Raw genomic sequence first — 57528 nt, 5'->3', positions numbered from 1 at the left:
GACTGGCCGGAACAGTTCCACTCGGGATCGTCGAGGTCGCGGTCGGGATAGTTGATGTAGCACCCGTCGGTCACCGGGTCCGGCTGCCCGCCGTCCGGGGCGCCGGTCGGCGCCAGGATCGGCACCCCGCCGGTGTCCTGGTAGACATCGCGGTAGAACTCGCGGATCCAGCGCAGATGCGGCGCCGCGATCGAGGGGTCGGCCTCGGCGTCGTGATGGTCGGCGACACCGTCGTCGTTGGAGTCCTGCTGATAGCTCCAGTACGTCTGGTACTGCAGCTTGAGTACGGAACTGCGTTGGTAGACCGCGGTGTCGCTGCTGTCGGGGAGGTTGATCGCGCCGCCGTACGAGTCGACCTGGAGCAGTGCCTGGGGGTTGTCGTATCCCTCGCACGACAAGTGGTGGTAGATGGCGTCGAGTTGCGCTTCGGTGAAGCCACGCCTCATGTACGCCGACTTGTACTTGCCGCACTGGTTGTCGCCGGAGCCGTTGAGCGTCTGGGTGGCGGTGAGCCAGGGCAGCCGGGTCGGCACCTCAAGGCCGCCCATGGGCGCGTGCTCGCCCATCCGCCGGTCCAGCGGGGTGGGCTCGATGCCCAGGTCCTGGGTGATCCACTCGAGGAAGGCATTCAGCCTCTCCACGCTGTCCGGCCTGGTGGCGTCGAGCTGGGTGATCAGACCGATCTTGCCGTTGGCCCGCTGGTTCAGCTTCAGCAGGGTGAACATGTCGCTGTAGTCGCAGCGGAGGGACGCCGGGAGCTCCGTGGTGTTCTCGTACTCGAAGAACAGCCCGTAATTGCGCACCAGCGACTTCAGGCGTTCCGGGTCCTCGAGCATGTCCTCCCATGGCCAGGCCACGGCGTGCAGCAGGACCTGGGAGGGGGGCTCGGGCAGTCCCTTGAACCAATACCGGGTGACCACGCCGAAGTTCCCGCCGCCCCCGCCGGTGTGGGCCCACCACAGCTCCCGCAGCTCCGGCTCGGGTGAGTCGCGGCGGGCGATCACGACCTCCGCATGCTGTCCGTCGCGGACGACGACGACCTCCACCGCATAGAGGTAGTCGACGGTCAGCCCGTGCTGCCGGGACAGCAGCCCGTAACCCCCGCCGGCCACATGGCCGCCCGCGGCCACGGAGTAACAGGAGCCGCCGGGAAGGGCCACCCCGAACGGTGCGTAGAGGTGGGTGGCGACATGCCAGTTGTTCGCGCCCGACTCCACGCAGTACGCGCCCATCTCCTGGTCCAGATAGGCCCGGTCCAGCTGCCCGAGGTCGATGATCACGCCCACGTCGTCGCCGCAGACGAAGTTCTCGTAGCAGTGGCCGCCCGACCGGACCGTGAGCCGCCGGTGGAGATCCTCGTCGGAACGGTGGCTCGCCAGATACTTGTTGACCGCGGCGACGACCTCGCTCGTCGAGCTGACCACCGACACATAGTCGGGTGTCGCGATGAAGCGCTGGTTGAACCCTCTCCGCAGGGCCTCGTAGCGGGCGTCGCCGGGACCCACTTCGATCCCGCACTCGGCTCCGACCTGGATTTGATTGACCGTCATATGGCTCCTTGCCCTCATGCGCGCATCGACAGCATTGCGTTACCGATGACTACTATCCGTGACGACGCCGGGTGGTGCGAGTACTCGAAAGGGGTGAGCCCGTGGATCGGAGTTGACCCCGTATGACGTGCTCATTTCCTGGCGGCCGTCACACGGAGGGTCAGCCGGGCGTCAGCACGGCGGCGCCGTGCACCCGGTCGGCGGCCAGGTCCGCGAGTGCCTCCGGGGCGCGGCTCAACGGGTAGGGGCTGACGGTGACCTGGATGCCGATCCGCGCCGCGGTCGCCAGGAACTCACGCCCGTCCTCCCGGGTGTTGGAGGTCACGCTGCGCAGATTCCGCTCGTAGAAGAGATGCTGCTGATAGGTGAGCGGCGGGATGTCGGAGAGGTGGATTCCGGCAACGGCGAGGGTGCCGGAGCGGTCCAGCGCCTGCAGCGCCACCGGTACCAGATCGCCCACCGGAGCGAAGAGAATCGCCGAGTCCAGCGGTTCGGGCGGCCGGTCGTAGGCGCCGCCGGCCGAGGACGCGCCCAGTGCCAGGGCGAGTTCACGGGCCTGCGCGGACCGGGTCAGCACATGCACGGTGGCCCCTTCGGCCAGGGCGACCTGTGCGGCCAGATGCGCCGAGGCGCCGAAACCGTAGATCCCGAGCCGGCCGCCGGCGGGCAGCGCACTGCGGCGCAGCGCGCGGTAGCCGATGATCCCGGCGCACAACAGAGGCGCCAGCAGCGTGGCGTCCTGGGTTTCCGGGAGCGGGTAGGCGAAATCCGCGGGGACGAGGGCGGCTTCGGCGAAGCCGCCGTCGGCGTCCCAGCCGGTGTAGACGGAGGCCGGACAGAGGTTCTCGTGGCCCGCGCGGCAGTAGCGGCAGACTCCGCAGGTACCGCGCAGCCATGCCCCGCCGGCCCGGTCCCCGGCCCGGAACCGCGTCACCGCCTCGCCGGTGGCGGTCACCCGGCCGACGATCTCATGGCCCGGTACGGTCGACGGGCGGTGCGGGGGCAGGTCCCCCTCCGCCAGGTGCAGATCCGTACGGCAGACACCGCAGGCTTCCACCCTGAGCAGCAGGTCATCGGGGCCCGGCTCGGGTGCGGGGCGACGGACCGACACCAGCGGCCCGGAGGTGATCGGGCCGGGATGCCGGACGGCCCAGCCGGACAGTGCGTCCGGGCCGGAAACGGGGGCCATGGCTCCAGGATGGCGCCCGCAGGGGAGCCGGACAAACGGTGCGCCGCGGGACCTGCCACCGCTCGGCCGGGTTCGCCGCGCGGCGCCGCCCGGACAGCGGACCGCCCGGGCCCGGGCCTGTGCCCGCCTCAGCCGAAGAGCGTGGTCAGCTTCTGCATCAGCCTGGCGAGGGGATTCCTCCTGGAGGCAGGAACGGGAGCGGGAGCGGCAGTGGGAGCAGGAACGGGAGCGGGAGCGGGGGCGGGGGCGCCGACGGTGTCCGGCGGTTCGACCGACGGGGGCGACAGGCTGCTCGGGCGCTGCGCCGGAGTCTGGTCCGTGGGGTTCTTCGTGGGGTGCGTCGCGGGCTTCGTCCGGTTGCGTGCGGCCTCGGCGCGGACGAGCGCGCCAAGAGCGGCAAAGACGTCGAGGGGCATGCCGAATCTCCTGCGGTGTGGTCCCGAAAGCTGATGACGGCAGGCCGCATTCGCCCCGGGGCCCCGATGCGGGGGAGGGGTGGGCGTATACGGCCGGGCGCGCTCAGCAGCGCAGGATGGCCACGCGCTTCGGCGAGGCGGGGGCGACGGCCGTGACGACAGTCGTGGCCGAGGCGCTCCCCGACGCGGTGATGGTCTCCTCCGGGAGGGAGTCCCCGAGCGTCTTACCGCCGGCCCCTGTGGGGACCTGATGGCGGAGATGGCACCCCGAGGCGTCGCACTTACGCCGGACGCCGCTGCCCGGATGCTTTCCGCCGCCCTCGGTGGACGCCAGCACCGGCCCCGCCGGGATGCAGGGCCGTTCGGCCGGGACGGACACGGCGGGAGCGGCGGTACGGGGAGGGCAGCCGCCGGCACCGGGCATCAGGACTTCGGAGGAGCCGGTGCTCAGCGCGGCGTGCAACAGGGTCAGTAACACCAGCAACACCAGCACGCGCCAGCCGCCAGATGCCGCCGAGCGGCCGGTGCTGACGGTGTTGCGCATGCGAATCTCCCAACCCTCTTCCAGGAGGGGATCCCCTGGAAGGGGTCGGGGCACGCCAGATACGCCGCAAGAGGCGACAAAACCACCCGATCCGGCTACCTGCTCGCACACGCGCGCTGTCGTTCGCACGCATGCCCGCTACGGGCGCGGTGGGTTGCGGTGCGGAGCTGCCGTTCAGCGCCGCCGGCCCGTGGCACGACCCGCGGAGCCGCCGTCGGGGTCACCGGCCGCATAGCGACCGTGGAAGTGCGAGTACCGCTCCAGGGCGTCGCCGTCCATGCTCCACGGCCAGGGCGTCGCCACCCCTCCGGTGGCGCGCAGTGCGGCCCCGGCCTCGGCCGTCCGGCCGGCCTTGATCAGGGCGTAGGCCAGCAGGTTGAGGTCGGCCAGGGCCGCCGCGTGGGTGAGGAACCCCGGGCCCGGCCAGTAGTGCGCCGCATGGTCAAGGGCCCTGGCGGCATCGGGGCGCCGCCAGATCTCGCCGGCGCCGAGCGCCATCAGCCCGCCGCCGGCAACCGCTCGCTGGTGGCTGCCGATGAGCGCGGTGAGCTCCAGACCGGCGGCGGGGGCCTGGGGCGGCATGCCGGCGCGGACACCGTCGAGCAGATCGAGGACCAGGGCGCTGGAGCCGCACTCGTCCGGTGACAGATAGCCCAGAGCCTGCAGATGCGCCTCGCGGTTCCACGGATCGCGGGCCTTGATCTCCCGCCAGATCGCCGACAGCTCCGTGGAGGGGCGCCGCTCCAGGCGGAGCGTGGCCAGGTGCAGGATCCACGGTGTGGGGTCGGCGGTGAGCAGATCGGCCGCGAGCCGGCAGGTCTCACGGGTGTCGTTCAGATCGACGGCGGAGTCCTGCTGCCGGGCCTGGAGCAGATCCGACCAGGCGTGGAGCAGCAGGGCGTTCTGGTTCTGCGGGTTGTGCTGGCGCCAGATGCCGGGCAGCGACCGTCCCGCGGCACGGGCGAGCACCGCCAGCCGGTGGGCCTTGCGGTCCCAGTCCTGGCCGGTCTCGTCGATCACATCGCCCATCGAGGCCATCACGGCGGTGTCGAGCGAACCGCGGGACCAGCACGTCTCGACGCGCCGCCGGACCTGTCCCAGCGTGCGGTCGTCGAGCTCGGGGACCAGGCGGGGAAGGCTGCCTTTGCGGCGTCTGAAGACGGGCATTCTTCGGTGGGCCTTCCGGTGGTGAGTCGTCCGCGGGGACGAGCGTGGTGATGAGGGCTTCGGGTGAGCGTACGGGCAGGGGTGTGCCGAGGCACACCCCTGCCCGAATGGCAGACAGTCCGGCTAGCGCGAGGTGACGGCTTCCTTCTCGGCGGTGCCGCGGCCGAGCCGGTCGCGGACCAGGGAGACGCCGACCACCAGAACGGCCAGCAGCACCGACAGCAGGACCTGGATCCGGCCGCCGCCCTCGCTGTCGTCGGTGAGCATGTAGACCAGCACGAACGAGATCGACGCGATCGTCGCCCAGGTCAGATACGGGAAGAGCCACATCCGGACGATCAGCTTGTCGGGGTTCTCGCGGAGGATGATCCCGCGCATCCGCAGCTGGGAGAAGCAGATGACCAGCCAGACGAAGAGCGCGACCGCGCCCGAGGAGTTCAGCAGGAACTGGAAGACCGTGTCCGGCCACAGGTAGTTGAAGCCGACCGCGATGAAGCCGAAGAGGACGGAGGCCAGGATCGCGGCCTGCGGGACGCCACGTGTGTTCGTCCGGGCGAAGGCCTTCGGGGCGTCGCCGCGCTGGCCCAGGGAGAAGGCCATCCGGGAGGCGGTGTAGAGGCCGGAGTTGAGGCAGGAGAGCACCGCGGTCAGCACGATGACGTTCATGATCTGGCCGGCGTGCGGGATGCCTATGGAGTCAAGGGCCGCGACGTACGAGCCCTTCTTGGCGATCGAGGGGTCGTTCCACGGCAGCAGGGAGACGACCACGAGGATCGAGCCGAGGTAGAAGATGCCGACCCGCCAGATGACGCTCTTGGTGGCCTTGGTGACCGCGCGCTGCGGGTCCTCGGACTCACCGGCGGCGAGGGTGACGATCTCGCTGCCCATGAAGGAGAAGACGACCATCAGCACACCGGTGAGGATCGCGGTGGGTCCGTTCGGCAGGAATCCGCCGTGGGAGGTGAGGTTGGCGAAGCCGGTTGCCGCGTTGTCGGAGCCGGGCAGCACACCGAAGATCGCCAGGCCGCCGAGGACGATGAACGCCGCGATGGCGACGACCTTGATGCCCGCGAACCAGAACTCGAACTCACCGAAGGAGGCGACCGAGGCCAGGTTGGTGGCGGTGAGGACGACCATCACGATCAGCGCCCAGGCCCACTGCGGGACGGCCGGGACCCAGCTCGTGAGGATGGCGGCACCGGCGGTCGCCTCCACGGCGAGCACCACGACCCAGAAGAACCAGTACAGCCAGCCGATCGAGAAACCGGCCCAGCGCCCGAGCGCCCGGTCCGCGTAGGCGGAGAACGAGCCGGAGGTCGGGTTGGCGGCCGCCATCTCGCCGAGCATCCGCATCACGAACACGACCATCGCGCCGACCAGGGCGTACGACAGCAGGATGCCGGGCCCGGCCGCGGTGATGCCGGAGGCGGATCCCACGAAGAGACCGGCGCCGATGACCCCACCCACGGCGATCATGGACAGATGGCGGTTCTTGAGGCCCGACTGCAGACCTGACTGCTGCGAAGCCTGCCCGTTCCCCGGCGGAGAGGGCGGAGCGGCCACGGGGCTGGGGGGAGATGTAGTCATCTTCGACATCCATTGAGGGTTGGAGGGGTCATGCACGTGGTGACTGCTGGGATCGCCTCGGTAGCTGGACGCACGAAAGGGCCGGGTCCAGGTGCTGGCGATCGTGGCCCTGACGACGTTCGTAGGCCTGGCGAGTGAGCCGTGGCCTTCGGATGCCTGCGCGGGTGGGGGAGCGCTGATTGCGCCTCCGCGCTACTGCTCGCCCTCCTCGTGAGAGGTGAGCCGCATCACGTCCGGATTGGGATTTGCGTAAGCGTATGTGGCGGTGCTCGGCGGCGTATTTGTGCGAGTGGACAAATTCGCCCCGGATAGCTGTCCGCTCGGCTAATGCGGATGGCGGGGACGGGAGGTCCGGCCCCGGGCGCGCGAGGCGGACCGGGTGCGCCGGCGTCTCCCCGCGCCCGCCCTCAGAAGGCGTCGGGACGGGTGCTCGTGCGGGCGGACAACCCCGTCGGCGAAGCCTTGGCCGACGGAACAGATGCCCCGGAGCGCCCGCGCTCTAGCGTGAGTTCGGCCCTGGGGCCTGCCGACAGGCCCTGCCGCCGGCCGACGAGCAAGGGGACTCCATGGCCACCCTTCCCACCGCCCGACAGACCCGAACCGCTCCGACGACCGCTCCCTCACCCACACCACCAGGGGTGGACGACAGCAGCGGGTCGCGGGACGGAATGGCAGGTGAATGGCGCGGTGAATCTCCGGAGGCGCACCCGGCGGAGCCGATGGACGAGGCCGATGAGAACGGGGTGAATCCGGCAGCCCCGGCGGGCCGGGATACCGGGATGGTGGTGATCGGCGCGACGACGCTGGCGCGCCGGGTCTGTGCCTCCCTGGGGGAGAGCGGACACCCGGTCGACCATCTTGCGGCGCCGGACGACCAGGACCTCCGCCGGGCGCTCGCCGCCCGGCCGGCCGGTATCGCCGTTCTGGTGGGCGACGATCTGTCCGCGCTGCGCTACGCCCTCGCCGTACGTCATGTCTGCGACAGCGTCCGGATCGTCGTCACCGTCTTCGACCGCACCGTGGCGGAGCAGCTGCGGTTGTTGCTGCGCGACTGTGTGCCGGTCTCGCCCGCCGATCTCCTGGCGCCGACGCTCGCCGGTCTGTGTGTCGACCCCGATGCGCTGGCCGTGTGGGACGACGGGCATGGTGCGGTGGCCGTCCGCCCGCAGGAGGACCGGCTGGTGGAGACGGCGTGGCGGGCGAGCGCGGCCGCCCGGCGGCGGGCGCTGCTCGGACGGCTGCGGGGTCAGCTGCAGCCCCATGACGCGGACGCCCGTCTGCTGCTCATCGGGCTGCTGGGCATCGTGTCCGTCCTGGTCCTGGACTGGGTGTGGCTGGTCGGTGTGTTCCACAAGCCGGTCAGCACCGCCTTCCTGGAAGCCGCCCGGGTCGTGGCGGGGGTGGGACCGGCCGCACCGCACGCCGGCCATCCCGTCTACGAGGTGGTGTCCGGGGCGGCGATGCTGGTGACGGTGGGGTTCACCGCGCTGCTGACCGCGGGCATCGTCGACCGGCTGTTCGGGCCGCGGCTGGTCGGCGTCCTGGGGCCGCGGGTGCTTCCCCGCTCCGGTCACGTCATCGTGGTGGGGCTGGGGCAGGTCGGCCTGCGGCTGTGCCAGACGCTGCGGCAGCTGGGGGTCCCGGTCGTCGGGGTCGAGCGCGAGCCCACCGCCCCGAACCTGCGCCTCGCGCGGTCGATGGGGATACCCGTGGTGCTGGCGCACGGCGAGGACCGGGAGGTGCTCGCGCGGCTCGGGCTGGGGCGGGCCCGCGCGCTCGCCGCCGTCGGCTCCCATGAGCTGGACAACATCGCCGTCGCGGTCGCGGCGCACGGTGTGGCACCGGACATCCGGGTGGTGCTGCGGGCCGGCGAGGACGAGGCGATCGCCGAGACCCGCTCGCTGCTTCCCCTCGGACTGACCCGCGACATCAACAGGACGAGCGCGGCCTTCGTGACCGCGCAGCTGACCGCCGAGCGGGCCGGCACGGCACCGCGCCGGGTGGTCGCCGGTGCCGACTGCGACCATGTCGATCTGCCCGGACGCGGTCTCGTCGGATGGCCCGTTCCGGCCGGGGACGACTGTGGCCATGTGTCCGGCGGGGGCGAGCGCGACACCGTCCGGAGCGCTCTCGGGGCGGGGTGAGCGCGGCGTCGTCGGGGCGTGCTGCCCTCGGTGGCGCCAGGCAGGGGGAGCTCCGGGAAGCCTGCGGGCATCCGCCCGGCGCCCCTCCGGCGGCCCCGGCTCAGTCCGCCTCGTCGTCGGCGCCCGCCTCGGACGGCATGCTCTGCTCGGTCCAGATGATCTTGCCGGTCGGGGTGTAACGGGTGCCCCACCGCCGGGTCAGCTGCGCGACGATGAACAGTCCGCGTCCGCCCTCGTCGGTGGTCCGGGCATGGCGCAGCCGCGGCGAGGTGCTGCTGGCGTCGGAGACCTCGCAGATCAGGGCGTCCTGCCGGATCAGCCGCAGGGTGATCGGCGCGCTGGCGTGGCGGATGGCGTTGGTGACCAGTTCGCTGACGATCAGCTCCGTGGTGAACAGCAGATCGTCCATGCCCCACTCCGCCAGCTGCCGGCCGGCGAGGCCACGGGCGGTGGCGACTTCGGCCGGGTCACACGTCAGCTCCCAGGAGGCGACCTGCCGGTCGTCCAGGGCATGGGTCCGGGCGAGGAGCAGCGCGGCGTCGTCGGACGGCGGGCCGGTCAGCAGGGCCTTGACCACATGCGCGCCGATGTCCTTCAGCGTCTCCCCGGGCACCGCGAGGGCCTCGCTCAGCCGGGACAGCCCGACCTCGATGTCCCGGTCGCGGGTCTCGATCAGCCCATTGGTGTAGAGCGCGATCAGACTGCCCTCGGCCGGCTCCAGCTCCACGGCCTCGAAGGGCAGCGCCCCGAGGCCGAGTGGCGGTCCCGCGGGCAGCTCCGGGCAGTCCACGGCGCCGTCGGGGCCGACGATCAGCGGCGGCAGATGGCCGGCCCGCGCGACGCTGCACCGCCTGCTGACCGGGTCGTAGACGGCGTACAGACAGGTGGCCCCCATGAAGGTCGAGGCCACGCTCGGGTCCGCGGCGTCCGCCGCCGGATCGGTGCGGTGCGTCTTGACCAGGCCGATGACCAGGTCGTCCAGGCGGGCCAGCAGTTCATCGGGCGGCAGATCCAGGTTCGCCAGCGTGCGGACGGCGGTGCGCAGCCGCCCCATGGTCGCCGCGGCGTTGATGCCGTGTCCGACCACATCCCCGACGACCAGGGCGACCCGTGCCCCGGACAGCGGAATCACATCGAACCAGTCGCCGCCCACCCCGCTCGGCGCGTCCGCCGGGAAGTACCACGACGCCACCTCCAGCGCGGACCCGCCGGTCAGCTCGTGCGGCAGCAGGTTCTGCTGCATCACCCGGGCCGCGGTGCGCTCGCGGGTGAAGCGGCGCGCGTTGTCGACACACACCGCGGCCCGCGCGACCAGCTCCTCGGCCAGCCGTACGTCGTCCGCCACGAAGGGCCCCAGACGGCGGGAGCGGAAGAAGGTCGCGGCGCCCAGGGTGATGCCACGGGCCTGTACCGGTGCCACCATCACCGAACGGAACCCGAATTCCCGGATGACGGCGGCACGCACCGGGTCCTCGGTGACCCAGGCGCTGGTGGCGAAGTCCAGGACCGGTTCCACCAGGGACTCGCCCTTGAGCAGACAGCGGGCGATCGGTGACGAGGGGGACCGCTGGACGGCTTCCCCCACGGCCAGGCCGGCCTCCGGACAGCCCTCGTGGACCGACTGCTGACCGCAGCGGCGCATGGTGGGGGTGCTGTCGACCGGCCCGGGGACCGGCTCCGCACCCCTGAGCACCGAATCCAGCAGATCGACGGCGACGAAGTCGGCGAGCGCCGGTACGGCGACATCCGCCAGTTCCTGTGCGGTCCGGGTGACATCGAGCGTGCTGCCGATACGGACGCTGGCGTCGTTCAGCAGGGCCAGGCGTTCCTGCGCCCGCCAGCGTTCGGTGACATCGATGACCATGTACCAGAGGCCGATACGACGGCCCTGGGGGTCCGACAGCCCGAAGAAGGACGCCGAATAGGCGCGCTCCTGGTGGGGGTCCGCATAGGTGGGGCTGCGGAATTCATAGTCCATCACCGGCGACCCGGTCCTCAGGACCCGCAGCATCCGCTCCTCGAACGCCTCGGCCTCCAGCTTCGGCAGGATCTCGTTCACCTGCTTCCCGAGCCGCTGTTCCAGGGGGATCAGGCGCTCCAGTACGTCGTTCACCCAGACGTAGCGCAGATCGGTGTCGAGCACGGCCATGCCGACCGGCGCATGCGCCAGAAACGGTTCGAGCATCAGCTGGTTCACCCCGCCGCCCGGCACCCGCCACTCCTCCATGGCGAGGACGGACCACCGCTCCTGGCCCGCGCCGTCGAGAACGGGCGTGACCTGCAGCGCCAGCTGCACCTCCCGGCCGTCCCGGTGGCGCGCCGCGACCGAACCGCCCCAGCCGCTCCCCGCACGGCACCACCGCGCCACGGAGGCCACCCGCACCTCGTCACCGGGTATCGCCAGCAGCTCCGCCGCGGGGCGGTGCAGGATCTCCCCGGCCGGATAGCCGAGCAGCCGCTCCGCCGCCCGGGTCCAGGCGATGACCCGCCCTTCTCCGTCCAGTTCGGCCGTGGCCGCCTTCGCGATATCGCATGCGCGGTCCGAGCCACCCGGCAGGGCATTCTCCGCACTCATCATCGCCAGCCCGTCAGCTCAATGGAGCAATATCGCCCATCTTAGGAGAATTGTGGACTATCGGCGGTATGTGGCCCGGGGGTCCGGGAGCCCGGTAGTCGCGGCCCCGCGGCCCCGCGGCTCAGCGGAGAGACGGATGCCCGACGCGGTCCCACCAGCGGACCGCCGTAGCGCCGCGCGCCCCGTTTCAGTCGGCGGGCGGCAGCCGCAGCTGGAGCATGGCCAGCAGCCGCTGATCCGGGCGGCTGAGGTCGAGACCGGTCAGATCCTCGGCCCGGCGGATCCGGTAGCGCAGCGTGTTGGGGTGCACATGCAGCTCGGTGGCGGCGGCCCGTACATCGCCGAAGGCGTTCAGATAGGCGAGCACGGTTTCCGCCAACTGCCCCTGGTTACGGGCGTCATGGGTGACCAGCGCGGTCAGCCGGGGGTCGCGCATCTCGGGGTGCGCGGACAGCAGCGCCAGCACTTCGCTGACGAGCACCTCGGCCTGGATGTCCGGCAGCGCGGCGACCGTGGTGGCGACGCCGACGCTCAGCATGGCGTCGAGGATCCGGTCCGCCTCCCGGCGTGATTCGGGGATCTCCCCGAGCCCCGGCACGATGCAGCCGACGGAGCCGCGCAGTGACAGGCCCAGGTGACGGCCGGCGGCGTCGGTGATCTCCTGCCCCCAGCCGCGCAGCGTGCCGGTGTCGATGCTGCGCGGCAGCTGCGGCAGCAGCACATAGATCCGTGTATCGACCTGGGTGACCACGGAGCTGCTGTGCCGGGCGGCGGTGTGCACCGAGATCAGGTTGCTGACCTCACCGCGGGCCAGCTCCGGTGGGGTGGTCCCGGCCGCCCCGTACGAGAAGCCCAGGACGGCGGCCGGCCGGGCCGCGTCCAGGGCCAGGTGGCTCGCCAGCGGCTGGGGTCCGGTGCTGCCCTCCAGCAGTCCGGCCGCGAGCGTGCGGGTCAGCGTCAGATCGGCGGAGAGCTCCCGGCGGCGGCGCACCAGATGCAGTGCGGCGACCCGGGCCGCGCCCAGCAGCGCCTGGTCCGCGCGCTCGGTCAGCGGTGAGGACCCCTCCTGCACCCAGATGACGCCCAGCTGTCGTTCCCCGGACCGGATGGCCACCGCGAGCCGACGGCGGATCCCCAGCTCGGGGTGGGCATCGATGTTGATCACGTCGTCGGAGGTGCGCAGCCGCTGGAACACACCCCACTCGCGCAGCCGCGACAGATACGCCTCTGGGCCGTGCCAGCCCAGGATGGACCGCCGCCGCAGGTCATCGACCTCGTCGTCGTCGGCGGAGCGGGAGTAGGCGAGCACGCGGTTGGCCGTGTCCTCGATGCTGACGATGCCGCCGGTGAGGATGGCGGTGGTCTGGGCGAGCGCGAACAGATCGCCCTCCTCGGCCCCCTCGCCGGGGCGCCCCTGCGGCGCACTCTCCAGCGCCGCCCGGGCCAGCGCGTCCACCTGTTCCCAGCGCGCTTCACTGCGTACGGACAGCAGCGCGATGCCCGCCTCGACGGCGGTCGCACTGAGCGCCGCGGCCTGCCCGGGAGCGTCCAGCTTGACCGCCACGGCAGCGGCCCCGTCGCGTCCGCCGGCCCGCAGCGCGGGGAACGCCGCGCGGCCCCGTGCGCCTATGGCGAGGATCAGCTCGCCGGGGTGGGCCATCGGCGGGTCCTCGGGATCGAGCAGCGCGACGCTGCGGATCTCGACGTCCAGCCCGTCGGGCGCGGCCTGCAGCTCCACCAGGGGCTCACCCAGCGACATCAGCAACTGGCGCAGGCTGATGCCCGTACGGGGTGGCGATGCCACGGCAGCTGGATCCATGATCGGCGCCTCTGCAGGGTTCGGTTGGCCGGGGCTCGTAGGGCTGCTGGCCCTCTCGCAGGACTTCCGATCATGTGATGTCAAGCACTCGACCGGCCCAAGATGGAGCCACCACCACAGGTATGAGCCACGCCAACAGTACTGCTGCGCTGCGTCGGGGCAATCCGGGGCCGCGAGGCAGACGGGACTTTGAAGACAGGCCCTTAGGGCGGCGTGGACGGTTGCTTCCCGGCAGGGGCCGCCGCCGCACCGGTCCGGGGCTCCGCCCTGAACGCCCAGCTCATCTTCGGCTCCATGGCGAAGCGGAAGACACGCTGCACCGGTGTCGTGCACAGCAGTGTCACCACCGCTCCGCCGATGAAGGTGACGACGGCGGCGCCCCACGGGGTGTGGACCCAGCCGGCGTCGTACCAGCCCCACCAGCGGGAGCCCTTGGCGAGGAAGCCGTGCAGCAGATAGCCGTAGAGGGTGCCGGCGCCCAGCGCGGTGCACCACATCCGGCGCCCCGGCACCCAGGCCAGGAAGCAGGCCGTCAGCACCAGCGAGCAGCCGAACATGGCCGGCTGCATCAGCGCACCGATCCACCAGGGAGCGCCCAGGTTCTCGGCGCTGTCGGTGTGGTAGAACCATGCGTCGTTCATCCGGGGCACCGCCCAGTACGCGAAGACCAGCGCCCCCGCGAGGACGGGCACCGCGGCGATCCGCACCGGCCAGCGGCGCACCAGGCTGAAGTGCTCCGCTTTCAGGCACATGCCGAGGACGAAGAACGGCAGGAACTGCAGGACCCGCTGGAGGTCGAGTGCGGTGCCGATGTCCGGGGACACGGAAGCCCCGACGGCGATCGCGAGGGCCAGCGGCACCGGCCAGCGCACGATCCGCCACAGCGGTGCGGTGAGCCGCCAGATGAACAGGGCGGCCAGGAACCAGGTGAGGAACCACGGGTCCAGCATGCTGAGGGTGAAGCTCTCCGTGTCACCGCCCCAGTACCGGAAGAGCGCAAAGGTCGTCTGGAAGATGACGAACGGGACGGCGACGCCGGTGAGCAGCCGCTGCAGCCGGTCGCGGCGCATATCGAAACTGCGCGAGAAATAGCCGGAGATGACGGTGAACGCGGGCATGTGGAAGGCGTAGACGAAGAGATAGAGCGACGCCGCGGTCCGGCTGCCGTGGTAGTACGGCTCCCAGGCATGTCCGATGGCCACCAGCACAATGGCCAGATATTTGGCGTTGTCGAAGAAGGCGTCGCGCTGTTTGGCCTGGGCGGGCGGCGCCGGTTCGCCCGAGGTGCCGGCGGGGTGGCGCGCCGGGGTGGCGGGCGGCCCGGCCGGGGCGAGCTGATCGGTGCCCTGCCGGGCGGCGGTCCGGGGAGCGGGTATCACGACACGGCCTCCCAGCGGTCCGTCGGCCGCCGTGGCGCTCTTGCCGCGTTGGTGGGGGCGATGGCCATGACGGTCACGGTGCGCGGCATACCGGCTCCTTGGGTGGACTTCTGCGGGACGGGTGAGGCGCCTTGTGGGCGTGCCCTTTCCTCCCCCTGGTCGTCTACAGTTTTGTAGACCAACGGTGAACTGTAGACGCCGGGATGCGTGGGACGCACCTCGGCACGGGAGGGGCGGGCGAGATGGCTCAAGGCCCGGCCGTCCGTGCCCTGTTCACCGTTGGCCACGGGCTGCGTTCATGCGTATCGGATCACGGCGGCCCGCCGCCACCTGATGTTGCCGTCGTGAGCCATCTTTCTCCGTACGGGCCCGCCGGCGAGGCTTTCCGCACCGGCGCTCGCCGTCTTCCCGGGGCGGTGCCGCGGCGGTTCGCGGCGCGTCGCCCTCCGGCCGGACCGCGACAGCGCCAGTACAGTCACCTCACCGACCACCCGGAATGGAACCCATGAGCGCGATCAGCATCGGCCAGGCCGTCGTCCTCGGAGCCGTCGAGGGGGTGACGGAATTCCTCCCGGTCTCCTCCACCGGCCACCTCAAGATCGCCGAAGGCCTGATGGGCATCCCCGTCGGCGACAAGACCGTCGTCGCCTTCTCCGCGGTCATCCAGGTCGGAGCGATCACCGCGGCACTCGTCTACTTCTTCAAGGACATCGTGCGCATCATGGGCGCGTGGCTCCGTGGGCTGCGCGACCGTGAGGAGCGCTACCACCACGACTACAAGTTCGCCTGGTGGGTCATCTACGCCACCCTCCCGATCGTCGTCGTCGGTCTGGCCGCCAAGCCGCTGATCGAGGGCCCGCTCGCCTCGCTCTGGGTGGTGGCCGGCTCTCTGATCCTCGGCAGTGGTGTGATGTGGGCGGCGGACCGGAGGGGCCGTCACAAGCGCGGTGAGGACGACACCTCGCTCAGGGACGCGATGCTGGTCGGCTGCTCACAGATCCTCGCCCTCCTCTTCCCCGGCTTCTCCCGCTCCGGCGCGACCATGTCCACCGCCCTCCTGCTCGACCTGGAGCGAGTCGCGGCCACCCGGCTGTCCTTCTTCCTCGGCATTCCGGCACTCACCGGCGCCGGGATCTACGAGCTGAAGGACGCCCTCGGCACCGGCGCGGCCGTCGCGCCGCTGGCCATCGGCACCGTCGTCTCCTTCGGCGTCGCCTACGCCTCGATCGCCTGGCTGCTGAAGTTCGTGGCCAAGCACTCCTTCAACTCCTTTGTCCTCTACCGGATCCTCGTCGGCGCGCTGCTCTTCGGCCTGCTGGGCACGGGCGTCCTCAGCTGACGGCCCGAAAGGCCCGGGGTGTCGCTCTCGGCCGCACGGAGGATCCGGCGCGGCCGCCACGGCGGGCCGTGATGCCGGCTTGCTGATGGTATGGGTGCATGAGGAGCGCCCCGCGCGCGGCGGGCCGCAGTGCCCTGGAGGTGGCCTTGTCGAACCGGGATGGCGCGGAGGCGGACCGGGACGCCGATCACGCCCGCGTACTGGCCCGTCTGCACACGGCGGAAGAGGCCGCCGAGGAGATCGGCACGACCCTGGACGAGCAGACCATCTGTGCCGAGCTGGCCCGGTTCCTGTGCCGGCACCTGTGTGACGCCGCGGCGGTGGAGCTGCTCACCGAGCCCGGCACCGGGGCGCGGACCCCGTCCCCCGCGGCGCTCACCCGCGTCGCGACGGCAGGTCTGGTGAAGGTGCTGGAGGCGCGGTTCCCGGACGAGGGACCGGGGCGGCCCGGGGGCACATCACCCTCCCTGCGGGCGCTGGACGAAGAGCGGCCGGTCACCGTGGCCGCGGTCCTGCCCGGCGGCCGCTCCGCCGAGGCCGTGGCGGCGCCGCTCCTGGCGTACGGCCGTCGCTACGGTGTGCTGCTCGCCCTGCGCGCGGGCGGCAGTTTCACCGAGCACGAGACCGCCACCGTGCACCACCTGGCACGCCTCACCGCCACCCGGCTCGCCCACGCCCGCCGGTATGCCGCGGTGCAGGGCACGGCGATGGACCTGCAGCGGGCGCTCCTCGCGGAGCCGGGCCGGCCGCACCCCAACCTGGAGCTGGCCACCCGCTATCTGCCGTCCGGCACCAGCGCCCTGGTCGGCGGCGACTGGTTCGAGACGGTACGGCTCCACTACGGGCGCACCCTGCTCGTCATGGGGGACGTCATGGGGCACGGGCTCGACGCGGCGGTCGACATGAACGCCTACCGCTCCCACCTCCGGTATGTCGCCTCGACCGATCTGCCGCCCCACCGGGTGCTGCGGCAACTCGATGTCGCCGTGGCCGGGGAGGAGTCCCGCCGGCCGGCGACCTGCCTGCTGGCCAGGGTCGACCCGGCGCGCGGAATCGCCGCGTTCGCCAGCGCGGGCCACCTCCCCCCGGCGGTCATCGGCCCCGAGGGCGCCACCTCCCTGGTCGATGTCCCCGTCGGCCCGCCCCTGGGCACCGGAGTAGGGGGCTACGAACTTGTCACCCGTGCCGTCACTCCCGCGGAAACCCTGCTGATGTTCACCGACGGGCTCATCGAGCGGCGCGGTGAGGACATCGACGACTCCCTGGCCCGGCTGGCGAAGATGCGGCTGCCCGCCGGGGCCGGCGTGGAGCAGGTGCTCGACGAGGTCCTGCTCCGCCTCGACGGGCTGCACGCCGAGGACGATGTCGCCGTCCTCGCCGCACGGATGCGGCACCATCCGGGGGCGGAGCCGGCCGGACCGGTGGAGAACTGACGCCGGCCGGGGCACCGGGACCGACGCCCCGACGCATCCGGAAGTCGGCTGAACGCTCCTGACCCGCGGTGCGTATCTCAGGGTGAGCCGAGGGATTTTCCCCGATTCCCGGCTCGGCCCCGGTTTTGCCTGTGGACCCGGGCCGCGCGGTCGCTCCGCCCCTGCTACCCCCTGGCAGAGGCGGAGCGACCGCCCACTTCGCAGATGCCGGGCCCTGGTCGGCTCCACCGAGTGGGTAGCCGGCCACAAGACGGGGATCCCTGCGCACGAGCGGGTGATCCGGATTCCGGCCCGCATGGTGCGGATTCTGAGGGAGGCGTGTGATGCCGCTGAACGCGCAGCAGCTGAACACCGCGACGTTCGCTGAGCTGCTCGCCGACACCCACCGCACGGCGGTCCACCTGGAGATGCGCGACGTCTATGCCGTAGGCGACGAACGAGAGGACTTCGAGACCTTCCTGCGCACCGGCATTCCGAACTTGGACCCGGCCCGCTCGTTCTGGCCGCAGTGGATGCCGCTCGTCCAGGACACGGACATCCGCACCTGGTGTGCGGCCTGCGGCGCCGACGACCTCATCGCCACCGCCCGCGCCGTCGACTCTATGTACCTGGAGTGGCGCCGCCTGCACCGCACCGGCATGCGCAAGGTCCAGCAGGACTGGAACTCCCTGCACGAGCAGACTCGCGTCTGCCGGGTCTACGTCTCCAACGTGCCGCCCGGCTTCTTCCAGACACCCGGCTTCGCCACCGCCCTCATGAACCAGATCACCACCTTCCAGGGCACGCCGAACGACGTCTCCGAAGCGGTCGCCACCCGCGTTGCCCGCTCCCGTTTCCTGTACGAGGGCAGCCACCGGTACGTCGTGCTCATGGAGGAATCCGTCCTCGCTACCGCACCGCCGGCCCCGACGCCATGCGCGGGCAGCTGCGCCACCTCCTGGCCGTGATGCCGCTGGCGTCCGTCTCGCTGGGGATCATCCCGTTCACCGCGCAGCGCACCGTGTGGCCGCTGGAGGCGTTCTACCTCCACGACGACACCCAGGCCGTGGTGGAGACGCTGACGGCGGAGATCAAGGTGACGCAGCCGCGCGAGCTCGCCGACTACGCGAAGGCGTTCGCCGGCCTCGCGGAGATGGCCGTGTACGGCGACGCGGCCCGCACGCTCATCCAGGCCGCGATCGACGCCCTGGAGTGAACCTCCGCAATTACCCGCAATTTCGTTGAGGACCGAACGGCGGCCTCCGTAGCGTCGAACGACACCGACGCCCCAGCAACGGAGGCGGTGCCCATGCACGCACCCACGACCACCGGCCCCCAACCGGAAGGCCCCGGGCTCCAGCCCCCGAATTCGGTCGGCCTTCCCCGGCGCTGCTGGAACGTGCTGACCGTGGCTACACCCGCTTCCTCGCTCACACGGTCCCGGACGGCCCCAACGGCGACCACGACAGCGCGGCAAGGCCCCGATGAGCAGCACCCACACCGTGCTCTACGACCCCCACGGCCTGATCGAGGCCGAACTCCCCCTGTACCGCGCACCGTACGAAGCGCTCGTCACCGCCGTGCTCGCGTGGAAGGACCCGCACCTCGAACCCCGCGACTACGAGCAGATCGCCCTCCAGCTGACCGGGCACGCCCGCGCTGGGCAGCAGGTTGGTGATGCCGGCGTGGCGCGCGTCACGGTGCAGGGGCGGGCGGTCTCTCGGTCTTTCGTGACCCATGGCCGATCGGCCACGATGATCGGTCAGGAATTAACCGCAGGTGTGATGCGCCTACCACTTCCGCGCGCGGCGGATTTCAGAAGCTGCGGCCGGCGGCCCGGCGGGATCGGAATCCGGCTGATCAATGGCTGAATCGCCAGCCCCAGAGTTGCCTTCGGTCTGCATCGTGAGAGGCACTGCGAGAGTCATCGCCTATGTGAACTGCATGTTCGTCACCTTTTCTGGATGCCTCGTGGGTCCTGGCTGCGGCACGCAGCGCCACTTCGTGTCAACGCAATGTTGATATTGTCGGTATGGAAGCAGGCTCAGGGGGGAGAGTGCGAGGGTGTCGTCGAAGACGTCTGTCGATCCGGGGGAATTACGTGCCGCGGCTCACGCGGAGGACTCGATCTCCCAGGACATGACGGACAAGAACCGCAAGGCGATCAGTACTACCAAGGACGCGGGGGCGTTGCTCAGGGGCTGGTCGTTGTCGGAGGCATTGCTGACTGTGGCCGACACCTGGGGGCCGGCGCTTGACGGCATGCGCCGGCGTGCCGCAACGGGCGCCTCCAATCTCAGGATCTGTGCCGACGGGCACGAATGGAATGACGCCGCGGCGTCCAAGGACTTTGAGGCGACGGGTGCCCAGGCCCAGTCGGCGCCGCAAACCATGTCCGCATTCGGCGGACCAGGGGGCGTTGGTTCGGAGGGCCGGTACGGGATGCCGGGTTCCGGGTTGCTGCGCGACAGTCTCCAACCGGACTCCACGATCGGCGGTCCCGGAGCAGTCGGGTCCGAAGGCCGGCATGCCATTCCTGGTGCCGCGTCGCTGCGCGACAGCATCTCCGGCGACGCCGGTGCCGGTGGCCCTGGAGCAGTCGGGTCCGAAGGGACATCACCGGTGGCAAACCCCGCGTTTGTGGACCGTGGGGACGCTTCGCATCCCGGTCGCGATGCCGGCGCGGAATGGACCACCGACGAGATGCAAAACGCCAAGCCAATGCGGGCGTCGACCGGGGATTCCCCCTTCGGGTGAGGATCGACTTACGGCGACAACTGTTCCAACGGGGGAGCATCAAAGAATTGACCAGTTATTACCTGCGACTGCTGAAGCAGGACTTCTCGGACTGCGATGAGGCAACAACCGCGTGGCATCGGCTGTCCACGCACATGGACGAGCTCAACAACCAGCACCGAACAAAGGTAACCGGGCCACTCCACGCGCACTGGTCCGGGGATGACGCCGACAGTGCGCTTTTCTACTTGGAAGACCTGGAAAGCCGGTTCGGCATCGTTCGCACTGAAGCGATGGCTATATCCGAAACGATCAGAGACGCGGCGTCCAAGATGCTCGCTGCGCAGATTCACTTGCGCAGTACCGTCAAGGAATGCGAGGGAGAGGGCCTGTGGGTGGACGACGGGGGAACTGTTCGCCCGCCCCAGGGGCCTGTATTTCCAGGTGAGAGCGAGAACGACAAGGCGGAGTCGTTCGGCACGATGCTGTCTTACCAGCAAGAGATCAATCGTTGCGTGAATCGGGCGCGGGAGGCGAGTGATGAGGCGGCCAAGGCGTTGGGGCGCCTGAGCGGCGACATTCTGTCGGGCGATATCTCCGATCGGGCGGGAGAGGCGCGCGAGGACGTCAAGCAGGTTTCCAAGGACCTGCATACCGATATCGGCAAGCCTCACCCGCCGAGTGATCCCAAGGCTGCCGCAGAGTGGTGGAAACTCCTGCCGGAGGACACGCGAGAGTCGTACACCGCTCTGCACCCGGAGATCGTTGGCCGAACCGACGGGCTGCCGTCCACCACCCGTGACGACGCCAACCGCCTCGCCCTGGAGCAAGAGCTGGGCGCGATGGAGAACTACAAGTACCACGACAAGTACTCAACCGACGAGTACAACCAGCGACTCAACAACCTGCAAATGCTGCAGACGGAACTGGACAAGCGCGACGGCGTCACCGGGGAAAAGCAGCTCTATGTTCTCGGCTTCGACTCCGAAGGCGACGGAAAGGCCATCTTGGCGATGGGTAATCCGGACACCGCGGACAACGTCGGCGTCCAGGTACCCGGCACAGCCACGACGATGGAATCCACCGGTGGACAGCTGCAACGAGTGGACGCGCTACGGCGGTCGGCCGAGGGTGCGGATCCATCGGCGAAGACGTCCATGGTCTACTGGCTCGGCTATGACGCTCCCGAGATTCCTGTCTCCGAGGCACAAAACTTGGACGTCGCCGGCACAGGCCGTGCCGACGACGCAGCGCCGACTTTGCGGAACTTCACGCACGGGCTACGAGCTTCGCACGAGGGCGATGAGCGGGCCAACATGACCGTGCTCGGTCACAGCTACGGCTCCACGGTGGTTGGAGCTGCCGCCGCGCACAACGGTGGTCTGGACGTGGACAACATTGCCGTTGTCGGTAGCCCGGGTATGACGGTGGACAAGGCGGAGCAACTCAATATTGACCCCGACCACGTCTATGCCGGACAAGCCCAGGATGATGACATCAAATATGCGGGAGGGCTCTCTTTGGGCCCAGACCCCGCAGTACCGGGAGGGGGCTTCGGGGCGCACCGGTTCAAGGTGGACACTGAAGGACATAGTGGCTACTGGGACGAATCCGAGTCCGGCCCGAGCGAGAGCCTCAAAAACCAGGGCAGGATTATTTCAGGTCAATCCCCCAGCGCGGGCCCCAAACCACCCCATATGGAACCCGTGCCAACGCCGCCTGGTCCTCGACCAATTTTCTAGGGAGAGGAACATTCGTACCTCCAAGCGATTCTCGCGACCCCGATCGGCTCTACCCTTCTGTCTGGTTTCCCTGGCCGTCCTCTTCACCGGAGCCTGCGTGTCCCCGTCACCGAGCGAAGATGTCAACAAGCCGCTGCCACGCAAGAGCCGCCAGGACTCTCTGGCATGGGCAAAGCAGTACACCTCGGCGATGGCTCACTACGCCGAGGTGGAAATCGGCCATCAATTTGGCCCCTTGGAGAACTTCGGAGATTGCGTCGGGAAGCACGACGAGGTGGCCGATGACGGCAGGTACAGGCTCACATACACGGTGTACGCCAAGCTTCCCCGAGACCAGCACATCGCCGCGGCCCGTAAGTTGCGTACGGCGCTGAAGGAGCACGGGGTGGAGATCACCGACTTCACCGAGCGGCCGGAAAAGCCCGAGGTCATCATGTACGCCAGACATCCTCGTGAGAAGTTCTTCGTGGTAGCAGACACTGTCAAGCCCCCAAACACCCTCCGACTGGAGGTCAGCACACCTTGCTTCCTCCCGCCCGGAGCCAAACAGCAGAAGTTCTGACCAGCTTCGCAGCGGCGCCTGCCCCGCTGCACACCTCTATGCCCTCGACGCCTTGCTGGCAGAAGAGCAGACACGGGAACCGCCTGAATAGGCAATTCCAAGGGGTAGTAGCAAGCTTGACATGTGGCGAGGGAATCCATAAATGCAGGCATGGCCGCCCTCGCCACCGCACCGTACGTGAGACAGGTGGCCTACGGCCTAGCCTCAATGTCAGAAGGCGGCATGTACCTGCCCCCGTAGACCAGGTGCCGCATGAGTTGCACCCACACTCGCCGGCCCCGAACCGGAACGACGGTCTCCGCCCCCGCCTTCAGCCGGCCTTCCCTGGCGCCGCTGGCCCGCGTCTACCGTGGCTACGCCTGGTTCCTCGCCCACACCACCCCGGCCGCTCCGGACGACCACACCGCCGACCACGCCCCTGATGGCGCGGCGAGGAACCGGTGAGCGGCACCCCCACCGTGCTCTACGACCCTCACGGCCTGATCGAGGCCATCCCGGCAGATACCGTGCCGGCCCGCCCCGATGACGGGACGTCAGCCGCACCGGAACCCCGCACAAGGGGCATGTGTCCAGGTCAACGGCGCGCTCGATACGCTCTTTCCGCCGCTGCCGGCCGCGGCTCTGTCCATGCCGGCCCATGCCGACTTCTCACGGGGGTTTCCTATGTTCGGAATCGTCAGGCCCTGCACCCATCGTCTGTCCCAAGGGCTCAAGGCGGAGTGGATGGCCCATCTGTGTGGCCTCTGCCTTGCGCTGCGCGGCGATCACGGGCAGTTCGCCCGGGTCGTCACGAACTACGACGGGCTGATCGTCTCGGTGCTGGCGGATGCTCAGTCCGGCGCTCAGGAGGTCCGCCGCCGGACCGCCGGACCCTGCCCGCTGCGGGGGATGCGGACCGCTTCGGTGGCGAAGGGGGAGGGCGCGCGGCTGGCGGCTTCGGTGTCCCTCGTGCTCGCCTCGGCGAAGATACGTGACCATGTCGCCGACCGGAACGGAGCGCTGCGCCGCCGGCCGGTGGCCGCCGCCGCGCGCAAGGTCGCCGCGGGATGGGACCGGGCCGGGGCGCGCACCGGCGCCACCCTCGGCTTCGACACCGCGGTGCTGGTCGACGCGGTCGACCGGCAGGTGGGCATCGAGGAACTGGCCGGTCCCGGCACGCCGCTGACGGTCATCACCGAACCGACCGAGACGGCGACCGCCGCGGCCTTCGCTCACACCGCGGTGCTGGCGGGCCGGCCGGGCAACGCCGCGCCGCTGGCCGAGGCCGGCCGGCTCTTCGGACGGCTCGCCCACCTCCTCGACGCCGTGGAGGACCGCACGGCCGACGCCGCCGAGGGCGCCTGGAACCCGCTCACCGCCACGGGCGCCACCACCGCGCAGGCCCGCCGGCTGTGCGACGACGCCCTGCACGGCATCCGCCTCGCCCTGCGCGACGTGGAGTTCACCGACTCCGCCCTGGTGCATGTGCTGCTGGTGCACGAGCTGCGCCGGTCGGTGGACCGCGCCTTCGGCACCGCCGCCTGCTCCCACCAGGGGCACGGAGCGCCGGGCCCGTACGGCGGTCAGGGCGGCAACCCGTACGGGAACGGACTCGGTCAGCCTGGCCCGTACGGCCGGCCCCCGCAGTACGGCCAGGCGCCGGCCGGCGGCCCGTACGCCCAGGGCGGGCAGCATCTGAACGGCCAGCAGAACCCCTACCACGGCGGCCGGATACCCCCCGGCGGTCCGGGCGGCGGCGACGGTGGCGGCTCGGGCGGTGGGGACGGCGGGATGCCGCAGTTCCCGCAGAAGCCGAAGAAGCCCCGTGGCTTCTTCACCGGCTGCGCGGTCGCCATCGGGCTGTGCTGCACCTGTCAGCTCTGCTGTGCCGAGGAGTACGAGGGGCCGTGGTCGCGCAAGAAGCGCGAGGGGTGCTGCCAGAACTGCGACTGCGACTGCAACGGCTGCGGTTGCGAGTGCCTCGGCTGCTGTGAATGCCTCACCTGCTGCAACTGCTGAGCGCCGGCCGAGCCTCACGGGACACCCAGGGCCGGGCGTAGCCTGGGGCGCGATCCGACCCCGCCGAGAGGAGCCCGGCCATGGCCGCCGGTACGCCGTTCGCCTTGGTGGATGTCTTCACCGATCAGCCGCTGGAAGGCAATCCGCTCGCCCTGGTCCCCGACGCCGACCCGCTGCCCGAAGGGCTGCTGCCCCGTATCGCCCGCGAATTCCATCAGGCCGAGACGACGTTTCTGCTGCGCCCGGACCGGCCCGGCGCCACCTGGCGGCTGCGTTCCTTCACCGCGGCGGGCGTTGAGGTGTTCGGGGCCGGCCACAACGCCCTCGGTGCCTGGTGGTGGCTGGCCGCCGCGGGCCGGCTCGGTCCGGGCCTCGGCACCGGCCGCTGGTCCCAGCAACTCGGCACCGAGGTACTGCCGGTCGGGATCACCGCGGACGAGCACGGCCTCATCGAGGTCACCTTGGAACAGCGAGCGGCGGCGTACGGGGACGAGCTGACCGACCGGGCCGCGCTCGCCGAGGCACTCGGAGCCGACGGCCGGGAACTCGGCGCGGCCGCCGGGCTGCCCGTCGCGCAGGTCGTCTCCACCGGCGCCGCGCATCTGATGGTCGGGCTCCGGGACCGTGGGGTGGTCGACGCCGCGCGTCCGGATGCCGCCCGGCTGCGGGCGCTGCTGCCCGAAGTCGGCGGCCAGGGTGTGTACTTGTACGCCCTCGACCCGGCCGAGCCCGGCGCCGATGTGCACGCGCGCTTCGTCAACCCGGTCGCCGGGATCACCGAGGACCCGGCCACCGGAAGCGCCGCGGGCCCGCTCGCCTGTCTCCTGGGCAGGCACGGCCGGGCCGGGAACGAGGTGACCCTCGTGCAGGGGCATACGCTCGGCCGCCCCTCGCACCTGCGGGTCACCGTCATCGACGGCATCCCCTGTCTCACCGGCCGGGCCGCCTTGGCCGCGACCGGTGAACTCCACCTGCCGGGGTGAGACGGAGGGTGCCCTCCCCAGGCGTGGGCAGTCCCCTCCGGGCGGTGCGGGCGGACCGGAAGATCCGCACTGCCGCCGGGAGGAGCCGACACGCGGGAGCAAGCCTTACGAGGGGAAACCCGGTGCGGGGCGGCCACGGATCGGTGCCCTGGCCGCCCCGGTCGGTCAGGCGCCCGGCGGCACGTGTGACGGGCGGCCGGAGCCCCGGGTGAAGCGGTAGCCGGCGATACCGGCGAGGGCCGCGAGCAGCCCGCCCACCGCGGTCCAGATCCAGCGGTCGGACCACCAGCCGGAGGACCAGCCGCCGTCCGGCTCGCCGAGGGCAGCGGAGGTCCCGGGGGCGCTGCTCTCCTCGGGCCGCGGTGTCGCGGTGCCGGCACCGGGCACCAGGGGCGCGGCGAGGCTGCCGTCCACCGCGTGGGCACCGCCCGTGTCGGCCGTGGTGGCGTCGACCTCGGCGCGGATGGGCAGACCGAGGTCGTCCTTCCGCAGGTCGGTGACCGTCAGCCGGATGTAGTAGCTGCCCGGCAGCGGGTCGTTCGCCCAGGGTTCCGCCCAGGCGCGGACCGTTCGCAGGGTGCAGGACAGTTCGACCGACCCGGCGTCCTGCGCCGCCTTCCTGCTCTGCGCGCCGTAGGTGCACGCCTGGCGGCGGCGCAGCCCGTCGTAGACATCGAGCTGCCAGGTGGCGGTGCCGTGCCGGGCGGCCTGCGGGAGCGTCACCTTGGCCTTCACGGTGGCGCGCTGTCCCGCGTCCACGGGCAGCACCCAGTAGAGGTAGTCACCGGTGGAGGCGCGGGCCGTGGCCCGCTGGTCCGGCTTGATGGCGGTCGCGGTACGGAAGGAGGTACCGGCCTCGGTCGGAGCGGCCGCCTCGGCATCGGCGCTCGCGCTGGGGGAGGGGCTGTCGGCGACGGCGGTTCCCGCGAGGCCGAGGAGTCCGGCGCTCGCCAGCACGGCGGTCATCAGGGTGCGTAGGGTGCGCATCAGTTGGTCCTCCAGACGGTGACACGCCAACGGGATATCCAGCCCCACAGCAGACCGGCCACCAGCCCCGTGAGCACCATCGCGGCCAGGAACCACCAGCCGTGGCCGAGGCCGAAGAAGGCCGCGTCGGAGGCCTCGTCGGGGCCGTCCACCAGGTCGACGGTCAGCTCGACCGGCATGCCCGGGTCGGTCTTGACCGAGGCGGGCGCCGAGAAGGAGTTGCTGACCTGCAGGCAGACGGTCTCCGTCGCGGGCTTGTCCGTGTCGTCCGAGGACGTGAGCGGCGCCTTGGGGTAGCGCAGCCCGGAAGAGATCACATCCGTACGGCCGTCGCCGGCCTCCGCACCGCGGACGATCTCCCGGCCGTGCACGGTCGAGGCGCGCAGCAGGACCCCGTAGTCGTTGTTGACCGCGCGGTCGGCGGCGATGCTCACCGAAGCGCGCAGCTCCTGGCCGGGCCGGACCGCCACCCGGTACCAGCGGTGCTCGGCGAACTTCTCACGGTCGGTGTAGACACCGGGCTTGAGCTCCGGCGCGCCGGCACACTGCTGGGTGCCCTCGGCCGGCTTCGGCGTGACGACGGGCCGGGCCGCACGGTCCACCAACTGGTGTACGCGGTCCCGGAGTTCCTTGGTGTGCTGGACCGAGGTGTAGGTACCGCCGGTCGCCTCCGCGATGCAGCTCAGCTGGTTGCGGGTCTTGGCGTTCGGCAGCAGCCCGAGGGTGTCGACGGTGAGGTGGATGCCCTTGGCGGCGATGTCCCGTGCCACCTGGCAGGGGTCGAGCGGGGCGCAGGTGTCCTCGCCGTCCGTGATGAGGACGATCCGGCGGGTCGCGTCGCCGCCCTTGAGGTCGTCGGCCGCGCCCAGCAGCGCGGGCCCGATGGGCGTCCAGCCGGTGGGGGCGAGCGTGGCCACCGCGGTCTTCGCCTCGGTCCGGTCGAGCGGCCCGACCGGGTAGAGCTGCCGGGTGTCCTTGCAGCCGGTTTTCCGGTCCTCGCCACGGTAGTTGGCGCCGAGGGTACGTATGCCGAGCTGGACGTCGTCGGGCACGGCGTCCAGCACCTCGTTGAACGCCTGTTTCGCCGCGGCCATCCGGCTCTGCCCGTCGATGTCACGTGCCCGCATCGAGCCGCTGACATCGAGCGTCAACTCGACCTTGGGGGAAGACTTCGCCTCCGGTTCACCGGCGACGGCAGGTGTGGGGAGCAGCGCGACGGCCATCGCGGCGAGCAGGCCGCACACCCCGGCCGCCAGCCGTTTTCTTGTGATCATTGCCGGATCGTATGGAGAAACGCCCCGCACTCCAAAACGGCCGCAAGGGCGGTGCGGTGAGCGGCCGGTGGCGGGCAACGGCCACTGGCGGTGCCGAACGGTCCGGCCCCCGTTCTCCCCTCGCCGCGGCGCGGTCCCCGGCCGCCGCGGCCTCCCCGCCTTCCCGTGAGCTCCGGTCATTGCGGCCGACAACCACTCTCCCGTACGGTCGGCACACTGCGTCTCACTGGATGGTGTTGAGTCCCAACTATTGGGACATGCCCTGTTGTTGAGGAGTAAATCATGTCACGGACGACCCAGGGGTGGGGCCGAGATGCGGATACCGCCTATCCGTATGTGCGGTACCCGGCGCCGTAGGCGCGTACGGGCCGCTGTCCCTGCCCGAGGCTTCCCTCCCATCGGTCCGGATCCGTCCGGCCCACATCTGCCGAGCGCCCCGCCGCACCCGCGACGGGTGCCGTACCGCCCTGGAGAGCCCATGTATCTGGCCACCGTTACCCACCAGGGGCGCGACCGGCTCGCCGGCCGGCTGGCCCCCCAGGATCCCTGGCGGCTGGCACCGCCCTCCGTGTCCCTGGCGGAGGTCATCGGCGGCACCCTGCCGTGGTCGTGGAACCAACTCCCCACCGGGGCCGACCTCGTGCCGGTCCTGCCGTACCGGCCGGGCGCGCTGTACGGCGTCGGAATGAACTACCGGGACGCCATCGAGGAGAGGGGCGGGGAGCGCCCCGCCGAGCCCCGCCTCTTCCCCAAGCTCTCCTCCAGCGTCATCGGCAGCGGCGAGGCGGTCGTCATCGACCCGGAACTCACCCAACGGGTCGACTGGGAAACGGAGTTGGCCGTCGTCATCGGCACCGAGGCCCGGCAGGTGTCCGAGACGGACGCGCTGCGGTACGTCTTCGGCTACACCGTCGCCAACGACATCTCCGCCCGCGATCTTCAGGAGCGCGACGGACAGTGGCTGCGGGGCAAGGGCCTGGACACCTTCTGCCCCTTCGGGCCGGTGCTGGTCACGGCCGACGAGATCCCGGACCCGCAGCGGCTGCGGATCCGCACCCGGGTCAACGGCGAGACGGTGCAGGACGGTTCGACGGCCGACATGGTCTTCGGGGTCCCGGCCCTGATCGCCTACCTCAGCCGGTTCTTCACCCTGCGGCCCGGTGATGTGGTGCTGACCGGAACCCCGGCGGGGTGCGGCGACTTCATGCGGCCGCGGCGTGGCCTGCGACCGGGCGATCTGCTGGAGTCGGAGGTGGAGGGGATCGGACGGCTGGCCAACCCGGTGCGCAGCAGTGTGCGCGACGGTGCCGGCGAGCGCGTCACCGTGCCTCAGGAACCGGGCGGCAAGTAGCCCAGGGACGAGGAGAGTTCACGGCACACCTGAGCCACCACCGGACCGTAGGTCGGCACCAGCGGCGCCATACGTTCGGCCACACCGGCCACGCTGATGCAGGCGACCGGCATCCCGGTGTGGTCGTAGACGGCGGCGCCGCAGCAGCAGCTCGACTCGTCGAAATCCCGCAGATCCTGGGACCAGCCACGCTCCCGGGTGCGCTCGACCTCGGCGTGCACCTCCGAGACCGTGGCCGCGGACACCGGGGACATCGGGTCGCGGACCAGCTCGATCAGGGTGTCCTCCAGCTTCTGCTGCGGCAGCGCCGCCAGATAGGCGCGGCCCAGCGAGCTGGAGTGCAGCGGGCGGGAGGCGCCCAGCTCGGCGGTCACCACCGCCGGCCGGGTGCCGCGCTCGCGGTGGACGAACACCATGGTCAGGCCGTTGGGTACGCCGAGGCTGACGGTCTCCTGGGTGAGCTCGGCGAGCTTGCGCAGCGCGGGCGCCGCGGTATCGCGCAGATTGGTCGAGGCCACCGCCGCGGACGCGAGGCGTACGGCCGTCGGCCCCAACTGCCACTGGCCCGCGGCCGGGGCGTGGGTCAGCCAGCCCTGCTCCTCCAGGCGGTCGACGAGACGGTACGCCGTGCTCCGGGTCAGCCCCAGCGCCTGCGCGATCTCCGGAGTCGAGACACCGCGGTTCCCCGCCACATGGGTCAGGATCGCCAGCCCGCGGTCCAGCGCGCCCGCGGCCCGCTCGCCCGAACTCCCGCCCCCGGGCGTCCGGCCGGTCCCCGGCGCCTCTGACTCGCTCATCGTCGCCCTCGGCCTTCCGGTAACGCTGCGGATCCGATCGATCGAGTGACACTACCGACCCAATTCCGGCGCTGCCACTGGGACTTGCGCCTGCCGTGAAGCCGTTGGCGCGTCCCGTCTCCGCAATGAACGAGATCATGTCCTAATGAATGGGACTCCGCAAGGTGTGGGGGACGGAGACGGCGATTCCTGCCCGCCGGACCACGGCGCTCGCCGGCACCGGCCACCGGCCACCGGCCACCGGCACCGGCCACCGGCACCGGTCACCGGCCACCGGGCGCGGGGCGAACGGCCGTTGCGGTTCGGTGCCGTGGTCAGGCCACCGCCGCGGCCATCCGCCGTACCGCCTCGGTGAGCAGACCGGGCGAGGTCGCCAGGTTGAGCCGGACGTGCCCGGCGCCGCCGGTGCCGAAGCTCGTCCCGGGGCTGAGGGCCACTCTGCCGCGGGCGAGAAAGGCCGCTGCGGGATCGTCGCCGAGGCCCAGCGGGCGGCAGTCGAGCCAGGCGAGATAGGTCCCGGCGGCGGGGCGGTAGCGGACCTGGGGGAGCCGCTCGGCCAGCAGGCCGGCCAGCAGCCGGCGGTTGTCGTCGATACCGGCGCGCAGCGCGTCGAGCCAGTCGCGGCCGTCGCGCAGGGCTGCGGTGTGGGCGATGATGCCGACGTGGCTGGGGCCGTGGCTGACCTCTTCCGGGAGGCGGGCCAGATCGTCGGCCGCGGCGGGCCCGGCGACGGCGAGCGCGGCCTTGAGACCGGCCAGGTTCCACGCCTTGGACGCCGACATCAGCGCGAGCCCGTTCTCCGCCCCGGGCACGCTCAGATAGGGCACGAAGGCGGAGTCATGGGCCACCACGGGCGCATGGATCTCATCGGCGACGACCCGTACGCCGTACCTGTCCGCCAGCGCCGCGACGGCGGTCAGCTCCTCGGCGCTGTGCACGGCACCGGTGGGATTGTGCGGGCTGCACAGCAGGTACGCGGCCCGCCCGCCGCTCGCTACGGCATGCCGGAACGCCTCCTCCAGCGCGGTGAAGTCGATCCGCAGGTCCCCGCCCAGCGGGGCCTCCACCACGCGCCGGTCCATATGCGTCACGAACTGGTAGAACGGCGGATAGACCGGGCAGTTGACGACCACCGGGTCTCCCGGCCCGGTGATCAGCTTGAGCATCTCGACGATGCCCAGCATCACATCGGGCACGATCGCCGTGCGCTCCACGGCGAGTCCGTCCCAGCCCCACCGGGTCCGGGCGAAGTCGGCCAGTGCCGCGGCGTACGCGTTCCCCGCCGGGTAGCCGGTGTCGCCGAGCGCCACCGCGTCCGTGATCGCCCGGGCGACCGGTGCGGCCAGCGGTACGTCCATCTCCGCCACCCACAGCGGCAGCACGTCCTCCGGATAGGTGCGCCACTTCATGCTCGTACGGCGGCGCAGTGCGTCGAGGGAGAGCCGGTGCAGCGGGTTGGTGTCGTCGGGTGTGTCACGCGGCGCGCTGTCCATGAGGCCAAAATAGGCAGGTTCTCCGGCGAAGGGCAGAGGGGCGGGCTCATCGGGCGAACCTGTGCGCGCCGGGCCGGGCCCCGGCCGGTGCCGGGTGTGCCGCGGCGGTCAGGTGGCGGTGAGGACCAGCGCGGCCTGGTCGTCGGGGGTGGACGGGCCCGCGAAGGCGGTCACCGCGGCATTGATGGAATCGATGAGACCGGCGGCGCCGGAGGACGTGGAGTGCCCCGGGAGGAAGGCTTCGGCCAGGCGCTGCTCGTCGAAGAACTCGCCGGCGGCGGAGCGGGCCTCGGTGATGCCGTCGGTGACCAGGATCAGGCTGTCGCCCGGGCAGAGGACGAGGTGGCAGGGGGAGCCGTCGAATGCGGGGGCGACGCCCAGCAGCAGGCCCGACTGGGCGAGTTGTTCGACCGTGCCGTCGGCGCGGCGGACGAGCGGGGGGACATGGCCGGCGCGGATCAGGTCCAGCGTGAGGTGGGATGCGGAGTGCCGCAGTTCGCCGTAGACGAGCGAGACGAAGACGTCCTCGCCGACGGAGCTTCCGGTCAGCGCGTCGTTGATGGCGGCGACCACGTCCGCCGGGTCGTGCAGCAGCCGCGCGGCGGCGCGGGCGGTGTGGCGGACCATACCGGTGGTGGTGGCGGCCAGGGCGCCGCGCCCGCACACATCGCCGATCATGAGCCCCCAGCGGTTGTCGGGGAGCGGGAAGACGTCGTAGAAGTCGCCACCGACATCGAGCCCTTCGCCCGCGGGGTGATAGGACGCCGCCAGCTCGGCGCCGGGAATCGTGGGCAGCTCGGGAGGCAGCAGACCGGCCTGCAGGTCGCGGGCCAGCTGGACGCGGTCGGTGAACTGGTGGGCGTTGTCGGCGCTGGACGCGGCCCGGCGGGCCAGCTCCTCGGCGAGGGCGATGGCATGGCCGTCCAGGGGCGGGCCGGTGGCCAGAAGGGTCAGTACCCCGAAGGTGCGGCCGCGGGCGCCCAGCGGTACGGACACATATCCGGTGACGCCGGGAAGTGCGGGGCGGCCGCCGCGTGCCACATCGGCGTGGTCCGTCTCCGTCGCGCCGGAGGCCAGTACCCGGACCACCGCCCGCTCGACCTCGTCCTGCATGCCGGGGGCGGCGAGGAGCTCCACGTCGGCCCGGGTGGCGGCGGCCACGGCGATCCGCCGGGTCCGGCCGTCCTCCAGCACATGGACCGTGCACAGCGGCGCCAGGGTGGGCACGGTCAGCCGGGCCAGGCACTGCAGACAGTCGGCGTAGTGCAGCTCACGGGTGATGGCCGTGCTGGCCTCCAGGACGAAGGCCAGGTCGTCCCGGACCGCCTTCTCCCGCTCCTGGGCGGCGCGCTCCGCCTCCATGGCCTGGTGGCGCTCGATGGCCAGCGCGGCAATACGGGCGAAGGCGCCGCTGAGGGCCACGTCCTTGTCCGAGGGAGCCTTGGGGATGCGGTGGTAAATCGCGAAAGTGCCCAGCAGCCGGTCGTCCGTCCCCATGATCGGGGTGGACCAGCACGCCGCGACCTCGGCCCGCTCGGCCAGGTCGCGGTAGTTCTTCCACCGGTCGTCGGTGGCGATATCGGTGACGATCACCGGCTCGCGCAGATAGGCGGCCGTACCGCAGGAGCCGACGTCCGGACCGATTTCGACCCCGTCGATGGCGTCGTTGTAGAAGGCGGGCAGGCTCGGGCCGGTGCCGTGCAGCAGATGCCGGCCCTCGGGATCGATGAGCAGCACCGAGACGATCAGTTCCGGTGACAGCTCCTCGATCGCCCGCGCCATGCCGGTCAGGATGTCGCCCAGCGGGGCGTCGCCCGCGATCTGCTCCAGCAGGAGGCGCTGCTCGGCCGCGAGGAGCTGGGCGTGGTGGAACGCGGTGGTCTCCACCGCGATCACGACCACCCCGTCGATCTCGCCGTACGCGTCCCGGCGGGGCTCGTAGGTGAAGTCGAAGAACCCCTCCCGCTCGGCCCCTGGTACACCGAGCACCAGCCGCCCCGCGCGGGCCCGGTAGGCGGTACCGGTGCGGTAGACCTCATCGAGACGGTCGAGGACGCCCTGCGGGGCCAGCTCGGGAATCAGCTCACCGAGCGGCACATCGATACGTCCACGGTCGCGTCCGAAGGCCTCGAAGAACGCCGGATTCGCCGCCTCCAGCAGATGGGACGGGCCGCTCAGCGCGGCAAAGATCACCGGAGCCTGATCGAAGAGGTCCTCGTACTCCTCGCTCCGGCGAGGCGGGGACCTGAGATGTGTGGTGACCGCGCCGAGGCGATCCGACTGAGTGGACATGACAGGCAACTCTTCCTGCACGCACCGATGCGCGGTCCGTCCTCCTCCCACTCTGGCACACCGCTCCGCGTATTCCAGGCCACGGCCGGAAAGGTCGCCGAGGGGATCCGCTCGGCGACACAGCGGAATCGGCGACGCGGCGACACGGCGGACGGGAAAGCGGCGACGCGGCGGGCGGGGGAGCGGCGACAGGGCGGGCGGGGCGCCAGCGACAAGGCGGGCCGGTGAGCCGGCGACACGGCGAGCGGGGGCGCGGGATCACATCCGACTTCGATGATTCCTCCCGTATTGTCCAGGCGGTCGATTTGCCTCAGGCGTCGAGCGGACGGCCCGCCCCGGTTCCGTATGGACCGGGCCGTTCCACGACCACCGCAAGGAACGCAGTGATCGAACTCGCCCCGGACCAGCTCCCCCCGCTCGCCCGCTGGTTCGCGGCCGGGTCGCCGGGGACGGCAGCGCTGGCCGAACATGTGCCGGCCTCCGGAACCGGCCGCTGGTGGGCCGACCGCGCCCCTGCGCCCCGCGCCCTCGCCGTCTCCTGCGCCGGTCATGTGCTGCTCCGCGGTGACCCGCGCGCCCTGGCGCCGGACGCCCTCGCCGTCTTCGACGCGCACTATGTGCAGGCCCCCGCCGGCTTCCTGCCGGCCCTGAGCGGCGCCTTCGGCCGGATCGTGCCGTGGGAGCGGATGCTGTACGTGCACCAGGTGCCCGTGGCGGCGCCGTGCCCGCCCCGCGGGGTGACGGTGCGCCGGCTGGTGCCCGAGGACGCCGCGGCGCTGGCCGCCCTCGCCCCGGACGCGGCGTGGGTCCATGCCAGCTGGGGCGGCCCGGCCGGTCTCGCCGCCTCCGGACTCGGCTGGGCGGCCTTCGGGAAGGACGAGGTCCTCGCCGTCGCCTGTACGTACTTCCACGGCACCGCGTACGAGGACATCGCCTGCTACACCGACCCCGCACACCGCCGCCGGCGCCTCGCCCTAGCCTGTGTGACCGCCCTGTGCCAGGACGTCGCCGGCCGCGGCCACACCCCCAGCTGGACCTGCTCCCGCGACAACCGCCCCAGCCGGCTCCTCGCCTGGACCGCCGGTTTCCGCCTGGCGCACGAGTATGTGCACTACCTCACCGGACAACCGGCGCGGCGCGGTCCGGCGCCGGATGCACCGTCGGATCACCCGGCTGCCGCCGTCCCCGGGGACACGAAAGCGCCACCTCGCTGAGCACCGCGGCGGCGGGGCCCGGACTACGTACGCTGACCTGGCCGTCGCGCCGATGGCTGGACATTTCGCGGTACGACAGGAGCACACGATGGCCGCCTCCGCCCCTGCCGGTTCTCCTTCCGGGGCCACGGCACGGCAGCGCCTGCGCGCCTGGATGCTGGAAGGCCTGGCCGATATGGCCAGGCATCAGAAAGGGCCGCACGCCGGGCCGGTGAGTGCCCACCGGGGACAGCGCTGGTGGCGGGTGATGTGCCTGACCGGGGTCGACTACTTCTCCACCCTCGGCTATCAGCCGGGCATCGCCGCCCTGGCCGCGGGGCTGCTGTCACCGATCGCCACCATCGTGCTGGTCATCGTGACGCTCGCCGGCGCGCTGCCCGTCTACCGGCGGGTGGCGAAGGAGAGCCCGCACGGCCAGGGCTCGATCGCGATGCTGGAGCGGCTGCTGTCCTTCTGGAAGGGCAAGTTGTTCGTCCTGACCCTGCTGGGCTTCGCCGCCACCGACTTCCTCATCACCATCACCCTGTCGGCGGCCGACGCCTCCACCCACCTCGTGGAGAACCCACATGTCAGCAGCGTGCTGCACCACCAGCAGATGGTCATCACGCTGATCCTGATCGCGCTGCTCGGCGCGGTGTTCCTCAAGGGCTTCCTGGAGGCGATCGGAGTCGCCGTCGTCCTCGTGGGCCTCTACCTCGGGCTGAATGTGGCCGTGGTCGTCGCCGGACTGTGGCATGTGGCCACCGCACCGCATGTCGTCCCCGACTGGTCCCATGCCCTGACCACCGAGCACGGCAGCCCCCTGGCGATGGTCGGTGTGGCCCTGCTGGTCTTCCCGAAGCTGGCGCTGGGCCTGTCCGGGTTCGAAACGGGTGTCGCGGTCATGCCCCACATCGAGGGCGACCCCGGCGACACCGAGGAACGCCCCAGGGGGCGGATCCGCGGGGCGAAGAAGCTGCTCACCACCTCTGCCGTGATCATGAGCGTCTTCCTCATCATCACCAGCTTCATCACCACCCTGCTCATCCCGGAGCAGGCCTTCCAGCCCGGCGGATCGGCCAACGGCCGCGCGCTGGCCTATCTGGCCCACGAGTACCTGGGCTCCGCGTTCGGCACGGTCTACGACGTCTCCACCATCGCCATCCTCTGGTTCGCCGGCGCCTCGGCCATGGCGGGCCTGCTGAACCTGATGCCGCAATACCTGCCGCGCTACGGAATGGCGCCCCACTGGGCCCGGGCGGTGCGCCCGATGGTGCTGGTCTTCACCCTGGTCGCCTTCCTGGTCACCTGGATCTTCAACGCCGACGTGGACGCCCAGGGCGGCGCCTACGCCACCGGCGTCCTGGTCCTGATCAGCTCCGCCGCGATCGCCGTGACCATCGCCGCGCGGCGGGCCCGGGAGCGCGGCTGGACGACCGGCTTCGCCGTGATCTCCCTGGTGTTCCTCTACACCACCATCGCGAACGTCATCGAGCGCCCCGACGGCGTGAAAATCGGTGCCTGCTTCATCGCCGGCATCATCCTGGTGTCGTTCCTCTCCCGCCTCGCCCGCGCCTTCGAACTACGCGTCACCAGCGTCGTGCTCGACGAGATGGCCGAGCGGTTCGTGCGCGACATCGCCCACCGCAAGGTCCGGTTCATCGCGAACGAGCCCGACCAACGGGATCTGGCCGAGTACCGCGACAAGGTCAAGCAGATCCGGACCGACAATGACATCCCGGCCGAGGACGACCTCATCTTCGTCGAGGTGACCGTCGGCGACCCCTCGGAATTCGAGAGCGAACTGCGGGTCCGCGGCGAGGTCATGCACGGCCGCTACCGCGTGCTCTGCCTGGAGAGCTCCACCATCTCCAACGCACTGGCCGCGCTGCTGCTGCACGTACGGGACACCACGGGAGCCCTGCCGCACATCTACTTCGAGTGGACCGAGGGCAGTCCCTTCGCCCAGTTCCTCCGCTTCTTCCTCTTCGGCCAGGGTGAAGTCGCCCCCGTCACCCGCGAAGTCCTCCGCGAGGCCGAACCCGACCGCGACCGCCGCCCCCGCGTCCACGTCGGCTGAACGGGCTGCTCCGCCGGCCACGACCGTGGTCACGATGTGGTGGACGGCCGCGGCGTCCGGCGGGGTGCCCTCCCGGCCGGCGAACAGGCGCCGTACCGTGCCTACCTGTCGAGGCGGGGTCCTGCTGCCCCGGGAATGGATCATGGAAGGATGGGGTCGGGCATCGGCGGGGGCCCGGCGCCGGGCAGGGGGCAGCTAATGATCAGCATCGCCATGAGCGCCGACGCGTTGGCGGCCACGCGGTTCGCGGTCTCACCGTTGATGCAGGCCGGAGCGGTGCTGCACCCGCATCGCCCGCAGGCAACGGGCCGTGTCGGCGTGCCCCGACAGCAGGTCGATGGCGCGCTGCAGGATCGGCATCTGCATCTGCTGTCCGCGCTGCGCCGCGAGATCCGCGGTTATGCTCCGGACTTCATGACTCCCGGAGCGGTCGCGGACGGCACGCCGGATCTCGAGGCGGAATTGCATCGGGTCGCCACGACGCCTGCTCCTGTCGTCGCCCGGCAGATGAACCGTATGTTCCGGACCTCGTCCCTGCGGGGGCAGACATCCACTCGTGCGCGTCCCGGTGTCAGGGATTTCCTGGAACGCGGCGAGCGGGCCTTCGCGCAGAAGGCCGCCGACGAGCTGGAGTCGTTCTGGCGTCAGAGCCTCGCGCCCCTGTGGCCCTCCGTCGCTGCCGGCATCGAAGCCGATATCGAGCACCGGGCGGGCCTGATCGCCCGCAGCGGTCTGAGCGCCGTACTGAACTCCCTGCACCGGGACGTCGCCTACGGCTGTGGCGCGCTGCACCTGGAGAGCGAGCACCGGATCGAGGTACCCGGGACCACGGACCTCACGCTCTTTCCCTCGCCAGTGGCGCACAGCTGGCTCGTCAGCGTGGATCCCTGGCAGGAACGCGGCATCTACCTCATCTACCCGACCCGTCGTCCCCATGGACCGGACCGGACCGCCGGCGGAACCGGTCCGCTCCTGGGCAGCGTCCTCGGCCACTCCCGGTCCACCCTGCTGGCCGGCCTCGATCTGCCCCGCACCACCAGCCAGCTCGCCGACCGCCACCATCTGAGCCCGTCGACCGTCTCCTATCACCTCAGCCATCTTCTCCGGGCGGGGCTGGTCACCCGGGCGCGGGAAGGAAGCCGGGTGTACTACCGGCGCACGGTGAACGCCGAGCGGATGTGTGGCGGTCGAGCGGCCTCTGGTGATGGTGTGTCACGGAGCCGTCGTGACACACCGGTTGGTTCTGCTCCCCAGCAGGCGGCCGACCATGAGGGAGTCGTGTCGGCGTAAAGGCGTGCGGCCGCAGGAGTGGCGACAGCCGACGGCTCAGCGTCGGCCCCGTCCCCCGCGACCGTCCTGTCCGCGACCGCTCCGTCCGCGCACCAGCACGCAATCGCCGCACACGGCGCCCGCGGCATTGGGGGCGGCCTGGTAGATCAGGCAGCAACTCCTCCGTGTGAAGCGGCCGTTGTGGGTGTCCAGGGTGTGGGTGTCCCGCAGTTGCGGCTGCCGCAGGAAGGCCAGGGCCGCCGCGCGGGCGGGCTGTTCCAGGCCCGGGGCCGCCGCCGTGATGCCCGTGGCCGCGCCGTTCACGGCCGAGGCCACGTTGCCCCACAGGATGCGCCGGGACACCGAGAAGGGGGCAAAGGCGTCCACCAGGGCACGCACCGGTCCGTCCAGCATGTCCGCGGCGATGGCGCCGGCCGTGCGGGTGTCACCGCCGGCGACCGGGGTCCCCGCCTCCCGGGGCAGCGACAGCCGGAAGGCGCCCCCGAGGGCGGAACCCCACCACAGGTCGCCCAGTGTGAGCGGCCGCGACGGCAGGCCGTGCAGAGCGGCCAGGCCGAGGACCGGTGAGATGACCCGCGCCACCAGGCCCAGATGGGCCACCGATGCGGCCACCCGAGGCGCGACGGCTTCGGGTGGTCGGCCGCTGTTGGCGGCGAGAGAGGCCCGCACCGATGCGACCCGCTCCCGCAGGACGCCGCTCCCTTCCTGCGCCGCCTCGCTCAACGGCCGCCAGGGCGGGCTGGGTTCGGACCCCGCAGCGTGTGTCTCGAAGGCACAGAAGGGCCCGAGTGCCGCCAGGTGTGCCGTCGACGCTGCGGAGGGTTCCGTCATGGTGTGCGGTCCGATTCCTCGATGGGGGGCAGTGGCAGCACCCCGGAGGGGGTGAGGGTGCGGTCGTTCACGGGCGCTGCCGTTCACGTGCGCTGCCGGTAGAGGTCGGTGAGCAGCGCGACGGCGGCATGGGTGGCCGGATGCGGGTCATGGCGTCGCCAGATGAGGTGGACCGCGACGGGTGCGGCGTCCCGGATCCGCCGGAAGACGATGCCGTCGCGCCGGTACTGGTTGACGGTGCTCTCCGGTGTGATCCCGACGCTGCGGCCGGTGGCGATCACCGCGAGCCAGTCGTCGATGTCCTGGGTGTACTCGACGACCGGACGCGTATCGGGGGGCCACAGGTCGGCGGTGGTGGTGCCGGTGCGCCGGTCGATGAGGAGGGTACGGGCGTGGATGTCGGCCAGGGGGATGGCCCGGCGTTTGGCCCAGGGGTCGTCGGCGGCCATGGCGCAGTAGCGGCGTTCCTCGCCGACGACGGCGCTGGCGAAGCGCGCGTCGTCGAAGGTCGTACGGACCACGGCGAGGTCGCACAGGCCCTCCGCCAGGCCGCCGGTGGCGGAGTTGGTGCGGACCAGATGCAGTTCGATGTCGGGATAGCGGGCCGCCCAGCGGCGCTGGTACTCGGCGGTGTGCCGGCCCATGGCCGACCAGGCGTGGCCGATGCGCAGCCGGGTGTGACCGGTGGTGGCCTCGCGGATGAGATTGTCGGCCTCGGCCAGCACCTTCCGGGCGCGCGCCAGCACCTGAACGCCCGCGGTGGTGGGGATGACGCTCCTGCTGGTGCGGTGCAACAGCCGCACGCCGAGGGAGTCTTCGAGCGAACCGAGCGTCCGGGACACCGCGGCCTGTGAGATCCCGAGTTCGATGGCGGCATCGGTGAAGCCACCGGCATCGACGATCGCCACCAGACAGCGCAGATGTCGCAGTTCCATCCCACATCCATAACCACAGCGCATTGATGAGTACGAGCATGCATTTTATGTATGGACGCCCACGGGCGGATGCTGCCGTGCATGAGACGAAGCACGCAAGGCCTGCCGCTCCTGGAGGCCGCTCGTGGGGGACCGGCGGCGCGCTCGGGCCGGCTGGCGGGCGTGGCGATGATGTGCGGCAGCGGACTCGCCAACCAGACCGGCGCCGCGACGGGAGCGCTCGCCTTTCCGGCGATCGGACCGGCCGGGGTGGTGGCCGTACGGCAGTGGGTGGCCGGGCTCGTCCTCCTGGCGGTGGGCCGGCCCAGGCTGCGCTCGTTCACCTGGCGGCAGTGGTGGCCGGTGCTGTGCCTGGCGATGGTGTTCGCCACGATGAACCTGTCGCTCTACACCGCCATCGACCGCATCGGCCTGGGCCTGGCGGTGACCCTGGAGTTCCTCGGCCCACTGGCCGTGGCCCTGGCCGCCTCCCGTCGCCTGGTGGACCTGCTGTGTGCCCTTGTCGCCGGTGCGGCGGTGGTCATTCTGACCCGTCCCCAGCCGACCACCGACTACGCGGGCATCGCCCTCGGTCTGGTCGCCGCCGTGTGCTGGGCGTCCTACATCCTGCTCAACCGCCTGGTCGGAGCCCGTCTGCCCGGTGTCGAGGGCTCCGCCGCGGCCGCCGGTGTCTCCGCGCTGCTCTACCTGCCCGTCGGGATCACCGTGCTCGCCCACCACCCGCCGAGCGCGAGCGCCCTGGGATATGCGGCCACCGCGGGCATCCTCTCCTCGGCCGTACCGTTCCTCGCCGACCTGCTCGCCCTGCGCCGGGTCCCCGCACGGTTCTTCGGGATCTTCATGAGCGTCAATCCGGTCCTGGCGGCACTGGTCGGCCTGGTCGTCCTGGACCAGACCCTGGAGGGGATCGAGTGGCTGGCCGTCTCCTCGATCGTGGTGGCCAACTCCGTCAGCATCCTGGCCGCCGGTCCGCGCCCGGCGCCCCCTCCGGTCAGGCGTGGCGGCACGGCGCTCCCGGCCCCCGCGACGGCCCCCGCCCCGGCAACGCTCCCCGCCCCCGCGGCGGACTCCACCACTCCGCACGGCACACCGGCCGGTGCCCCCGCGCGGTGTGAAGCCCGCTGAGCCGCTTGCCCCTACCTCGGGCATCGGTGCAGTTCAGAGGCGTGGGTGACGGGACCCGGGGCCGGGGGAGCGGGATCTCCACGGCTCCGGGGTGCCGTGGAGCGCGGTGCCGGCCCGCCCGCCGCGAAACCTCGGCCGACCGGCTCTAACCTGGGGGAATGGGCAGTGACTTGCTCACACTGTTCCTCTGCGGTGACGTGATGCTCGGCCGCGGTGTCGACCAGATCCTGCCGCACCCCGGGGATCCGGCGCTGCGGGAGGGATACGTCCGGGACGCCCGTGCCTATGTCGAGCTGGCGGCGGCGAGGAACGGCCCCATTCCGTGTCCGGCCGGTTTCTCCTGGCCGTGGGGGGACGCGCTGGAGGTGCTCGACGACGCGGCGCCCGCCGCCCGGGTGCTCAACCTGGAAACCAGCATCACGCAGTACGGCGGATTTGCACCCGAGAAGGAAATTCACTACCGGATGAACCCGGCGAACCTGCCCTGCCTGGCCGCCGCCCGCCCCGACGTCTGCGTACTGGCCAACAACCACGTCCTGGACTTCGGCCGCCAGGGACTGGCGGAGACCCTCGGCACGCTGGCGGGCGCGGGGCTGCGGACGGCGGGGGCGGGAGCGGACCCCTGTGCGGCGCGCCGCCCGGCGATGGTCCCCGTCGCGGACGGCCGCCGGATCCTGGTGTTCTCCTTCGGAATGCCGTCCAGCGGTATCCCGCGGGACTGGGCGGCAGCCGGGAGCCGCTCCGGGGTCGACTTCGTGGCCCGGCCCACGCCGGCCGCCGCGGGCGAGATCATCGGGCGGGTACGGCAGCTGAAACGGCCGGGAGATCTCGCGGTCGCCTCCGTCCACTGGGGCCCCAACTGGGGCTACCACGTCACCCGTAGTGAGGCCGGCTTCGCCCACGCCCTCCTGGAGGGCGGTGTGGATGTCGTCCACGGGCACTCCTCGCACCACCCCCGCGCCCTGGAGGCGTACCGGGGGAAGCTCGTGATCCACGGGTGCGGCGACTTCATCGATGACTACGAGGGCATCACCGGCTACGAGGCGTACCGGGACGACCTGCGGCTGCTCTTCCTCGTCACGGTGGACCCGGACACCGGCAGGCTCCACGACGTGCGGATCATCCCCCTGCAGTCCCGGCGTATGCGGCTGCGGCACGCCTCGCCTGAGGACTCCCGGTGGCTGCAGGGGCTCCTCGACCGGATCGGCTCCGGCTTCGGGCCCTGCGCCGCCGAGCCGGACGGCGCGCTCACCCTCCGTCCGTCCTAGGGGGATAGGTGGCGGCCCCGGTCGCCCTTTCGGCGTTCCAGCAAATTCGCAGCAAACGTGCATTTCTCATGGGTTCTTCGTGACAGACATGACTGTTTCTGCCTCCTTGCGCCGTGACAGCGTCATCCCTGTCACCAGCCGAGGGAGAGCGATGAACAAGGGTTACGCCGTCTTCTGCGACGCCGACCGCCAGTTCTACGACGCTCCCCACCGCATGCCCGCAAGCAGCAAGGGCCGTGGCGCGCAGTACGCGACGCTGAACCGGGACCTGCCGGAGGGCTGGCAGCGCCACCGCTCCGGCGACTGGCTGGCATTCCGCCCGCTGGACCGCGAACTCCCCAGCCAGGGCTGGAAGATCCATGTCTCGGCCTGTTTGGACAACGCCGAACGAGTATTGGCCAAGGTCTGGGACTACTGCGTTCCGCGCTCGGTCGCCTTCAAGTGCATGCCGAGCCGCTATCTGCTGCACATCCGCAACGCCAAGTACGCCGACCGCGGCGCCAGCGGAAAGTTCCTCACCATCTACCCGGCCGATGAGGAGCAGTGCCACCGCATCGCCGAGGAGCTGGGCGACCTGCTGGCCGGCGAACCGGGACCGTACATCCTCAGCGATCTGCGCTGGGGCGCCGGTCCGGTGTATGTGCGCTACGGCAGCTTCACCGAGCGGCACTGCTACGACGACAAGGGCGAACTCCGCCCCGCGATCGAGGACGGCCAGGGGCAGCTGGTCCCCGACCGCAGGGAGCCCGCGTTCCGCGTCCCCGAGTGGGTCACCCTCCCGGAGTTCCTCCAGCCGCATCTGGACGCGCGCTCCGCCACCACCGTCACCGACCTGCCCTACAAGATCGAGCGGGCGCTGCACTTCTCCAACGGCGGCGGGGTCTACGTCGGCCGGGATCTGCGGACGGACCAGCAGGTGGTGCTGAAGGAGGCACGGCCGTACGCCGGGCTGGCCGCCGACGAAGCGGACGCCGTGGCCCGGCTGGCCCGCGAGCGGGACGCGCTGCAACGGCTGTCCGGACTCGGCTGCGCCCCCGAGGTGCTCGACTGGTTCACCCTCGGCGACCACACCTTCCTGGTGCTGGAGTTCATCGAGGGCCGGCCGCTGAACAGCTTCTTCGCGCACCGCCACCCGCTGATCGAGGCCGATCCGAGCCCCGAGCGGCTCGCGGAGTACACCCAGTGGGCCATGCGCGTCCACGGTCTGGTCGCCGACGCGGTGAAGGCGATCCACTCCCGTGGCGTCGTCTTCAACGATCTGCACCTCTTCAACATCATGATGTCCGAGGACGAATCCTCCGTCGTGCTCCTGGACTTCGAGGCCGCTTCCGTCGATGACGCGTCCAGCCGCCAGGTGATCGCCAACCCGGGCTTCGTCGCCCCAGCGGACCGCCGGGGCTTCGATGTCGACCTCTACGCCCTGGCCTGTCTGCGCCTGGCACTGTTCCTCCCGCTCACCAGCCTCTTCGCGGTGGACCGCGGCAAGGCGGCACATCTGGCGGAGATCGCCGCCGCACAGTTCCCGGTGCCCCGCGACTACCTCGACGAAGCGGTGGCGGAAATCCTCCGCGGCCATCAGCCGGCGAGCACCACCGGCCGTACGGGCCGGCCCGGGGGAGCGGGCTACTTACCCGTAGCCCTCGGCGACTGGCCGCATAGCCGCGACTCCATGGTCCGGGCCGTGCTCGCCTCGGCCACACCCGACCGGGAGGACCGCTGCTTCCCCGGCGACATCGCCCAGTTCTCCACCGCGGGCGGAGGCACCTGCTTCGCCTACGGGGCGGCCGGGGTGCTGTACGCCCTGGCGGAGACCGGCGCGGAACGCTGCCCGGAGGCGGAGGAGTGGCTGCTGCGGAGGACGAAGACCCCCGCGTCCGGCAGTCCGCTCGGCTTCTACGACGGTCTCTCCGGCGTCGCCTGGGTCCTGGACCGGCTCGGGCACCGGGACCGGGCCCTGGACCTCGTCGACACCCTCGGCACCCAGCGCTGGCAGGACATCGCACCCGATCTGCACAGCGGACTGGCCGGTCTCGGCCTGGCGCTCGACTCCCTGGCCGGTTCCACCGGCGAAAGCTCCCTCGGGGAGCGGGCACTGCACTGTGCCCAGCTCGTGGCCGACAAACTCCGGGCCGCCGCACCACCGGCCGAGGGCGGCGCACCCCGCGCCGGACTGCTGCACGGCGACAGCGGAGCGGCACTGCTCTTCCTGCGCCTGTACGAGCGCACCGACGACCCCGCGCTGCTCGACCTGGCCGCCGACGCCCTGCGACGGGACCTGGCCCGCTGCGTGCGCGGCGCCGGGGGCGCCCTCCAGGTCAACGAGGGCTGGCGCACCATGCCCTACCTCGGTGCGGGCAGCGTCGGCATCGGCATGGTGCTCGACGACTTCCTCGCCCACCGTCCGGACGACGAGTTCGAACGGGCGCGGCACGAGATCGTGCAGGCGGCCCAGGCCAAGTTCTATGCCCAGCCCGGCCTGTTCCGCGGTGCGGCGGGCATGGTGCTCCACCTCGCCCGCACCACGGCCGGCGGCCCCGGCACCCATGCCGCCGACCTCCGCCGCCAGATCGACTCCCTCGCCTGGGGCGCCGTCCCCTACCAGGGGCATCTGGCCTTCGCCGGGGAGCAGATGATGCGGCTCTCCATGGACCTGAGCACCGGCACCGCCGGGTGCCTGCTCGCACTGGGCAGCGCGCTGCACGACACACCCGTGCACCTGCCCTTCCTCCCGCCGCCCAGGCGGCCCTGAAGCCGGCCCCGTCCGGGGCCGATCGAGAAACACCCCGTCCCCATCAGAGAGGAACCATCATGTCCCTTCTTGACCTGCAGACGATGGAAACCCCCAAGGCCGAGGCCACGGAGGAGCTCCACACCGGCAGCCGCGCGAGCCTGCTGCTCTGCGGCGACAGCAGCCTGAGCGTCACCACCTGTAACTGACTTCCCGTCGCTAAGGGACCTCGGTTCCCGTAGCGCGTGAGTCACGGCGAGCCCCGGGTGGCCACACCGCCCGGGGCCTGCCGCTGCCGCCCGTATCCGTCCCTTGGAGGCGAGGTCCCACCCCGTATGCCCCGCACCCCCGGGCCCTCCTCGCCCCCGCCGGCCGCCCGGCCCGGACCGGACACCGGTGTCCGCTCCGTACTGACCGGCGCCTTCCGGCACAGCCCCGTACGCGCCGTCGCCGTCTGCCTCTTCAGCGTGGCCTCCGCGGGTGCCGCCGTCGCGCTGCCCGCCGTCCTCGGCCACACCCTCGACCTCGTGCTCGGCGCACGTCCTGGCCTCCACGGCGCCCTCGTCCTCTGCGCCGTACTGCTGACCGCGGAAGTGCTCCTCGACGCGCTGGTGGCACTGACCGGCGGCGTCACCACCGCCCGCAGCACCGCCTGGCTCCGCCGGCGCGGTATCGACCATCTGCTGTCCCTCGCCCCGCACCGCGTCGCCGACCGCTTCACCCCCGGTGACCTGGTGACCCGACTCACCGGCAATGCCGCGGACGCCGGGACCGCACCCACCGCCGCGGCCACCGGCCTCGCCGCCCTCATCACCCCGGTCGGCGCCCTGATCGCCCTGGCGCTCACCGACATCTGGCTGGCCGCCGTGTTCCTCGCCGGGCTGCCGCTGCTGACCCGGCTGCTGCGCGCCTTCGCCCGCGGCTCCTCCGACAGCGTCCGGCGCTATCAACGTGTCCAGGCGGACATCGCCACCCGGCTCGTCGAGGCACTCGGCGGCGCCCGGACCGTCGCCGCGGCGGGTACGGCGGGGCGGGAGCGGGCCCGGGTCCTCGCGCCGCTTCCCGAACTGGGCGCGCAGGGACGGCAGATGTGGCAGATCTACGGACGCGCCGTGGTCAGCAGCAGCATCCTGGTGCCGCTGCTGACCACCGCCGTCCTCGCCGTCGGGGGAATCCGGCTGGCGTACGGCAGCCTGTCCGTCGGCGAACTGCTGGCGGCCTCCCGGTACGCCGCCCTCACCGCCGGGCTGGGCGGAGTGGTGGGACAGCTCAATGCCCTGGTGCGCAGCCGCGCCGCGGCCCACCGCACCGGCGAACTCCTCACCCTGTCCCCACCCGTCCACGGCACCACGCCCCTGCCCGCCGACGGCCGCGGCCGGCTCGAACTGCGTGCGGTCACCCTCGTCCGCGGTGGTGCCCCCGCGCTGCGCGGTGTCGACCTGGTGGTGCCCGGCGGCACGACCATGGCGGTCGTCGGGCACTCGGGGGCGGGCAAATCGCTGCTCGCCGCCGTCGCGGGCCGGCTCACCGACCCCGACAGCGGGCAGGTGCTGCTGGACGGCGTCCCGCTCCACGAGGCCGATCCCGCACAGCTGCGCCGCGAGATCGGCTACGCCTTCGAACGCCCCGCCCTGTTCGGCGCCACCGTCGGGGCGGCCATCGGCTTCGGCCCTTACGAACCCCCGGCCCACGCGATCGAGGGCGCTTCCCGCGCGGCCGGTGCGGACTCGTTCGTCCGCCTCCTTCCGGACGGATACGCCACACCGCTCGACCGCGCCCCGCTGTCCGGCGGGGAGGTGCAACGCCTCGGCCTGGCGCGGGCGTTCGCCCATGCTGGCCGGCTGCTCGTCCTCGACGACGCCACCTCCAGCCTGGACAGCGTCACCGAACTCCATGTCCGCCGGGCTCTGGTCCATGACGTACGGACCGGCAGCAGACTGCTGATCGCCCATCGGGTCTCCTCCGCGGCCCGCGCCGATCTGGTCGCGTGGATGGAGAAGGGCCGGCTCCGCGCCGTCGCCCCGCACGACCGGCTCTGGGCGGACCCCGACTACCGGGCGGTGTTCGCCCACACCGACGACGAGGACACCCGGACCGCCTCATGACGACAGCGACGGCACGACTGCTGCCCCGGGCGAGGCGCTTCCTCCGCCGCCGGACCCGCGTACTGCTGCTGCTGGCAGGCTGGTCACTGCTGGAGTCCGCCCACACCTTCCTCGGCGGCTACGGTCTGGCGAAGGCCCTGGACCAGGGCTTTCTGGCCGGCCACACCGGCGTCGGGCTGGCCTGGCTGGGCGTCACCGCACTGGCCGTCGTCGTCGGCGGCCTGGCCGGCCGGGGGGTCTTCCGCGGCCTGGCCGACCTCGTCGAGCCGCTGCGCGACAGCCTGATACGCCAGGTGGTGTCGCGGTCGCTGACGCAAGCGGTGGCGCACCCGGCCCGCGCGGCGGACAGCGCCGTGGTCTCCCGGCTGACCAACCAGACCGAGATCGCCCGGGACAGCTTCGCCGGGCTGGTCCTGGTCGCCCGCTCCTTCGTGTTCACCGCGGCCGGAGCGGTGCTCGGACTCCTCTCCCTGGCACCCCAGTTGCTGCTGATCGTGGTGCCTCCGCTCGCGGCCGGGCTGCTGCTCTTCCTGGCCACCCTCCGGCCGATGGCGGCCCGCCAGCGCGCCTTTCTGCAGGCGGACGAGGACCTGTCCACACAGTTCGGCGCCGTCGCCGAGGGGCTGCGGGACGTGGTGGCCTGCGGCGCACAGCAGCAGACCGCGGCGCGGGCGTACGGCCTGATCGAGGACGAGGCCCGTGCGGCACGGCAGTTGGCGCGCTGGGCCGCCGTCCGCTGTCTCGCGCTCGGCCTGGCAGGCCAGCTGCCGATCCTGTTGCTGCTGGTCAGCGCGCCCTGGCTCCTACGGCAAGGGCTCACCCCCGGCGTCGTGCTCGGCGCGCTGGCCTATCTGACCCAGTCCCTGCTGCCCGCACTGCACACCCTGATGAACGCCCTGGGATCGGCCGGCACCCGCCTGCTCGTGGTCCTGGACCGGCTCACCGCCGGCCCCGGCCCGGATCCGGATCCGGAGAGCACCACCGTGCCGGATCCGGAGAGCGCCACCGACCCGGATCCGGAGAGCACCACCGCGCCGGCCCCCACCACCCCTCCGGACCCCGCGCCCCTCGTGCCCGTCCCGCCCGGCGGCCCCGGAGTGCACCTGCGTGCCGTCACCTTCGCCTACGGGCCCGCCGCGCAGCCCGTGCTGCACGACCTCGACCTGACCGTCGAACCGGGCGAGCACCTCGTCGTGGTGGGGCCGAGCGGCATCGGGAAGTCGACCCTGACCGCTCTCGTCGCCGGTCTGCTCGCACCCGGCCACGGCGAGATACGTGTGGCCGGCCGGCCGGTCCGCGCACGGTCCGGACCCGATCCGTCCCTGCTGCGGGTGCTCATCCCGCAACAGGCCTACGTCTTCTCCGGAACCCTGCGCGAGAACCTGCTCTATCTCTGCCCCGACGGCGCCTCAGCGTCCGCCCTGGAGGCCTCGTCGGACGCCGTGGGCCTGGACCCGCTGGTGCGCAGGCTGGGCGGACTTGACGCTCCGCTCGACCCGGGCGTCCTGTCCCAGGGGGAGCGCCAGCTGATCGCACTGGGCCGGGCCCATCTGTCACCCGCGCCGCTCGTCCTGCTCGACGAGGCGACCTGCCACCTCGATCCGGCGGCGGAGATGCGGGCCGAGCGTGCCTTCGCGGAGCGTCCCGGAACGCTGATCGTCGTGGCCCACCGGATCACCTCGGCCCGCCGGGCCGACCGCATCCTGGTGCTCGACGGCGTCCGGGCCACCTGCGGCACCCATGACGAACTGCTCGAACGCTCGGCCCTCTACCGCGATCTGGCGGGAAGCTGGCAGCCGGATGCCCTGCCTGCCCCGGAAGCTCCGGAGTGTGCTGAGCGAATATCCGCAAAATCCCGCTATCTCAGCTGACCACGGGATTTTGCGGACACCCGGCCCTAGAAGGTGTCTCCCTCCTAGACCCAGCCCGCTCCCTGCGATATCCGTATCGCATCGACCCGGTTCCGGGCGCCGGTTTTGCGATTGATCGCCGCCATGTAATTACGCACCGTCCCACTGCTCAGATGCAGTTCACGGGCGATCTCGGAGACGGAGGCGCCGCCCGCGGCGAGCGACAGCACGCTTAACTCCCGTGGTGTCAGCGGCATGTCGGCGGCCTCAAGGAAATCCGGCGTGAGCGAATGGTCGACATAGCGCTTCCCGGCGGCCACCAGGTTTATGGCGTGCAACAGCCGGGCCGGCGGCGCGTCCTTGTCCACGAAGCCCCGCGCCCGGGCGGCGATGGCCCGGCGCAGGGTGCCGGGACGGCAGGCGCTGGCCAGTACCAGCAGGGCGCATCCAGGGCCGCCCGGCGGGTCCGCCGACGACACCGAACCCGCGCAGTCGACGTCCACGACGCACACCTGCGGCCGGAAGGAACGGGCTCGCCCGGGGGCACTTCTCCAGCAGGCGGCGACAGCGTCGATACCCTCCTCGTCGCGCAACAGCGCGGTGAGCGCCGAGCGCAACAGCCGCGTTTCGTGCACCACCAAGACCCGGATCACGTTCGTCCCTTCGTTTCTGCTTCTGCTGTCTGTCCCCGTTGCCGAACAGCCGCCCGGGAAACAACCGGCGATGCGGCGACAGTTACCCCATGAGCCCCTGTCGCAGCACTCAGTTTCAGCCCCGAACGGTGCACTGCAGAATTGTCACTGCTGTCATTCCCGCCAGATGGAGTTTCACCGGAGATGACCGGAAACCGCGTCATCGGGCCCGGATGATGCCGCCTTCATTCCTTGCGAGGATGACGGGACTCCACAATTCGTGTGCCGGCCGGTGCGTGCCGGCACACCCGTCGGCCAGTGTGCGGGCAGAGGGGACACGGCCGATCGGCGGTCGTCCGGCGGGCGGCGGTGTCGTAGGAAGTTCACACATCAAGGGGTCGGATTCCGGAAAGCGTAGCTGAGGACAGGCGGAACATTCCCGCCATCTTTGTGATGGCCTCTTAGCGGGTTGTTTCCTGTGTTTGGTACGGGTGTGACGCACGTGTCGGGTGATATCCGCTAGGGGGCGCGCGGAATTGTCGCGCGCCCCCCAGGGAGAGATTGCTCAGGGCAGCACGGTGTCGAGGAAGGTATTGGAGAACACCCGTGCCGGGTCATAGGAGTTGAGGGTGTCCCGGGCGGTCCGCCAGCCGTCGAACGCGGCCGGTACGGTGCCGCCCAGCGTGGCGGGATCCCGCCACGGCCCGCCGTCCGTGTACGCCCAGCCCTTGGACCACTCGGGGCGCACGGTCGCATACGACCCGTTGTAGGTCTGCCAGATCCACTGCTCCAGCTCACGGAAGAACGGGGCCGCGCCGGGCGTGCCGGGATAGGTGGCGAAGTCCAGCCACACCACGGTGTCCCACTCGGGACGGTCCGGACGGGCCCGGGCCGGGGACAGCAGGGGACCGTCGACCGGGTCCGTACCCGTGATGCGCAGCTCGATCGGCCCATTGACCGGGTAGGAACCGCGTCCCTGATGAGCCGTCAGCACGCTCTGGTAGCGGGCGTAGAAGTCATTCACCACGCGCTGCACATTCGCCCGGGAGGTCAGGACCGCCCAACCCGCCTCGACGATCCGCAGGGTCGTGGGTTCGACGTACAGCAGGCTGTTCTTCGACCAGCCCCAGACGTCCCAGGTGCCGGTGACGATCAGCCCGGAGCCGACGATGGACATGGCCAGCTTGGTGAAGGCGGGCGTCTTGTCGCCCCCGCCCGCCGCGATCTCCCCGAGCAGCCGCGACATCTCCTCGGTGACCCGGTTGGCGAAGGTGTAGGCGTACGGGGTGTCGATCTGCCTGGCGAATACCGGCTTGGTGGGCGCCACACTCCACACCTTCAGCCACGGCACATCGGTGAACGGGAACCAGATCGCCTCGATGCGCCCGGTGCGGTCCAGGTAGGAGCTGATCGTGCGACCGCCCGTACCCGGGGGGCCGAAGACGGTGCCCACGTTCACGTCGTACCAATTCTGGCAGCGCAGCCGGGTGTTGGCCGCGGCGGTCAGCGTCACCTCGGTGACGAACGCGCGGCCCAGGTGGACGAGGAAGGCCCGGATGTCCGGGTCGGAGCGGGCAAAGGTCTTGAGCACATAGCGGCCCTCCGCCGCGCTCCAGACCACCGCGGTGAGCGAGGTGACCAGGGAGCTCAGGGTGCCGAAGCCGGAGCCCGCGGGCGGGTTCTCGGTGGCGGTGGGGACCCCGGTGCCATGGCCGCCGATCGCGAGCACGCCGCCGATGGTGAGGTCCCCGGGTGCCGTGGTGGTGGCGAGGCCGAGCCCCGACTCCTCCAGGCGGGCGAGGATACGGTCGAGGGTGGCCCCCGCCTGCGCGGTGACGCTCCCCGGGTTGCCACCGCGCACAGTGACCGCGGTGAGGTGGGAGGCGGTGTCGACGATGACCGTACGGTTGGTGTCGGCCCCGGCGGGCACCACCAGCGGCGACCAGGTGTGGCCCTTGCCCCGGGCCCGTAGCCGGTAGCCGTGCTGATGAGCCCAGTTGGCGAGGGTGACCACATCGTCGGGCGTACGGGCCGACGCCGTCCAGACGCCCTCGATGACGATCTCCAGCGACCAGTTCCGGAAGGCCTGCTGGGCGAGTGGAATGCCCGCGGGAAAGCCGGGCGGAGGGGTGAGAGTGGCCGCGGCGCTGCCCGCGGGGATGCGATGAGCGGGCTGCAGCCCGGCCGCCGCCGCAAGTCCCGCGGCGGCGGCACCAGTCAGTAACGAACGGCGGGTGAGGGAGGTTCTGCGAGCGCTGTCGTCGGACATGGCTGTCCTTCCGGCACGCGGCGCGCCGCCCCGTTGCACCGCGCACGGATCGTAGGGGTGAGACCGTACGAGCGCCCCGGTGCGGTGGGGGTGTGCCGGAAGGGTAAGGTGACGGTTCATCAGTTGCAATGCCCGTGCGGCGGACGGCGAAAGTGGCCGGTGGAGCTCTCCGGATCAGCCGGCGTCGTGGCGGGGCAGCAGGGATCCCAGCGGGCCGAGATCGAGATTGAGATCCTCCATCGTCAGCCCGTAGCGCTCACAGAGTTCCGCCATCCGGTCCTGGAGAATCATCAGCGTCAGCCCGACCCGTTCCTCCTGCTCCTCGCTCAGATCTCCTTGGTCGACGCGGTGCAAGGCGGTCCGCTCCATGAGCTGCCGCAAGAGCTCCACGATCGTCAGCACCAGCTTGATGAGATCGCGCTCCACCGTCTCCGGATCGGTCCTCAGCCGCTGGGCCAGCGCGCTGCCCTGCCCCTGCGGCGGCTCATCGGCCTGTGTCGGCACCAGGTCGAAAGCCCGGGCCGCGGCCTGCGCCACCTCCGCGAAGGCAGGCTCCACGGGTGCGGCCGCTTCATTCGTCATGGGCTATTCCTCGTCGTGGGCGATATAAGTCATATTGGTGATACGGGCGATTCTCATCGGGGGAGTGGAGGCAATGGACAACTGCCGGGCCGGACAACGGTGTTCAGGCCGGACGGACCCGCACGCCGGGGTCTCACCACGGCGCCGGACCGTCGGGTGTGATCGAGCGAATGACGGCCCGCAGATTGATATGCACCAGATCCACGTCGGCGATGGACAGCACCACATCTCCGGTCAGCACCGCGCCACCGTTCAGGAGACGGTCCAGGAGATCGATGAGAGCGATCTGCCGCCCCGCGAGAGGCTCTTCCGCGGAGCGGTCCACCAGGTCTCCCGGGTCCCCAGGGTCTCCCAGGTCTCCCAGGTACGAGACCTCGGCACCCGCCGCCTCCCGGGCGTCACCCTCCATCACGCACTCCGGCTTTCCGCGGGCGGGGTCGCGAAGGAGTACGGGGCCCAGGGCCCGGTGACCTCGACGCGTACGCCGGGGACACCGTCGGCCATCCCCGCCAGTGCCCGGTGGAATTCCCGGATACGGTCCGTGGGCACCAGGTAGGCCTCGTTGGCGATGTTCTCCCCCGCGCCGGACGCCAGTTCACCCTGCTGCGGGCGATGGACGACCCGGTCCCTGGCAAGGGCGGCCACCCGGACCCGTACGTCGTCGGCGAGGGCGCCCGCCGCTCGATAGGCATCGCGCTGCGTCCGGCGTTGGGCCCGGCGCTGCTGCAAGTAGGCCCGGCCGGGGCTGACCGGGGAAGCAGCGGGGTCCGGACCGTCGGGGGCGGGCGGTGGTTCCGCGGCCGTGGCGCGCGGGTCCGCGTACACCTTCACCCCCAGCTCGGCATGGCCTTCGAGCCGGGAGAGCAGCGCGTCGAATTCCGCGCCACGCTCCCGCAGCATGGACCGCACCCGGTCGTCGTCCAGATACACGGTGGCCAGCCGCATGGGGAGCACTGTCGTGCCGGTGTGGGCGGCCTCGACGACCGTGTGGTGGGTACGTGCGATCTCCTCCAGCTCCGTCAGATTCTCCAGCTGCGCCTTCATGCCCTCGGTGCTGAAAGCGTCGGCCGGGACGGAGGAGACGAGCGCCGTGAGGGGACCGGCGGTGACCGTCCGCAGCCGCCCGTCCCGCAGCCCGGTGAGCCGGGGAGCCGCCGTGCCGAGACCGGTGCCCGCCCGGCCGATGGCGTAGACGTACGAGCTCCAGAGGGGACCGGACTCCCGCTGCTCGGTGGGCAGGCGGAGCGGCTGCCGCGGGGCTGCGGCCGTCTCCGCTTCTCCCTGAAGGTGGCTGTTCACCGTTCCTCCTCGTGGTCCGCCCGGCGCCCGTCGGAGCCCTGGCCGGAGCCGATCGCCGCCCGCAGCTCGGCGAGCTCGGCGCGCAGCTGCTGGTTCTCCTCGGCCAGCGCACTGCGGCCGGCCTCCGGCGGGTGCCCGGCGGGCACCTGCTGCGGTGGGCGGGCGCGGGACGAGAGCGAGGGGTCGTGCTCCCACCAGTCGATGCCCATCTCCTTGGCCTTGTCGACGGAGGCGACGAGCAGCCGCAGCTTGATGGTCAGCAGCTCGATGTCGAGCAGATTGATCTGGATGTCGCCCGCGATCACGACGCCCTTGTCGAGGACGCGTTCCAGGATGTCGGCCAGGTTGGCGGAGGACCCTTGCCGGCCGTACGGGGACGGACCGGAGGACGGCCCCATACGGCCGGCCAGTGAATCGGACATGTTCAGCCTCGTCTGTGCGGTGGGGAGAGGTCAGCGGACGCCGGCGGTACGGCGGCCCCGGGCGGGCGGCGCCGGCTCGTCCTCGTCCTCGTCGTCCGCCGCCCGCTCGTCCGGAGGGACCTCGTCCTCGTCGACGGGCTCCACGAGGTCGTCGTCCTCATCGGCCGGCTCGCCGTAGTCGTCTTCCGCGTCCGCGTCCGCGTCCTCGTCCTCGTCGTGCTCCTCGTCGTCCTCGTCGACCGGCTCGCCGAAGTCGTCGTCGCCGCCGCCGTCCTCCGCCGCGAACCTGTCCTCGTCCGCATCGTCCGCCTCGTCCTCCGGAGCGATGCCCTCGTCGTCGAGTTCCTCGGCCTCGTCCGCATCGTCGGCCTCGTCCGCATCGTCGGCCTCGTCCTCCTCGGCCTCGTCGGTCCCGTCCGCATCGGGGCGCCCGTCGTCGTCGGAGCCGGGTTCGGCGTCCTCCCGGTCCTTCTCCGCCTCGACGGCGTCGGCGTGCTCGACCACGACCTCGCCGTCCTGGATCTCGCCCCGCCAGCCGTCGGTGGCCTCGCCGCGCAGCATGATGAATTTGCGGTAGAGCTTGAGGTCCAGCCGGGCCCGGCGGCCCTGGGCGCGCCAGATGTTGCCGGTCTTCTCGAACAGCCCCTTGGGGAAGTACTCCAGCACCAGCAGCACACGCGTCAGGTTGTCGGTGAGGCGATGAAACGTCACCACCCCCTTGACCGTGCCCTTCGCGCCCTCGGTGGTCCAGGTGATGCGCTCGTCGGGCACCTGCTCGGTGACATTGGCCCGCCAACTGCGGGTGGACTTGGCGACCTTCACCTTCCAGTTGCTGGTGGTGTCGTCGGCCTTGTCGACACTGACGACCCCCTTGGCGAAGGTGCTGAACTCCTGGAACTGCGTCCACTGGTCGTACGCCTCGCGCACCGGAACGCCCACATCGATGTCCTCGACGATGGTCACGCTCTTGGACTTTCCACCGCCGCCCTTGCGGCCCTTGCCGAACAGCCCCTTGACCTTGTCCTTGACGGTGTCCTTGAGGTGGGAGGCACCGACGGTCAGCGCCGCCCGCTGCGGCGACTTGCCCTCACCGAGCGCCGCACCGCCCTTCGCCAGGCCGCTCACCAGACCCCCGGCGCCTGCGCCGGGTTCGGCGAGCTTGCCGACGCTCTCGCCCAGCTTGTGGCCGAGGCTGGTGACGGCGTGCTGGGCCCGTGCCTGGAGGTAGCGCTGCAGCTCCTCCTTGAGCTCGTCGGCCGCCGGACTGTGGGTCACCTCGTGCTTCACCTTGCTGAAAGTGGACTCAGCCATTGCTGCCTCCGCGGTCGGCGGCTGTGCGCGCCGCACCGGACGCCTTCTTACGGGCCCCTGAGGCGGCCTTCCGCCCTGAGGAGGCGGCCGGGCGCCCGCGGGACGAGGCGGCAGCGGTCTTTCCCGAGGCCCGCGATGCGCTCGCTGCCGGGCGCCGCGCGGCGGCGGTGCCCGATTTCTTCGCTGATTTCGCGGAGGACTTCGCGGCTGATGTGGTGGCTGACTTGGCCGAGTTGGCCGAGTTGGCCGAATCGGCCGGCTTCGCGGTTGAGGCGCCAGATTTCCTGCGGCGCGGCGCGGGCTCCTCGTCCTCTTCCTCGGCGTCCACAGCGCCCTCGGCGTCCTTGGCGTCCTCGGCATTGGCATTCCCGGCGTCGCCCCGGGCCTCGCCCTCGGGCGCCCGGTCCTCGTCGTCCGCCCCCGCCCGCGGAGCCTCGTCGTCCGGAGCCCGCTCGGTATCGTCGGCCGCGTCACGGCCCTCGGTGAGGGCCGCGGTCCGCTCGTGCAGGGAGTCGGCAAGACCGGACATCCGCTGGGTGAGCGCGGTGCCGGCCGCCGCCTTCGTGGCGTCCACCAGTTCCTTGCGCACCTGGTCGTTCAGGGGGCCCAGAACCGGCGAGTTGGCCACCAGTGTGCCCAACTGCTTCGGATCCAGATTCAGCTTCTTGCCGGCCAGAAACATGCCCAGGCCGATGGCCATCTTGGCTTTCTTCGTGCGCCCCAGTAGGTAGCCCCCGACGAGGGCCACACCTATCTTGGCGTTGCTCATCATCTGTCGTACACCTCAATCTCCCCTGATCAGGAGTCGGTACGTAGTCGTTGCTGGTGGGCCTCCAGCCACTCCAGCCGGTCCAGGAGCTCGTCCTCGCGGGCGTCGAACTCCTCGGGACCGATGCTGCCGTCGAGCAACTGCTGTTCCAGCGCGGCCAGTTGCTCACGGACCGGCGCCGGGTCGTAGTACTCGCGCTCGGCGGTGAGCAGCACTTGGTCCAGGACCCAGACCGTGCCCCGCACCGGGGCCACCGGCAGGGTCAGGAGTTGTGTGAGGAGGCCCATGGCCGGTCTCCTCTCATAGGTCAGACGAAGCTGTACGGCGGCAGGGGGCCGTGCAGGCTGAAGTCGTAGGTGTCACCGCGCTGCCCGGCCTCCTCGTGGACCGCCTCCGAGAAGGCCGCGGCCTTCTCCCGCTCGACGAGGAAGGACGCACTGAGGAAGTGGCGCTTCGTCGGCTCGACGTCCGCGGTGCGCACCGCGGTCCCGGAGAGCCGGGCCACGATGTCCGACCGGGCGCGCTCGTGACGCGCCTCCACCTCCTGCGAGATCAGCTCGCCGAGCGCCACCTTGTCGTCGTAGGCGCCGGGGTTCTCCCGCGTACGGTCGTTGAGCCGCCGTACCTCGGCGGACTCCCGCATGATCTCCCGCAGCAGGTCGTCCTCGTCGCGCGCCACCTTGAGGTGGTACTCACGGCAGCCGTCGACCTCTTCGAGCCGCCGGAGGTAGCTGTCGCGGTCCTGCTCCAGGACGGTGGCCACCTGCGCGTCGTCGGTGCCGACCAGTCCGAAGCGCATCGGCAGGGCGGCGCCGTCGGCCAGCAGACGATCCTGAACGTCCTGGTGGGCGGCTACATCGCGGCGCTTGGCCCGGAGCTGCGGCGGTGCGTCGCTGACCACCGCGCACAGGTCCTTGGTGCGGACGGTGCGCAGCTGCGCCGCGGGTTCGCCGACCCCGCTGATGCCGGAGAGCCGCAGGGGGTGGCCGGCCGCCGTGATGGCGTAGAGGTACGTTCCCATGGCTCAGTCCTCCCGGCGGCGCGCGGTGCGCCGGTTGCTGGCGGCGGAAGATTTACGTGCCGGCCGCTCTTCCTCTTCCGCGGAGTCCTCCTGGCCCTTCTGCAAGGATTCGCTGAATGCCTCAACGGCACCGGTCAGCGCGCCTTTCGACTTTCCTTTGGCGCCACTCTCGGTCGCCTCACCGACCAGATCGGTGAGCTGGCTCGGTGCCTTACGGCCGGATTCCAGATCGAGTCGGTTGCACGCCTCGGCGAAGCGCAGATAGGTGTCCACGCTCGCGACGACGACGCGCACATCAATCTTGAGGATTTCGATACCGACGAGCGAGACCCGCACAAAGGCGTCGATCACGAGTCCTCGGTCAAGGATCAGCTCAAGAACATCGTAAAGATTTCCCGAACCACTTCCGCTGGTCGCGGCGTTGGATTGCTGAATGGCAGTCACGGTCGATCGTCCCTTCCAGGTGACTGGAGCGGGTCATG

General features: G+C 71.2%; 46 protein-coding genes and 3 pseudogenes (1 of these 49 only partly in view). 22 read left to right on the top strand and 27 right to left on the bottom strand.

The window, feature by feature from the left end:
• The 6 genes from NUT86_RS04155 to NUT86_RS04130 all read right to left on the bottom strand — a co-directional run.
• A protein-coding gene (locus NUT86_RS04155; protein WP_159491182.1) for an FAD-dependent oxidoreductase crosses the window boundary here: on the bottom strand, positions 1–1550 show its 5' portion. Its footprint begins 115 nt before the window's first position; only the first 1550 of its 1665 coding nucleotides appear in the window; its start codon is at positions 1548–1550; the stop codon falls past the left edge of the window.
• Positions 1551–1710: 160 nt separating this feature from the next.
• The gene (locus NUT86_RS04150; RefSeq protein ID WP_274733483.1) at positions 1711–2739 is read right to left on the bottom strand and encodes a zinc-dependent alcohol dehydrogenase family protein; all 1029 of its coding nucleotides are present in this window, start codon (positions 2737–2739) and stop codon (positions 1711–1713) included.
• Positions 2740–2867: 128 nt separating this feature from the next.
• On the bottom strand, positions 2868–3155 hold the full coding sequence (locus tag NUT86_RS04145) for a hypothetical protein (RefSeq protein ID WP_274733481.1): 288 nt from the start codon (positions 3153–3155) through the stop codon (positions 2868–2870).
• Positions 3156–3258: 103 nt separating this feature from the next.
• Positions 3259–3699, bottom strand: a complete 441-nt coding sequence (locus tag NUT86_RS04140) for a hypothetical protein (RefSeq protein WP_109887610.1) — start codon at positions 3697–3699, stop codon at positions 3259–3261.
• 174 nt (positions 3700–3873) lie between these two features.
• Positions 3874–4866, bottom strand: a complete 993-nt coding sequence (locus NUT86_RS04135) for a hypothetical protein (RefSeq protein WP_274733477.1) — start codon at positions 4864–4866, stop codon at positions 3874–3876.
• Between the two features lie 123 nt (positions 4867–4989).
• Entirely contained in the window at positions 4990–6453 is a 1464-nt protein-coding gene (locus tag NUT86_RS04130) for an amino acid permease (protein WP_159491190.1), read from the bottom strand.
• A gap of 719 nt (positions 6454–7172) precedes the next feature.
• On the opposite strand from NUT86_RS04130, the gene NUT86_RS04125 reads away from it, so the two are divergent.
• The gene (locus NUT86_RS04125) at positions 7173–8597 is read left to right on the top strand and encodes an NAD-binding protein (RefSeq protein ID WP_274733475.1); all 1425 of its coding nucleotides are present in this window, start codon (positions 7173–7175) and stop codon (positions 8595–8597) included.
• A 100-nt stretch (positions 8598–8697) separates the two neighbouring features.
• Here NUT86_RS04125 and NUT86_RS04120 read toward each other — a convergent pair whose 3' ends face one another.
• From NUT86_RS04120 to NUT86_RS04110, 3 genes are all read right to left on the bottom strand, one after another.
• The gene (locus tag NUT86_RS04120; RefSeq protein WP_159491192.1) at positions 8698–11175 is read right to left on the bottom strand and encodes a SpoIIE family protein phosphatase; all 2478 of its coding nucleotides are present in this window, start codon (positions 11173–11175) and stop codon (positions 8698–8700) included.
• A 184-nt stretch (positions 11176–11359) separates the two neighbouring features.
• Entirely contained in the window at positions 11360–12976 is a 1617-nt protein-coding gene (locus NUT86_RS04115; RefSeq protein ID WP_229838379.1) for a helix-turn-helix domain-containing protein, read from the bottom strand.
• 218 nt (positions 12977–13194) lie between these two features.
• Positions 13195–14367 carry an acyltransferase family protein gene (locus tag NUT86_RS04110; RefSeq protein ID WP_381278874.1) on the bottom strand — a complete coding sequence of 391 codons (1173 nt, stop codon included), beginning with the start codon at positions 14365–14367 and terminating at the stop codon, positions 13195–13197.
• A 508-nt stretch (positions 14368–14875) separates the two neighbouring features.
• Between NUT86_RS04110 and NUT86_RS04105 the strand changes: the two genes are divergently transcribed.
• From NUT86_RS04105 to NUT86_RS04055, 11 genes and pseudogenes are all read left to right on the top strand, one after another.
• A complete protein-coding gene (locus tag NUT86_RS04105; protein ID WP_274733470.1) occupies positions 14876–15709 on the top strand; it encodes an undecaprenyl-diphosphate phosphatase in 834 nt (277 codons plus the stop codon).
• A 146-nt stretch (positions 15710–15855) separates the two neighbouring features.
• Positions 15856–17142 carry a PP2C family protein-serine/threonine phosphatase gene (locus NUT86_RS04100; protein WP_274733468.1) on the top strand — a complete coding sequence of 429 codons (1287 nt, stop codon included), beginning with the start codon at positions 15856–15858 and terminating at the stop codon, positions 17140–17142.
• Between the two features lie 323 nt (positions 17143–17465).
• Positions 17466–17672: pseudogene (locus tag NUT86_RS40585) on the top strand (DUF6879 family protein); the annotation flags it as partial.
• Positions 17655–18337: pseudogene (locus NUT86_RS40580) on the top strand (DUF5753 domain-containing protein). The pseudogenes NUT86_RS40585 and NUT86_RS40580, both read left to right, overlap by 18 nt.
• Positions 18338–18605: 268 nt before the next feature.
• Positions 18606–18992 (top strand): hypothetical protein, encoded by a 387-nt coding sequence (locus tag NUT86_RS04085; protein WP_274733462.1) that lies wholly within the window; start codon positions 18606–18608, stop codon positions 18990–18992.
• Positions 18993–19185: 193 nt separating this feature from the next.
• The gene (locus NUT86_RS04080) at positions 19186–19878 is read left to right on the top strand and encodes a hypothetical protein (RefSeq protein WP_274733461.1); all 693 of its coding nucleotides are present in this window, start codon (positions 19186–19188) and stop codon (positions 19876–19878) included.
• A 47-nt stretch (positions 19879–19925) separates the two neighbouring features.
• Complete coding sequence (locus tag NUT86_RS04075) at positions 19926–21599, top strand: alpha/beta hydrolase (protein ID WP_274733459.1); 1674 nt, start codon at positions 19926–19928, stop codon at positions 21597–21599.
• Positions 21600–21789: 190 nt separating this feature from the next.
• The gene (locus NUT86_RS04070; protein WP_148588679.1) at positions 21790–22161 is read left to right on the top strand and encodes a hypothetical protein; all 372 of its coding nucleotides are present in this window, start codon (positions 21790–21792) and stop codon (positions 22159–22161) included.
• A 252-nt stretch (positions 22162–22413) separates the two neighbouring features.
• Positions 22414–22605 (top strand): hypothetical protein, encoded by a 192-nt coding sequence (locus tag NUT86_RS04065; RefSeq protein WP_274733456.1) that lies wholly within the window; start codon positions 22414–22416, stop codon positions 22603–22605.
• A 219-nt stretch (positions 22606–22824) separates the two neighbouring features.
• Positions 22825–24159 carry a DUF5685 family protein gene (locus NUT86_RS04060; RefSeq protein WP_274733454.1) on the top strand — a complete coding sequence of 445 codons (1335 nt, stop codon included), beginning with the start codon at positions 22825–22827 and terminating at the stop codon, positions 24157–24159.
• An 80-nt stretch (positions 24160–24239) separates the two neighbouring features.
• Positions 24240–25142 carry a PhzF family phenazine biosynthesis protein gene (locus NUT86_RS04055; protein WP_274733452.1) on the top strand — a complete coding sequence of 301 codons (903 nt, stop codon included), beginning with the start codon at positions 24240–24242 and terminating at the stop codon, positions 25140–25142.
• Between the two features lie 165 nt (positions 25143–25307).
• On the opposite strand, the gene NUT86_RS04050 is transcribed toward NUT86_RS04055, so the two are convergent.
• Together NUT86_RS04050 and NUT86_RS04045 are read right to left on the bottom strand one after the other, a co-directional pair.
• Positions 25308–26129 (bottom strand): hypothetical protein, encoded by an 822-nt coding sequence (locus NUT86_RS04050; RefSeq protein ID WP_093638150.1) that lies wholly within the window; start codon positions 26127–26129, stop codon positions 25308–25310.
• Positions 26129–27403, bottom strand: coding sequence for a VWA domain-containing protein (locus NUT86_RS04045; RefSeq protein WP_159491202.1), 1275 nt, complete (start codon positions 27401–27403; stop codon positions 26129–26131). Before NUT86_RS04045 ends, NUT86_RS04050 begins: the two co-directional genes overlap by 1 nt.
• 478 nt (positions 27404–27881) lie before the next feature.
• On the opposite strand from NUT86_RS04045, the gene NUT86_RS04040 reads away from it, so the two are divergent.
• Positions 27882–28754 carry a fumarylacetoacetate hydrolase family protein gene (locus NUT86_RS04040; protein ID WP_274733448.1) on the top strand — a complete coding sequence of 291 codons (873 nt, stop codon included), beginning with the start codon at positions 27882–27884 and terminating at the stop codon, positions 28752–28754.
• On the opposite strand, the gene NUT86_RS04035 is transcribed toward NUT86_RS04040, so the two are convergent.
• From NUT86_RS04035 to NUT86_RS04025, 3 genes are all read right to left on the bottom strand, one after another.
• Positions 28733–29551 (bottom strand): IclR family transcriptional regulator, encoded by an 819-nt coding sequence (locus NUT86_RS04035; RefSeq protein ID WP_159491206.1) that lies wholly within the window; start codon positions 29549–29551, stop codon positions 28733–28735. The genes NUT86_RS04040 and NUT86_RS04035 overlap by 22 nt on opposite strands.
• A 314-nt stretch (positions 29552–29865) precedes the next feature.
• Complete coding sequence (locus NUT86_RS04030; protein WP_274733445.1) at positions 29866–31044, bottom strand: MalY/PatB family protein; 1179 nt, start codon at positions 31042–31044, stop codon at positions 29866–29868.
• Between the two features lie 108 nt (positions 31045–31152).
• Positions 31153–33336 carry a SpoIIE family protein phosphatase gene (locus NUT86_RS04025; RefSeq protein ID WP_274733443.1) on the bottom strand — a complete coding sequence of 728 codons (2184 nt, stop codon included), beginning with the start codon at positions 33334–33336 and terminating at the stop codon, positions 31153–31155.
• A 383-nt stretch (positions 33337–33719) separates the two neighbouring features.
• On the opposite strand from NUT86_RS04025, the gene NUT86_RS04020 reads away from it, so the two are divergent.
• The 3 genes from NUT86_RS04020 to NUT86_RS04010 all read left to right on the top strand — a co-directional run bounded on the left by NUT86_RS04020 (position 33720) and on the right by NUT86_RS04010 (position 37899).
• Positions 33720–34550: a GNAT family N-acetyltransferase gene (locus NUT86_RS04020; RefSeq protein ID WP_274733441.1), complete on the top strand. Its 831-nt coding sequence runs from the start codon at positions 33720–33722 to the stop codon at positions 34548–34550.
• A gap of 88 nt (positions 34551–34638) precedes the next feature.
• On the top strand, positions 34639–36609 hold the full coding sequence (locus tag NUT86_RS04015) for an amino acid transporter (RefSeq protein ID WP_274733439.1): 1971 nt from the start codon (positions 34639–34641) through the stop codon (positions 36607–36609).
• 198 nt (positions 36610–36807) lie between these two features.
• Positions 36808–37899 (top strand): winged helix-turn-helix domain-containing protein, encoded by a 1092-nt coding sequence (locus NUT86_RS04010; protein ID WP_274733437.1) that lies wholly within the window; start codon positions 36808–36810, stop codon positions 37897–37899.
• A gap of 36 nt (positions 37900–37935) precedes the next feature.
• Here NUT86_RS04010 and NUT86_RS04005 read toward each other — a convergent pair whose 3' ends face one another.
• Positions 37936–38730 (bottom strand): (2Fe-2S)-binding protein, encoded by a 795-nt coding sequence (locus tag NUT86_RS04005; RefSeq protein ID WP_274733436.1) that lies wholly within the window; start codon positions 38728–38730, stop codon positions 37936–37938.
• Between the two features lie 83 nt (positions 38731–38813).
• The gene (locus NUT86_RS04000; protein ID WP_266439700.1) at positions 38814–39665 is read right to left on the bottom strand and encodes a LysR family transcriptional regulator; all 852 of its coding nucleotides are present in this window, start codon (positions 39663–39665) and stop codon (positions 38814–38816) included.
• Between the two features lie 81 nt (positions 39666–39746).
• On the opposite strand from NUT86_RS04000, the pseudogene NUT86_RS03995 reads away from it, so the two are divergent.
• From NUT86_RS03995 to NUT86_RS03970, 6 genes and pseudogenes are all read left to right on the top strand, one after another.
• Positions 39747–40622, top strand: a pseudogene (locus tag NUT86_RS03995) (EamA family transporter); the annotation flags it as partial.
• A gap of 326 nt (positions 40623–40948) precedes the next feature.
• The gene (locus NUT86_RS03990) at positions 40949–42058 is read left to right on the top strand and encodes a CapA family protein (protein WP_266439703.1); all 1110 of its coding nucleotides are present in this window, start codon (positions 40949–40951) and stop codon (positions 42056–42058) included.
• A gap of 151 nt (positions 42059–42209) precedes the next feature.
• Positions 42210–44807 (top strand): class III lanthionine synthetase LanKC, encoded by a 2598-nt coding sequence (gene lanKC, locus NUT86_RS03985; RefSeq protein ID WP_159491223.1) that lies wholly within the window; start codon positions 42210–42212, stop codon positions 44805–44807.
• Between the two features lie 59 nt (positions 44808–44866).
• Entirely contained in the window at positions 44867–44995 is a 129-nt protein-coding gene (locus NUT86_RS03980; RefSeq protein WP_093638117.1) for a SapB/AmfS family lanthipeptide, read from the top strand.
• 126 nt (positions 44996–45121) lie between these two features.
• Complete coding sequence (locus NUT86_RS03975) at positions 45122–46891, top strand: ABC transporter ATP-binding protein (protein ID WP_274733434.1); 1770 nt, start codon at positions 45122–45124, stop codon at positions 46889–46891.
• Complete coding sequence (locus NUT86_RS03970) at positions 46888–48762, top strand: ATP-binding cassette domain-containing protein (RefSeq protein WP_274733433.1); 1875 nt, start codon at positions 46888–46890, stop codon at positions 48760–48762. The genes NUT86_RS03975 and NUT86_RS03970 overlap by 4 nt, the downstream gene beginning before the upstream one ends.
• Before the next feature lie 44 nt (positions 48763–48806).
• Here NUT86_RS03970 and NUT86_RS03965 read toward each other — a convergent pair whose 3' ends face one another.
• From NUT86_RS03965 to NUT86_RS03915, 11 genes are all read right to left on the bottom strand, one after another.
• Positions 48807–49394: a response regulator transcription factor gene (locus tag NUT86_RS03965; protein WP_093638108.1), complete on the bottom strand. Its 588-nt coding sequence runs from the start codon at positions 49392–49394 to the stop codon at positions 48807–48809.
• Between the two features lie 544 nt (positions 49395–49938).
• Complete coding sequence (locus NUT86_RS03960) at positions 49939–51642, bottom strand: cholesterol oxidase substrate-binding domain-containing protein (protein ID WP_274733431.1); 1704 nt, start codon at positions 51640–51642, stop codon at positions 49939–49941.
• A 174-nt stretch (positions 51643–51816) separates the two neighbouring features.
• Entirely contained in the window at positions 51817–52224 is a 408-nt protein-coding gene (locus tag NUT86_RS03955; RefSeq protein ID WP_093638102.1) for a gas vesicle protein K, read from the bottom strand.
• A 133-nt stretch (positions 52225–52357) separates the two neighbouring features.
• Positions 52358–52552 (bottom strand): gas vesicle protein, encoded by a 195-nt coding sequence (locus NUT86_RS03950; RefSeq protein ID WP_218041882.1) that lies wholly within the window; start codon positions 52550–52552, stop codon positions 52358–52360.
• 80 nt (positions 52553–52632) lie between these two features.
• Positions 52633–53523: a GvpL/GvpF family gas vesicle protein gene (locus NUT86_RS03945; protein ID WP_274733429.1), complete on the bottom strand. Its 891-nt coding sequence runs from the start codon at positions 53521–53523 to the stop codon at positions 52633–52635.
• Positions 53520–53945: a gas vesicle protein gene (locus tag NUT86_RS03940; RefSeq protein WP_266439712.1), complete on the bottom strand. Its 426-nt coding sequence runs from the start codon at positions 53943–53945 to the stop codon at positions 53520–53522. The genes NUT86_RS03945 and NUT86_RS03940 overlap by 4 nt, the downstream gene beginning before the upstream one ends.
• 30 nt (positions 53946–53975) lie before the next feature.
• A complete protein-coding gene (locus tag NUT86_RS03935) occupies positions 53976–55256 on the bottom strand; it encodes an SRPBCC family protein (RefSeq protein WP_274733427.1) in 1281 nt (426 codons plus the stop codon).
• Positions 55249–56025 carry a hypothetical protein gene (locus NUT86_RS03930; RefSeq protein ID WP_274733425.1) on the bottom strand — a complete coding sequence of 259 codons (777 nt, stop codon included), beginning with the start codon at positions 56023–56025 and terminating at the stop codon, positions 55249–55251. Before NUT86_RS03930 ends, NUT86_RS03935 begins: the two co-directional genes overlap by 8 nt.
• Positions 56026–56054: 29 nt before the next feature.
• Positions 56055–56312: a gas vesicle protein GvpG gene (locus NUT86_RS03925; protein WP_262037852.1), complete on the bottom strand. Its 258-nt coding sequence runs from the start codon at positions 56310–56312 to the stop codon at positions 56055–56057.
• A 20-nt stretch (positions 56313–56332) separates the two neighbouring features.
• Positions 56333–57046, bottom strand: coding sequence for a GvpL/GvpF family gas vesicle protein (locus tag NUT86_RS03920; RefSeq protein WP_274733422.1), 714 nt, complete (start codon positions 57044–57046; stop codon positions 56333–56335).
• A 3-nt stretch (positions 57047–57049) separates the two neighbouring features.
• Positions 57050–57490 (bottom strand): gas vesicle structural protein GvpA, encoded by a 441-nt coding sequence (locus NUT86_RS03915; RefSeq protein WP_148591555.1) that lies wholly within the window; start codon positions 57488–57490, stop codon positions 57050–57052.
• Positions 57491–57528 lie beyond the last annotated feature (38 nt).

It is taken from the genome of Streptomyces sp. G7(2002), assembly GCF_028870195.1.
GTDB lineage: Bacteria > Actinomycetota > Actinomycetes > Streptomycetales > Streptomycetaceae > Streptomyces > Streptomyces nigrescens.
The sequence above is the reverse complement of the archived record's forward strand: the minus strand, read 5'-3'. Positions and strand labels throughout refer to the sequence as shown.

What these genes read in the sequence shown, in the direction of transcription:
- NUT86_RS04085 (WP_274733462.1), top strand. Translation starts at nt 18,606, where the DNA reads ATGAGCAGCACCCACACCGTGCTCTACGACCCCCACGGCCTGATCGAG.
- NUT86_RS03960 (WP_274733431.1), bottom strand. Translation starts at nt 51,642, where the DNA reads ATGTCCGACGACAGCGCTCGCAGAACCTCCCTCACCCGCCGTTCGTTA.
- NUT86_RS04005 (WP_274733436.1), bottom strand. Translation starts at nt 38,730, where the DNA reads ATGACGGAACCCTCCGCAGCGTCGACGGCACACCTGGCGGCACTCGGG.
- NUT86_RS04015 (WP_274733439.1), top strand. Translation starts at nt 34,639, where the DNA reads ATGGCCGCCTCCGCCCCTGCCGGTTCTCCTTCCGGGGCCACGGCACGG.
- NUT86_RS03940 (WP_266439712.1), bottom strand. Translation starts at nt 53,945, where the DNA reads ATGTCCGATTCACTGGCCGGCCGTATGGGGCCGTCCTCCGGTCCGTCC.
- NUT86_RS04145 (WP_274733481.1), bottom strand. Translation starts at nt 3,155, where the DNA reads ATGCCCCTCGACGTCTTTGCCGCTCTTGGCGCGCTCGTCCGCGCCGAG.
- NUT86_RS03990 (WP_266439703.1), top strand. Translation starts at nt 40,949, where the DNA reads ATGGGCAGTGACTTGCTCACACTGTTCCTCTGCGGTGACGTGATGCTC.
- NUT86_RS04150 (WP_274733483.1), bottom strand. Translation starts at nt 2,739, where the DNA reads ATGGCCCCCGTTTCCGGCCCGGACGCACTGTCCGGCTGGGCCGTCCGG.
- NUT86_RS03920 (WP_274733422.1), bottom strand. Translation starts at nt 57,046, where the DNA reads ATGGGAACGTACCTCTACGCCATCACGGCGGCCGGCCACCCCCTGCGG.
- NUT86_RS04125 (WP_274733475.1), top strand. Translation starts at nt 7,173, where the DNA reads ATGGACGAGGCCGATGAGAACGGGGTGAATCCGGCAGCCCCGGCGGGC.
- NUT86_RS04025 (WP_274733443.1), bottom strand. Translation starts at nt 33,336, where the DNA reads ATGTCCACTCAGTCGGATCGCCTCGGCGCGGTCACCACACATCTCAGG.
- NUT86_RS03925 (WP_262037852.1), bottom strand. Translation starts at nt 56,312, where the DNA reads ATGGGCCTCCTCACACAACTCCTGACCCTGCCGGTGGCCCCGGTGCGG.
- NUT86_RS04040 (WP_274733448.1), top strand. Translation starts at nt 27,882, where the DNA reads ATGTATCTGGCCACCGTTACCCACCAGGGGCGCGACCGGCTCGCCGGC.
- NUT86_RS04000 (WP_266439700.1), bottom strand. Translation starts at nt 39,665, where the DNA reads ATGGAACTGCGACATCTGCGCTGTCTGGTGGCGATCGTCGATGCCGGT.
- NUT86_RS04070 (WP_148588679.1), top strand. Translation starts at nt 21,790, where the DNA reads ATGGCTCACTACGCCGAGGTGGAAATCGGCCATCAATTTGGCCCCTTG.
- NUT86_RS04065 (WP_274733456.1), top strand. Translation starts at nt 22,414, where the DNA reads ATGAGTTGCACCCACACTCGCCGGCCCCGAACCGGAACGACGGTCTCC.
- NUT86_RS04135 (WP_274733477.1), bottom strand. Translation starts at nt 4,866, where the DNA reads ATGCCCGTCTTCAGACGCCGCAAAGGCAGCCTTCCCCGCCTGGTCCCC.
- lanKC (WP_159491223.1), top strand. Translation starts at nt 42,210, where the DNA reads ATGAACAAGGGTTACGCCGTCTTCTGCGACGCCGACCGCCAGTTCTAC.
- NUT86_RS04130 (WP_159491190.1), bottom strand. Translation starts at nt 6,453, where the DNA reads ATGACTACATCTCCCCCCAGCCCCGTGGCCGCTCCGCCCTCTCCGCCG.
- NUT86_RS04035 (WP_159491206.1), bottom strand. Translation starts at nt 29,551, where the DNA reads ATGAGCGAGTCAGAGGCGCCGGGGACCGGCCGGACGCCCGGGGGCGGG.
- NUT86_RS04055 (WP_274733452.1), top strand. Translation starts at nt 24,240, where the DNA reads ATGGCCGCCGGTACGCCGTTCGCCTTGGTGGATGTCTTCACCGATCAG.
- NUT86_RS04030 (WP_274733445.1), bottom strand. Translation starts at nt 31,044, where the DNA reads ATGGACAGCGCGCCGCGTGACACACCCGACGACACCAACCCGCTGCAC.
- NUT86_RS04105 (WP_274733470.1), top strand. Translation starts at nt 14,876, where the DNA reads ATGAGCGCGATCAGCATCGGCCAGGCCGTCGTCCTCGGAGCCGTCGAG.
- NUT86_RS04140 (WP_109887610.1), bottom strand. Translation starts at nt 3,699, where the DNA reads ATGCGCAACACCGTCAGCACCGGCCGCTCGGCGGCATCTGGCGGCTGG.
- NUT86_RS03980 (WP_093638117.1), top strand. Translation starts at nt 44,867, where the DNA reads ATGTCCCTTCTTGACCTGCAGACGATGGAAACCCCCAAGGCCGAGGCC.
- NUT86_RS03930 (WP_274733425.1), bottom strand. Translation starts at nt 56,025, where the DNA reads ATGAGCAACGCCAAGATAGGTGTGGCCCTCGTCGGGGGCTACCTACTG.
- NUT86_RS03955 (WP_093638102.1), bottom strand. Translation starts at nt 52,224, where the DNA reads ATGACGAATGAAGCGGCCGCACCCGTGGAGCCTGCCTTCGCGGAGGTG.
- NUT86_RS04010 (WP_274733437.1), top strand. Translation starts at nt 36,808, where the DNA reads ATGATCAGCATCGCCATGAGCGCCGACGCGTTGGCGGCCACGCGGTTC.
- NUT86_RS03970 (WP_274733433.1), top strand. Translation starts at nt 46,888, where the DNA reads ATGACGACAGCGACGGCACGACTGCTGCCCCGGGCGAGGCGCTTCCTC.
- NUT86_RS04045 (WP_159491202.1), bottom strand. Translation starts at nt 27,403, where the DNA reads ATGATCACAAGAAAACGGCTGGCGGCCGGGGTGTGCGGCCTGCTCGCC.
- NUT86_RS04120 (WP_159491192.1), bottom strand. Translation starts at nt 11,175, where the DNA reads ATGATGAGTGCGGAGAATGCCCTGCCGGGTGGCTCGGACCGCGCATGC.
- NUT86_RS03975 (WP_274733434.1), top strand. Translation starts at nt 45,122, where the DNA reads ATGCCCCGCACCCCCGGGCCCTCCTCGCCCCCGCCGGCCGCCCGGCCC.
- NUT86_RS03935 (WP_274733427.1), bottom strand. Translation starts at nt 55,256, where the DNA reads ATGGCTGAGTCCACTTTCAGCAAGGTGAAGCACGAGGTGACCCACAGT.
- NUT86_RS04060 (WP_274733454.1), top strand. Translation starts at nt 22,825, where the DNA reads ATGTTCGGAATCGTCAGGCCCTGCACCCATCGTCTGTCCCAAGGGCTC.
- NUT86_RS04050 (WP_093638150.1), bottom strand. Translation starts at nt 26,129, where the DNA reads ATGCGCACCCTACGCACCCTGATGACCGCCGTGCTGGCGAGCGCCGGA.